We start from the raw sequence: 57,671 nt of genomic DNA, 5'->3' as shown, positions 1-57,671 counted from the left end.
TCTTATCTGGTTTCCCTATTAGTAATTTCCCCATATTTATAGGATGGAAACCATCCACATCTTTTATAGAATCAATTGCATTTACTACTTTATCTGAATCAATTTGTTTCGGTAATGGCAACTGCACTAATATGCCATGAAAGGCTGGATCTTCATTATAGTGATTAACTTCATTTAATAATTCTTCTTCTGTTATATCTGCTGGATAGCGTTTAACGAGTGAATGAAATCCTAATGCTTTTGCACGTTTTTCTTTGTTTCTTACATACGTTTGACTTGCAGGATCTTCACCAACTAATAATACAACTAAACCAGGGGTAATTCCTTTTTCCTTGAGTTGATTGACATCATTTTGCATCTCAATCGTCATTTCATCGGCCAATGTTTTACCACTCATGATTGTTGCGCTCATAAAGAATCCCATCCTTTTCATCTCACTTGAAGTAACTAGACTTTACCCTATCTATCTTATCATAAGAATTAGATCAGATACACCATCAAATCTGTCTCGTGAAACTTTTTATATAGTGTAACTTAAGCAAAAAAACAGTGAAAACAAAGCTTATTCAGCTTCATCTTCACTGTTCTCATTTACTATGTTTGCTAAAACACCATTAACAAATTTTCTGGATTTTTCATCACTGTACTTTTTGGTAATTTCTAGTGCTTCATTCAACGCAACTCTGTCTGGTACATCTGAAACATACATCATCTCAAAGATTGCAATTCGAATAATCATTAAATCTGTTTTAGCAAGACGATTTAGGGACCAATTCTCTAAGTGAGCTTTGATTTTTTCATCGATTTCATCTTGTTTTTCCAATACACCTGATACAAGTAAGTCTAAATAACTTGGTACCAGAACTGTTTCAACTTCATCAGCTAACTCAGCTTCACTAGTCAACGCTTGTTGCATAGCTTCTTCTTTTGATAACTCTTCATTAGCAGAAAGTTGAAAAAGTGATTGTAAGGCTTTTTCTCTAATATCACGTCGTGTTAAACTCACTATTCGTCACCATCTTCTTCTTGATCAAGATCTAATAATTCTTGCAATTCTGTTTTTTCTGGGACAATTCCTACAATATGAACATTTACTTCAGCTAATGTTATATCTGTCATTTGTAGTAATTGTTCTCTTACTTTTTCTTGAATTTCTAAAGCAACTTTTGGTACCGATACGCCATAAATAAAGTAGCAATAAATATCTACTTTCAAGCCATCTTCATCAGATGTTAAATGAACACCTTTTTTGTGGTCTACTCGACCAAATAATTCAGAAACACCAGAAGCAAGTTTTCCTTGCATTGCATAGACTCCATCTACTTTGTTTGCAGCAATACCAGAAATCACTTCAATTACCTCAGGAGCTACTTCAATTTCTCCAAGTGTACCTTTAGTATCATTTATTGCAACTGTCGATTCTTCAGCCATTTGGCAAACCTCCTATATTTACTAATTTCATTTTAAAATTGAATGATTATGCACGAGAAACGTAAGAACCATCTTGAGTATTGACAATCAACACATCATCCACATTAATAAAGAAAGGGACATTTACGGATGTTCCAGTTTCTAAAATTGCTGGTTTTGTTCCACCTGAAGAAGTGTCCCCACGAATACCAGGTTCAGTTTCAGCTACACGTAATTGTACTGTATTTGGCAATTCAACACCTAATACTTCTGTATCATACATTAAAATGTGAACTTCCATATTTTCTTTCAAATATTTTAATTCCTCAACAATAGAATCACCAGGTATTTCGATTTGTTCATATGACTCATTATCCATAAATACATATGCGCCAGCACTTTCATATAAATATTGCATTTTTTTATTATCGATTTGAGCTTTTTTAACTTTTTCTCCTGCACGGAAAGTTTTTTCTTGTACTGCACCAGATCGTAAATTTTTAAGTTTAGAACGTACAAAAGCAGCACCTTTACCTGGTTTTACATGTTGAAAATCGACAACACGCCAAATTGAACCGTCTACTTCGATTGTTAAACCTGTTTTAAAATCATTTACTGAAATCATTTAATTTCCTCCTATGAGTCCGTTCCTATTTTCTATATAAGTGTATCATTTTTTCAGTGTTCTGCCTAATAAATTGTCGATTTAAATCACGTTATAATATGATAAGTTCTTTTGGAGAGTGAGTGATGACTTCATTTCCATTTTCAGTAATCACTAAATCGTCTTCAATTCTTACTCCGCCAATGCCTGGCAGATAAATCCCGGGTTCATTGGTAATGACATTACCAAGTACAAAACGTTTTTCTGCTAACTTAGAAACGTTTGGTCCTTCATGAATTTCTAATCCAATACCATGTCCTGTTGAATGGCCAAAGGCTTCACCATAACCATATTTAGCAATATGGTCGCGAGCAATAGCATCTAATTGAACCCCAGTCATGCCTGGTTTAGCTGCATCAATAACTTTCAATTGTGCTTCTAATGTAATAGCATAAATTTCTTTTAACTTTTCGCTTGGTTCACCTACTGCAATTGTTCTCGTCATATCCGAAACATACCCTTCATAGTAACAACCAAAATCCATTGTTACAAAATCACCTGTTTCAATTTTCTTATGACTTGCTACCCCGTGAGGCATGGCTGAACGAATACCACTAGCAACAATCGTTTCAAATGAAACTCCAGTTGCATCTAAACCGCGCATATGAAAATCTAATAGATTAGCTACTTCGATTTCTGTCATTCCAGGTTTGATCTCTCCTAGAATATACTTGAAAGCTGCATCAGAAATAGAACATGCTTTTTTAATAGTTTCAATTTCCATTTTACTTTTAACTTCTCTAAGTTCTTCAATCAATCCAGTTATAGGGATCAATTCACCTGAAATAATTTGTTCTAGTAATTCAAATGTACTAAACGTAACAAAATCCTGTTCAAAACCTAACTTTTCAATTCTATTTTCGTCTACTAATCTTGCTACCTCATTAAAAATTGGCCCCACATTAGTAACGATTTCAAATCCTACCGCTTGAGTTGCTACTTGTTCAGTATATCTAAAATCCGTCACAAAATAAGCTTTATCCAGTGTAATCAAGCTTAAACCTGTTGTACCTGTAAAGTTTGAAATATAACGCAAATTATAAGGACTAGTTACTAATAATGCATCAATCCCTCTTTTTTTCATGCCTTCACGTAATTTAATTAATTTAGTCACTATTCCTCACTCCTTCTCTTATATGTATCTAATTTATTGGTTGAATTAGCCGCTTCTATTCAAATAGTATATCAAATACGACCACAAAAAGAAATAACCTCATCCAAGCTTGCCATGAGGTTACTTCACTTTCTTCTATGCTACTTTTCAATGGGTAAGTCGTGACTTATTTCTTTTTCTTCTTTGACCTTTAGTTCTTCAACTATCTGCGGAGTTAGTTGGACTTCTAGCTGTTTTGAAAAAACATTTTTAAGCGTCCCATTTAAGATGAATACATCAGCTTCTTTTCGTTGAATAGTCACTGTTCCATTAGGAAATGTAACAATGCCTTTTTGAATTTCTTTATCTACATCATATTGACGATTGAGTTCTATCTTAGATAAAATCAGCATACTTTCTACTTCATAATAGTGCTTCGTCATTCTTAACTGATTCATTTGATTCTCAAAAACTCTATTCGTGCCTAAAATCATAATGCTCATAAGTAAAAGAAATACCATTACAGAGGGCAACACAGCACCTTTTTCATTCATCTTGAATACCCACTAGGTTACGATTGATACTTAGTTGCGCATGATAGGTTTCTTGATTTGAAAAAGTTACTGTCATCTCTAAAAATAATTTTTTTTGAACAAAATTAATCGATTTTACTTTCATCAACATAGGATGATGACCTCCCGATCCCGTTCGACGCCTAACTAAATTATCATGTTTTTCATAATAGATCATCTCTTTAAATTGCCCTTTCTCATCTAACATTTTAAATTGCAGTTCATTAGGTTTTGTATTGACCAAAACGAGACCTTCCAAACTGTACTCGAATTGATTCAAGAACATATGCCATTCAAGCTGTCGATCTTCGAAAGTTTGCTTACGAATCGTTTTGTATTGCGTTGTGACAACATTTAAGAGAGCAATACAGAGTACCAAAATAAATAAAGCTGCTAAAGCTTCTATTAATGTAAATCCTTTTTGATCATGGGCTAAACGTTTGAAAAGAACGGACTTCAATAAAAACTTCTTCTTTTTCATAGTTTATCCGTACCCCTTTTTGACTAGTATTTCTTAGTTGTTTAATAGTAAAAGTCTTTCCTCCTGTTTTCCAAATAGGATCTATTGCTTGCTGTTGTTCGATTTTTTGTATTTGCTCATATTGGATGCGATGCATTTCAACAGCTGTTTTTTCTGCGTCTACTTTTTTTAGCATACCTACAATGAATGGAATATAAATAGCGATGCACAAACTCACTACAGAAAAAGCTACTAAACTTTCAATCAATAGATACCCCTTTTGATTTAATTTCTTATTGCCATTTATATCTGCCACTTCCTAACTGAAAAGTCATCGTGTGTCTTTCTTGGTTGATATAAAAAACCAATGTATCAAAAATCCTTAAATTTCCGGTGTATCCATTAAAATGATAATTTTTATGCGTAGGAGTTGTGATTGTTTCTGGTAAATAAATCAGTTGATTTAATTCATTCTGCTCATCTCCAATAACTTTAAATTGAACAGTTTTATATTGAGAAGACACGGTCATCATAGTCACTTGTCCAGATAAAACAGCATAATTTTGAATAGCCGTCATATGACTTTGAAATTCTTCAATAAACAACTGATTTTCTAACTGTTTTTTGGTTTGTTTGGTATAAATAGTTGGAATCAGTACTAAAACTGCTGCAACAAATAGGACAAGAAGCATCTCAAAAAGCAGCATGCCTTTTTCGTTTAAAGATTTCATTCATTTTTACTCGAACTTACGATACCATTCGTAATAGTAATAGATTTTGCGGTGGCTTGCTTAACTTGTTTAGCAGTTAAATAGCCTTGTTGCTGTAAGGAATCTAAGGAAACAGCAACTTCTTGACCATCTAATTCATAGAGCTCTACCTGTGTTTGGATAACGGTCACTAAGGCTTCTGTTCCTTGAATATCAATGGAATCTTTTTGTTTCACTACATTTGGAACAATAAGCAGCATCAATACTGAAATAATAAATAAAACCATTACCATTTCAATAAGTGTAAATCCTTTTTGATTCAGCCTTTTTTTCTTCTTCATAGAATCCCCTCCATCATAGAAAATGTTGGCAATAATAAAGCTAAATAAACACACATAATAAAAAAAGCAATAACTAAAAAAATGATTGGTTGGATGTAACCAAGTAACTTTTGGATCTGCATTGTTAATCTTAATTGACAATCCTGGGCATACACAGCTAATTCGATTCCTAATCGCCTGGTCGCTTCGCCATGCATGATAATAAATCCTAGTTCACGATTAAAAAAAGTAAAACTACTCATCGATTCTTTAAAATCTCGACCCGTCCTCAGCTCTTTTTCCATCTTGCAAGCTACTTCTTGCATCAGTTGAGTTGTTTCCTTCGTCTGCATTAATTCAATAATCTTATTCATTTGATGACCGCTTTTTAATAATTGGCTCCATTCATAACTAAATAAATTTGTGTAGTAGAGTCTTAATAGTGTTGAGAGAATCGGAATTTTCATAAATAAAACGGTGCGTTGAAGTGCAGTTTGTTTCCCCAACTGGTGACGAATCACTAAAATCATTAGACAAACAATCACTGTAAGAATGCCTAAAAAGGTCGGGAAATAATAAATAAATCCTATTGAAAATGTATTAATAATAGAACCCTGATTCGCATTCATTTGTTCATAATTGGGTAATATCATAAATCGAATAGCCATTAAAATACCAATCATAAACAGCAATAAAAAAATAGGATACTGCAACAATTTAGTTAATTGGCTTCGCTGCTTTTCTTTTTCTTCTAAGTAGTTCCCACTGGCTGCCAATGCTTCTGTCAGATTCCCATGGATAAAAGATAAATAAATTTGAGAAGAGATTCGTTCAGAGAAACCGTGTTGTTTTAAACTATTGTCAAACCGTTCGCCATTTTCTAGTTCTTCAAGAATCGATTGAATCCATTGGACTTCTTTTGGTAAAATCATTTTTAAAAATAACAAAGCCTCTTTTAAAGAGAATCCTTCTGTCATCAGTGCAGAAAGTTTAATTAAAAAGGATGCCTGGACAGCCAATGATTTCTTTTTAAGGAATCTGGAATTGGATATAATTTTTTTCACTGACATAGCCATATGCATACGCCTTTCTTAGTAATAAGTTAAAAGATCTCGTTTGTTTTTCTTGGATTTCTTCTTCTGAGTGCGTCTGAGCGAGAAATTGTTTGAGCTCTTTTCTCGATAAAACATCGTATAAAATCGCTCTTTTTTCATATAGGTTGATGTGCGCGCATGCTGGGTCACAGTCTCCATTGCAAAATGGGCAATATTTTGGAATCAACTTTTGAAATACCACACCCAACAAAGTTTGTTTTAGTTGTTCTTGTGTTACACCTAGTTCTAACAGCCGAGAAACGACCCCTACAGTATTTTTAGCATGAACGCTTGCAATTATCAGATGTCCTGTTAGAGCTCCTCTAATAACCATTTTCGCTGTTTCTTCATCTCTTATTTCACCAATAATAATAGTATCTGGATGGTGCCGTAAACTAGACTTTAAAAGGGTCTCATAAGTAATTCCGGCTTTTTCATTCACCTGTGTTTGTAAAAATAACGGTTCTTCAATCTCTACCGGATCCTCCACGGTAATGACTTGTTGTTTACTTATCAAATAGCTTTCACGAACAAGTTGATACATCGTTGTTGTTTTTCCTGACCCAACTGGTCCTGAAAAAATCAGCAATCCACTATTAAACTGAGCCAATTTCTCAATCAATTGTACTTCCTTTTTAAAATAGGTTGTTTTCAATAACGATAAATGAGCAGATTGATTTAAAATTCTGATTACCATCGATTCTTGAGCACGAAAATTTGTAATTGTAGAAAACCGTAAAGATGTAGCCTTTCCATCCATTAGCAGTTGTGAAGCTCCACTTTGAGGTTTTCTTCGCTCTCCTACATCCATATTTGATAAATATTTAAAATAGGAGATAACCCGTTTCCCATTTTCCTCGGGTACACTATTCCAAAAACTCATTTTTCCACCAATTCGAAAGTACAAACTGTAGTGATGTTCCTCAGGTAAAATATGAATGTCGCTTGTTCCTATTTCTTGAGCTTTTACAATGATATATTGAGCAAACTCTTCAATTTCCATTCTTGATCCTCCTTTCACACTATTCTTTTAATGTTCTTAGTTTAAGTGTATGTAATTAATAATGGATTTCGTTATTTTTCAGCTATTTTAAAAATGTTTTGTATCATTAGTAAGAGATTGGAAAAATAAATAAAAAAAATTAACAATGTAAGTCCACAAAAGGAATTTACACTGCTAATTTTTTTATTTTAACCAGAAATATTTTTAGTTTGTTATTTACAATTCAGCGTTGTGAAAAACTTCAGAAACGTCATCATCTTCTTCAAGTTTATCAATCATTTGATTAAATAAGGCTTTTTTATCTTCTGGCAACTGAACTGTTGTTTGTGGAATCATCGTTACTTCAGCTTGCGCTAATGTGTAGCCTTCTTTTTCTAAAGCATCACGCACATCTGGCAAATCAGAAGGATCAGTGTAAATTTCAAATACTTCATCCGACGTTTCCATTTCATCTCCGCCAGCCTCTAAAACGCTCATTAACATCGTATCTTCGTCTACATCTAATCCTTCACGTTCAATTGCGATATACCCTTTGCGATCAAACATGTAGCTAACAGATCCTTTTTCACCTAGTGACCCACCATTTTTATTAAATGCCACACGGATGTTTGTTCCAGTACGGTTTAAATTGTCAGTTAACGTATGTACCAAGACAGCTGTCCCTTTTGGTCCATACCCTTCATAAATGACTTCATCATAGTTCTCATTTTCACCTGTTGTGCTGCCTTTTTTTATAGCACGTTCAACATTATCATTTGGCATATTATTAGACTTAGCCTTGTCCATCACCATACGTAATGAAGGGTTCAAGTTTGGATCAGGCCCACCACTTTTTACAGCCATGTATATTTCTCTTGATATTTTTTGAAATATTTTTCCGCGTTTTGCATCTTGAGCATTTTTACGCCCTTGGATATTACTCCATTTTGAATGTCCTGACACTCCAAACTCCCCATTTCATAGTATAAGTGTAATAAGCTAGAATAAATAGCCCTACTTATTTTATCAAAAATCCTGTTGTAGAGCAACTATTCGTATGTATTCGCTACCGCTTAGATTTTTTAAATGATTGTTTAGTCTGTTTCTTTTTAGAAATAAACAAAAAAAATACCAATGCTAAAAGAATACTTGTAAGAGCACCTGTTGCATCTAAGATGACATCTTCCATCAATGGTGTTCGGTCTGGCGTAATACTTTGATGAAATTCATCAAATGCGGCATACCCCGCTGCTAATAACCACGCTACAAATGCTGCTAATCCAATACTAGTCATTTTATTTTTTAATCCTAAAAACCAGCACAATCCTAATAAAAAATAAATTCCATAATGGGCTAATTTTCGAATGAAAAATTCCACAAATGAACTATATCCTTGGGCGGCAATGCTCACTTCACTACCTGCATAATTAAATTGGATATGGCTTAATACGCCTTTCAGTGGTTCTTTAGCTAAGAAGGTATCCAACACACCTGTTAACGATTGTTCTCCATATGGCTGAGAAGAACTATAGAATAATCCAGCCATAATTATCAGTGCAAGTATAATAAAAATATTGTCTTTTACAGTAGATCGCATTCTTATTTTCCTTCTTCCTAATTTTTTTAATTTATTTCATCCATCATCACGTTATCTGTTTCTATTTTACATGAACTAAAATTGATTTTGGTAGTTATTTTCAAGTCGCTTTATAAAATTAGCTACTTTGACTTATTGTTGGTTTTAAAACTACCGCAAACTAGAGTATAATAAATGTATTCAGAACTCGAAAGGATGTTACGATATGAAATACAGTATGACATGGGATCTTGAATCTATTTTCCCAGGCGGCAGCAGTTCCCCTCAATTAAAAGAAAAGTTAGATACCATTCGAGGTCAGTTAGATGAATTAACTCGTCTAGTTACTCAATGGGATACAGAAGAAGACAGCCCATTCTTTAAAAGTTTGTCTGATATCTTATTGGTTCAAGAAGAACTATCAAAAGGACTTTCGCAAGTTTTCACCTTTATAGAAGCGGTTCAATCTGCAGATGTATCTGATAAACAAGCAGGAGCTATTTTGGGACAAGTCTTTGAACTAAATAGTGCCTTCAGTACTCTTCAAACCATTTTAACCAAAAAAATGGTTGCTATGCCGGATGATAAATGGAATGAATTAATTGAACTACCTGCTTTTAAAGAGATAGACTTTAGTCTAAATGAAACGCGTACACAAGGCAAAGAACTGTTAAGCGAAGCAGAAGAATCCTTGATTAATGCTCTTTCTATCGATGGATTTCAAGGCTGGAGCGACCATTATGATTCATTAGTAGCAACAATTGAAATTCCTTTTGAAGACAGCGAAGGACAAGTTCGCCTTTTATCTGCCGGACAAGCTTACAATAAAATGAATACCGATCCTGATACAGCTGTTCGTGAGCAATTATTCAAAAAGTGGGAAGAAACATGGGGAAGTATGGCTCCTTTATTTAGCGACACGTTAAACCATTTAGCTGGTTTTCGCTTAGCTGATTATAAAGCTCATGGTGTGAAAGATTTCTTGAAACGTCCATTAGAATACAATCGAATGAAGCAAGAAACCTTAGATACGATGTGGAAAGCAGTTAGTGAGCAGAAACAACCTTTTATTGATTATTTAAATCGAAAAGCTCAATTACTCGGAAAAGATAAGTTGTCTTGGCAAGATACAGAAGCACCCGTAATCATTGGCGACGCAACAGCTAAAGTCTATCCATATGATGATGGGGCTGATTTTATCGTTGAAAATTTCCGGAAATTCAGTGGAAAAATGGCTGACTTTGCTCAATATGCTTTTGATCATAACTGGATTGAGGCCGAAGATCGTAGCGGAAAAAGACCTGGTGGTTACTGTTCAGAGTTGCCAGAAAGCAAAGAATCTCGTATTTTTATGACTTATGCTGAATCACCTAGCGAAGTATCGACTTTAGCCCACGAATTGGGTCACGCTTTTCATAGTCATGTTATGACTGATTTGCCGACTCTTAATCAGCAATATGCCATGAACGTTGCTGAAACTGCTAGTACCTTCGCAGAACTTATTGTATCTGATGCTACCGTTAAAGAAGCTGCTTCAAAAGAAGAGAAAATCACTTTATTGGATACTAAAATACAAAATGCCTTAGCTATGTTTTTAAATATCCATGCTCGTTTCTTATTTGAAACCAGTTTTTATAGTGAACGTCAAAATGGAATCGTTACAGATGAACGACTTAGTGAATTGATGGAAGAAGCGCAAAAAGAAGCTTATCAAGATTCATTAAGTGAATATCATCCTCACTTTTGGGCTAGTAAACTTCACTTCTTCATTGCTGACGTTCCTTTTTATAATTTCCCGTATACGTTTGGTTATTTATTTAGTTTAGGAATCTATGCTCGTTCATTAGAAGAAGGAGCTGGTTTTGAAGATAAATACATCGCATTATTAAGAGATACAGCTTCTATGTCTACTGAGGACCTAGCTAAGAAGCATTTAGCTGTAGACCTAACAAAACCTGATTTCTGGGAAGCTGGTATCGCCATCATGAAAACCGATGTCTCTACTTTTATGGAATTAACAGAAGAGTACATTAAATAATAGTAAAGAACTACGACAATCGTTTAAACGATTATCGTAGTTCTTTTTTTATTCTTCTTTTGTATCCTTTGGAACAAAAATAGTAATATGGCTGGGTAAAACTTGAACATTAAGAGGAAGCTTATCCCCTTCATCTCCGTCAATATTGCTCATCACTTGATTATCTTCTTCAGAAACAGAGACTTTTCCTGATTTAAATTTTTTATACAGTGTTTCATTTGCATCACTCGCATTTCCTGAGACTATTTTGGGAACTAATTTAAGCTTGTCCATCAACGTTTTGCCTTTTAATACGATTAAATGCAAGTAGCCATCGTCAATTTTTGCATGAGGTAACATGTTTTCAAATCCTCCTACAGAATTCGTCAATGCGATAAGCACTAAACTAGATTCTTGTTCATAGACCTCATCGTCTAATTCTAATTTAAATGTATAACTTTGACCATCGCTTAATGCCTTTGCTCCTTCAATAAAATAGGCTAATGAACCTAATCTTGTTTTTTGGTCCGCACCTACGTTTTTAACAGCTTCAGGAATTTTCCCAATGGCAATGACATCTACAAAATAAGTATCATTTACTTTTCCAATATCTAATTTTTTTGTGATTGCATCTGGCAGCATCCGAATGGCTGTTGCTGGGTCAAGTGGAATACCTAATGCACGTCCTAAATCATTAACTGTACCTAAAGGGATAATACCCAATTTTGGACGGTACTCTTCTTCAGCTAGGCCACTTATACTTTCATTGACAGTTCCATCACCGCCCATCACAAAAATTGCTTCCACTCTTTCTTTAGCAGCAGATTTAGCAAATGCTTCAGCATCGCCACCCTTTGTTGTTTCCTTAAGTACAACTTCATCATATAGTCGTTCTAATGTTTCTAAAGCAAGCTTAGAATACTCACTCCCTTTTTCTCCACCAGAAGAAGGATTTACGATCAATACAGCTTTTTTCATTTTCCATCAACCTTTCCCACTTCTAATAAACCTTGTTTTTTTATATAGTTAGTTTAACTTAAGCTCACTTTTATTGCTACAAAAAGACATTCCCTAGTGGAAAACTAGTTTAGTTCTACAACTAAACAAAGCTTACTTATTAGTTAAAACAATAAAAAAATTCGTTACCCAGTGGGTAACGAATTTTTGTGTCTTTTAGTAACGTCCATATCCTACAAGTTTAGGTCCCCAATAAGAAGAACTAACTGAAGTGTAAGCAACGCCTGTACTACTTTGTGATCCAATAAATTGACCATTTCCAACATAGATTCCTACATGAGTAATTGATCCGCCACTGCTAAAGAAAACTAAATCTCCAGGTTGTGGATTTGACACCTTAGTAGAAGATGCATATTGTGCAGCTGCTGTACGTGGCAAAGAGATTCCAATTTTTGCAAATACATATGAAGTAAAACCAGAACAGTCAAATCCACTGGTTGTTGTTCCACCCCATAAATATGGTGTACCCATCACACTAGTTGCATGTGGTTGCAATTTTGACCAAGATGTACCGCCACTTGTAGACGGTGCTGGCGTTGTAGGTTTAGGAGCCTCAGGTGTTTTCGCTGGTGCCTTAGTCTCTGTTTTTACTGGTGCTTTTGTTTTTTCTGGTGCTTTTATTTCTGTTTTTGCTGGTGTTTTTACTGGCGCTTTTGCTGTAGTTGGTGCATTCTCAGTTTTCTTAGTAGTCTCTGTTGGAGTAGAAGCTACGACTTCACTTTCTTCTACTACTTGAGGTTCTTCAACAGACTCACTTGATTCTGCAACTACCACTTCTTCAGTTTCAGAAGTTTCTTCTACAATTGGTTCTTCAGTTTCTGCTGCTTCATAACTTGCCAATACAGCTAACTCTGCTGCTTCTTGGGCAGCAGTATATTCAGCTACTTGACTTTCAGCTTCAGCTTTTTGAGCAGTGTATTTATCTTTATCTGATTGTGCACTCGCTGTTTCAATTGCTAGTTGAGAAACCACAACTTCTTTTTCTAATAATTGTTGTTCCATTTCAGCTTTTGCATTTTCAAGTTGCGCTGCAAGGGCATTTTGTTGAACAATTGATTGTTCCGTTTTTTCTTTCTTTTCTACTACTGATTCTTTATCATCTGCTTGTGCTTGAACAAGATCTTTATTTGCTTTTACTAAATCAGTGACTACATCTACTCGTCCAATTACGTCAGACATTGAATCAGCTTCAATAACAAATTCTATGTAGTTTTTTGTATCTCCATTGACTTGTACTGTACGGGCTTGATCTTCAAGTTGTTTACTACGTTGTTCAATTTTTTCTTCAAGAGATTTAATTTCATTTTCTAAAGTTTGTTTTTCTTTTTGAGATGATTCAATTTCTGCTAATAATGAATCAGTTTTACCTTTGTTTGAATCGATTGAATTAGTAATAGCTGCTAATTCTGCTTCTGTTTCGCTTGATTGAGTTTGTAGAGCATCAACTTCTTGTTGAGCCGCTTCAATTGCTTCTTGTGTTTGGGTTACTTGTTGTTCAGATTCAGTAAGTTTATTTGTAGTAGTTTCAGCGCTAACGGCAGTTGGTAATATAAGAGAACTAAAGGTCATGGTTCCTAGGATTGCAATAGTTACTAGTTTTTTATTCACGTTTTTTACCCCTCCAGATTACGATTTGATTAAAAGTCTATTTTAACCGATTTCTTAACGGACTTTAGTATAGCATAATCTATGTGATAGAATCGTATCGTTTATATTACAACTGTGTGTCAAATAAACCGCCTTTCATTTAAATGAACAATTATCGCTATGATCATTTACTAAACCAGCCGCTTCCATAAATGCGTAACACGTTATTGGTCCAACAAATGAAAATCCTCTTTTTTTCATATCTTTAGATAAATTAGTGGATAGTTCTGTCTTAGCTGGCAGTTGTTCGACGTTCTTAAAATGATTTACGATTGGCTCTCCTTCTACAAATGACCAAATGTATTGATCAAATGAGCTGTATTCCTGTTTTACTTTTAGAAAGGCTATTGCATTTTTAATAATAGAAGCTACTTTCAACTTATTTCTTATGATACCAGGGTTTGAAAGCAATTCTTCTATTTTCTTTTGATTATAGTGACTAATTTTTTCGGGATTGAATCCATCTAATGCTTTCCGGTAATTTTCTCTTTTAGCTAAAATGGTAGACCAACTTAAGCCTGCTTGCATTGTTTCTAGAATCAGCAGTTCAAATAAAGCTTGATCATCGTGCAGTGGTTTTCCCCACTCTTCGTCATGGTATTTCTTCATTAATTCCGTTGTTGTTGCCCAATTGCATCTTTCCATTAAAACACATCCTTTTTTTTGAGGTATTGATTTCTATTATTTTATTAGTGTATAATGTATTGTTAGTATAGATTAACTTTCAGGTAGTCCGTCTACCTAGTGTTATGAATCAAATTAGGAGGATTTACTATGTCTAAAGATTACCGTGTTTTACTTTACTATAAATATGTTCATATCAAAAATCCAGAAGAATATACTGCAAAACATTTGGAGTTTTGTAAAGAAGTTGGTTTAAAAGGAAGAATTTTAATTGCTGAAGAAGGTATAAACGGTACTATTGCAGGTACTTATGACCAAACACAACAATACATTGATGAAATGCATGCTGATTCTCGTTTTTCAGACCTAGTTTTTAAAGTAGATGAAGAAGAACGTGCGCCTTTCAAAAAAATGTTTGTACGTCTACGCCCTGAACTTGTATCTCTAAACTTAGAAGATGACATCGACCCTAATGAAGTAACAGGTGAATACCTAAACCCTGAAGAATTCCGTGAAGCTATTCTTGATGAAAATACCATCGTCATCGATGCCCGCAATGATTATGAATACGATTTAGGTCACTTTAGAGGAGCCGTTCGTCCAGAAATCAGAACATTTAGAGAACTTCCTCAATGGATCCGTGATAATAAGGAACAATTCATGGATAAAAGAGTTGTAACATACTGTACTGGTGGAATTCGTTGTGAAAAATTCTCCGGTTGGCTAGTTAAAGAAGGATTTAAAGATGTTGGACAATTACATGGAGGAATCGCTACTTATGGAAAAGATTCAGAAGTTCAAGGTGATTTGTGGGATGGTCAAATGTATGTATTTGATGAACGCATCAGTGTCCCAGTTAATCAAAAAGAACATGTAATTGTTGGTCGTGACTGGTTTGATGGCACTCCTTGTGAACGTTACGTGAACTGTGCAAATCCAGCTTGTAATCGTCAAATTTTATCTTCAGAAGAAAATGAACATAAATATATGCGTGGTTGCTGTCATGAATGCCGTGTAGCGCCTGCCAACTTGTATGTAAAACGTAACAGCTTAAGCCAAGAAGAAGTTGCTGAGCGCTTAGCTGTAATTGGAGAAAAACTTCCAGCATCAGTATAATAAATTGAAAAAGAACGGAAACTAATTAGTTTCCGTTCTTTTTTGTTACCCTAATATCAATGCATCTTCTGTAACTGTGTCACCACTATTCTTTTGAAACAGAGCTAATAAATCTGGTACAGTTAAACGATTCTTTTCTTCCCCAGAAACATCTACTACTATCTTCCCATTATGAAGCATGATCAATCTTGTTCCATGAGCAATCGCATCTTCCATATTATGAGTAATCATCATCGCAGTCAATTTTTTTTCGTGGACAATTTTATCCGTCAACTTCAACACCATTTTACTAGTCTTAGGGTCAAGTGCCGCTGTATGTTCATCCAATAAAAGCAATTTAGGAGGAACAATCGTCGCCATCAGTAATGTCAAAGCTTGTCTTTGTCCACCAGATAATAATCCGACTTCCATTTTCAATCTGTCTTCTAATCCTAGTTCCAGTAATTTTAGTTGCTCTTTGAAAATTTCACGTTGCTTATCTTTCACACCAAGTGTTAACCCTCTTTTTTTTCCTCTTTTAAAAGCTACCGCTAAATTTTCTTCAATCGTCAGTCGTGTTGCCGTTCCCATCTTTGTGTCTTGGAAAACTCGCCCAATATCTTTTGCTCTTTCGTTTGTTCTTTTATTAGTAGCATCTTTTCCGTCCAATAAGACAGAACCTTCATCTACTACATAGGTTCCAGCCACACTATTTAATAATGTTGACTTTCCAGCACCATTTCCTCCGATAATCGTAATAAATTCTTCCTTCTTGATTGTCAAATCTATTCCTTTTAATACGTGGTTCTCATTAACAGTACCCACTTCAAAACTTTTATGAATACCTCTTAATTCCAAAATTGCAGTCATACTAATTCTGCTCCTTTCTTACCAACTCTTTTAGTCCTTTTTGGTTTCTTTTTCAATAAAGGAGTTGAAAGGGCAATTGTTAGGACAATGGCTGAGAATAACTTGATATCTTGTGGTTCTACTCCTAATTGCAATACGAAGTCAATAATTAGGCGATAAACAACTGCTCCAATCACAATGGTGATCAATCGTTTGGCAAAAGACAACTGATGGAATATGACTTCACCAATAATGATTGAAGCTAATCCAATGACGATCGTTCCAATTCCCATACTGATGTCTGCATAGCCGTTGTTTTGGGCAATCAATGCACCAGATAAAGCAATCAATCCATTACACAACATGTACCCTACGATTTTCATCGTATCTGTATGAATTCCATTTGCTTCACTCATAGCTTCGTTATCTCCAGTAGAACGTAGCGCTAGCCCTATTTCAGTACTGAAAAATAAATATAGGACTAAAATAACTAAAACAACTGCTACTCCCCCAACGACTAAAACTGCCATACGATTTTCTAATCCAAACGATTGTAACGTACGCATCAATGTATCTTGACCCAACAAAGTGACATTTGCTTTTCCTAATATCCTTAAATTAATAGAATACAAAGCAGTCATCGTTAAAATCCCGGTTAGTAGTGCCGGGATTTTAAGTTTCGTATGCAATAAACCGGATACGATTCCTGCAAGCATTCCCCCAACCAAAGCCAGAAAACTAGCTAACAATGGTGAGATTCCTGAAACAATGGATACCGAACAAATGGCAGCACCTAATGGAAAACTTCCCTCAGCAGTTAAATCTGCAATATCTAAAATTCTAAATGTAAGATAAACCCCAATCGCCATAATCGACCATAAAAGTCCTTGCGAAATACTTGATAATATAATATCCATGCTCATGCTCCTTTATGTTTTACCCTTTAGTCGGGTAGTACGATACTTTCAGGGTCAATACCTAAAGATTTTGCAACTTCTTCGTTAATAACCAATTCTAAATTAGTAGACGTTTCTACTGCCATCTCTGCTGGATCTGCATCATCTTCAATAATTTCAAGAGCCATTTTTGCTGTTTGACGTCCAAGTTCTTCATAATTGATTCCATAAGTTGCTAATCCTCCAGCTTCTACCATTTCCGCAGAACCTGGAACAACAGGCAATTTGTACTCTGCAGCAATTTCGCCAACTGTTGGCATTGTGCTGGCCAGTGTATTATCCGTTGGAATATATACAGCATCAACTTCTTTTGCCAACGTTGTCATGACTTGTTGTACATCATTTGTAGTTGTGACTGTCAATACTTTCACTTCTACTCCTTCTGCCTCAATCGCCTCTTGTGCTAAATCAGCCTGGATTTTTGAATTTGCCTCGCTGGAATTGTAGATGATTCCGATAGTTTCAGCATCTTGTGCTAAAGACAATAGCAACGAAATTTGTTCTTCAATTGGAACCATATCGCTTGTTCCAGTTACATTCCCACCTGGTGCTTCATTATCAGCAACTAATCCAGCATCTACCGGATCTGTAACTGCAGTGAATAAAATGGGCTCTTCTTGGGTACTCGTTGCAAGCGACTGAGCAGCTGGTGTTGCGATAGATAAGATAACTTCATTGTCTCCAATTAAGCTTTCACTCATACTTTGTAAATTCGCTTGGTCTCCTTGAGCATTTTGATAATTTAACGTCAAATTTTCTCCCTCGACATAGCCTGCTTCTTCTAACTCACTAACAAATCCTTTTCTTGCTTGCGTTAAAGAATCATGTTCCATATACTGCAAAATCCCAACATTTATCATTTCTGAATCTGCACTTTCACTTGTGTTTCCACATGCTCCTAATACTAAACCTGCAGTAACTGTTGCTAAACCTAAAATAACTTTTTTCTTCATTCCAATTGTTCTCATCTTTATATCCCCCTTATTTTTTAAAATTCTAATACTACAAAAAACACCCACTTAGAGATAGCCTTATCTAAGTGGGTGCTTATTTTATGTAAAAATAAACAGTAATTTATTTAATCCACCACTTAGATAAACTCTACGTGGCAAATATTCAGCAAATCAAATTGCTTTAGCCATCATAGATACAAACATTTCTGTTTCCTGTTTGCACCCATAACGAATTATGTCTACAAACAGCTTCTAAAATAGCTAAAGTAAAATGTATTCAATTGTGTTTGGTTGATTAAATGATTGTTCATAGTAATCCCTCACAATAGTTAGATTTGTTTTTATAAGTATAAAAAATACAATGAGAAAAGTCAACAACTAAATTAGAATTCGTTCATCAAAAAATCACTACTCTCTTACATAACTCTTATATTCACCCTTTTTTCACTTTTAAAACATACTTTCTTTAGAATTGATTAAATTTCTACAATATTTTTTCAAAAATTGCTCTTTCTCCTTTCTTTTTGTTATAATAAGCCAAGTAATTAGAGAACGAAAATATAATCTTACGAGGTGAACTAAATTTGAATAGTCCACAAAATACTAATGAATCGTCATTTTTAGAGAAAATTAAAGTAGTTATTCTAAGCTTGATACAATTCATAAAGAAACAATGGATTTCTTTCAAAAAGACATATTTTAATCGACAAACTCACTCAGCTTCCTTATCAAAATCAACTGCAAAAGAAACAAAGTCAACGACTTCTCAAAAAAGAGAACAAGCTAAAAAAGACGACAAAAAACCTACCTTAGCTAAATTTCTATTTGGGTTCAATGTTGGCTACAGTGTAATTAAAAATTTAATTATTACATTGGTCGTTGTCCTATTGATTGGCGGTGCACTTATTGGTGGAGCAGGAGCAGGATATTTTGCTTACCTTGTTTCCGGTGAACAAATCCCCACATATGAAGAAATGAAAGCTGACATAGAAAATGTATCAGCAACCTCTTCAATGTATTACGCTACTGGAGAAAAAATTAGTGATTTAAAAACAGATTTAAAACGATCTGAAATTCCATTAAGCGAAATGTCACCGTTAGTTCAAGAAGCCATTATTGCTACCGAAGACGAATATTTTTATAAACACTCTGGTGTGGTTCCAAAAGCAGTCGTTCGAGCATTGGCACAAGAAGTAACAGGCGCCAGTACAACTTCTGGGGGATCAACACTCACACAACAGCTGGTAAAACAGCAGATTTTGACAAACGAAGTCTCTTTTAAACGAAAAGCAAATGAAATTTTATTAGCTTTCCGTATTGAAAATTTCTTTTCAAAGGAAGAGATTTTAGAGAACTATTTAAATGTCTCCCCTTTTGGTAGAAATAATAAAGGGCAAAACATCGCTGGTTTGAATGAAGCTTCAGTGGGAATATTTGGAGTAAATCCTATCGATTTGACTTTGCCACAAGCGGCCTTTCTTGCTGGTCTGCCTCAAAATCCAATTGTTTATAGTCCTTATTCTCAAGTAGGTGCTCTTAAAGAAGATTTATCTGCAGGTATGAGTCGTAAAGATGAAGTGTTATTCAGAATGTACCGTGAAAATTACATTACGAAAGAAGAATATGATACTGCTTTAGCTTATGATTTAACACAAGACTTCCTACCTCAGGAAGCAGATGTTAATGACAGTACTGATTATGTTTACAACTTTGTAGAACAGCAAGCACGACAAATTTTAATGAAACAATTATACACAGCTGATGGCTATTCAGCTGAAGATATTTCTAATGACCAAGAATTAAAAGACTCTTATTACAATCAAGCAGACCTTGATTTGCGCTCAAAAGGTTACAAAATTTCTTCAACCATTGACAAGGGCGTTTACGAAGCTATGAATGAAGTCGTTGCGCAATATGCGACTCCTGAGATCTCATATGATGAAAATGATAACCCAATCATAAACAATACTAGTGATTTGGGAAATGTAAAAGTTGTTGATTACGTTGATAAAGAAACTAATGAAACTAAAACACTCGTTGAGCCTGTACAAAATGGAGCAGTTTTAAGAGATAATGCTACCGGACGAATTATTTCCTTTATCGGTGGCGTCGATTATGAGTTTACTCAAGTCAATCATGCTTATCAATCTCCTCGTTCTCCAGGTTCAACTATTAAGCCTTTATTAGCTTTTGCTCCAGCATTGGAAGAAGGCATTATTACACCGGCTTCGATGCTTTTTGAAAGCTCTGCTAAAGTACCAAGTTGGGAAAATGGAGCTTTAGGTGTTCATGAAATTACCAACGTTGGAAATGTTACTCCAAATAAATGGACTGACGTACGTTCAGGTCTTTCACAATCAAGCAACATTGTAACAACTAAAATCTATCAACAAATGAAAGACACCTATAACATGGAAGAAAAACTTGAATCTTATATGCACAAGATGGGATTTGGATCTGATGTCATCACGACGGATGAATATCAAGGAGTTTATTATGCTCTTCCTATTGGTGGAATATCTAGAGGAACAACCGTCTTAGATCAAACAGATGGCTTCTCTACTTTAGCAAATAAAGGGAACTACACAGAAGGGTATGTCATTGATAAAATTGAGGATGCTGCTGGAGAAGTTGTTTATCAACATGAAGTAAAACCTGTTGAAGTATTTAGTCCTGAAACAGCCTATCTAACAACCGATATTTTACGTGACGTATTAGAAACCGGTACGGCTAAAGACGTAGAAGGTCAATTGAATTTCCAAGCTGATATTGCAGGTAAAACTGGAACGTCAGATGGCCAAAAAGACATTTGGTTTATTGGCTACACTCCTCAAGTTACTCTGAGTTCTTGGATTGGATACGACAATGCTGTAGATACGCCTATTAATGATTTATCTAACTCAGGTTCAGAAAGTCCAAGTTTAAGAAACCGAAGACACTGGGCTCGATTGATGAATGCAATCTACAATGCCAATCCTACTGTTTTGGGTACGGATCAAGCTTTCCAAAAACCAGATGGTGTTGTTGAGGCCAAAGTTTTAACTTCAACAGGAATGTTGCCAGGAAAAGTAAAATTATCGAATGGAAAGGAAGTTACCGTTTCCGGTGCTACAAAAACAGAACTCTTTAATAAAAAGTTCCTTCCGAAAACAACCACTTACAATTTTGCACTTGCTGCTTCTGAAAAAGAATTAGGAGATTATTGGAATAAGGCTTCCAAATCTGCAAGCGAAGAAGCTGCTAAGAAAGCTAAAGCGGAAGCAGATAAAAAGAACGCAGAAGCTAAAAAAGTTAAAACTGAAGAAGATAAGAAAAAGGCTGATGCTGCAAAATCTGAAGAAGTGAAAGCTAAAGCTAAAATAGAAAATGATAAAAAATTACAAGAAGCTGCTAAGAAAAAAGCAGAAGAAAAAAAGAATGAATAAAAAAAGGCATCGGTACTAAACCGATGCCTTTTTTTTATTCCTCTTTAGTTGTCCCTCTATTTGCAATATGATGTGGTAAAATAATTGTTTTTTCATCTACATCTTCTTTGTTCATCAACTTAGTTAATAAACGCATAGCTACAGCACCAATATCATATAATGGTTGAGTAATCGTGCTCAATTTCGGTCTTACCATTTCAGATAATTTAGAATTGTTTGCAGTAACTACTTCGAATTCTTCTGGTATCTTAACAGAGTGATCTAGAGCTCCATTCATAATCCCTACAGCAATTTCGTCATCACCAGCAAATACTGCGGTAGCTCCTGCTTCAGCTAACTTACTGTATACTTCTTCTCCAGCCGTAAATGTGTAGGCTGTTTCAAAAATCAGACTTTCATCATAAGCAATACCAGCATTTTCTAACGCTGTTTTATACCCTTTTAAGCGATAAACCCCATTTATTGGTTCTTGTGTTATTGATCCCGATACAAAAGCAATACGCTCGTGTCCGCTAGCAATCAATTGGTCAATTGTTTGTTCTGTTGCAGCTTCATAATCAATATTTACGCTACCCATTTGCTCATCAGGATCTACTGTTCCTGCCAAAACTACAGGTGTTTTCGAACGTGAAAATTCTGCTCTTAATTCATCAGAAATTTTATGTCCCATATAAATAATTCCATCCACTTGTTTAGCTAAAAGTGTGTTTAATACTTGAACTTCTTTTATATCATTTTGATCAGAATTTGCTAAGATAATATTGTATTTATACATCGTTGCTATGTCGTCAATTCCTCTAGCTAAAGAAGAAAAGTATAAATTCGTAACATCGGGAATAATTACCCCTACAGTCGTTGTCTTTTTACTTGCCAATCCACGTGCAACAGCATTTGGACGGTAGTCTAGACGATCAATAACTTCTAATACTTTTTTTCGAGTAGTTGGCTTTACATTTGGGTTGCCGTTTACAACACGTGAAACAGTTGCCATAGAGACATTTGCTTCTCTTGCAACATCATAAATAGTGATGGTTTGTTTTTCCATAATCAATCTCCTTCGAATAGTTAGATTCGCTTACTTTTTACATACTACCAATTTAGCAAACATACAGAACTAATGCAAGCGTTTCAATTCCATTTTCATGAAAATTTCATTTTTTCTTTCATTAATTAAATTTAACTGATTTTCTATTTTTTAAGAAAATTAAGATCAATAGTGCTACAATTATAACCATTCAGATAGTTGAAAGTGAGGATAAAAATATGAACAAACAACTTAATGCGTTACAACTATGGTTAGCCGAACAAAACATAGATGGTGCTTTTATTAATGATCCTAATACAATAACTTATTTAAGCGGATACGAAAGTGAACCACATGAGCGCATCTTAGCTTTGGCAGTTTTTGCTAAGGGTGAACCTTTCCTTTTCACACCCGAACTTGAAAAAGAGGATGCTATAAATAGTGACTGGACACATGATGTTTATGGTTATTTAGACAATGAGGATCCATGGACACTTATCGCTGAACACTTGCGTTCTCACAGCAGCAACCTTAGCAAAATAGCTATTGAAAAAGACTTTTTAACAGTCGGACGCTTTGAAAAGCTACAATCATTTTTTCAAACTGCTTCTTTTTTAGATATTACACCAAAAATACAAACAATGAAGTTAATCAAAACTCCTGATGAAATTGAAAAAATGATGGAAGCCGGTAAATGGGCTGACCGAGCTTTAGAAATTGGTTTCAATGCAATAAAAGAAGGTATATCTGAAGAAGAAATTGTTGCAGAAATTGAATACCGTTTAAAAAAAGAAGGCATTAAAGAAATGAGTTTTGAGACAATGGTCTTGACTGGAGATAACGCAGCTAGTCCGCATGGTGTTCCTGGTAAAAGACAAGTCCAATTAAATGAGTTTGTTTTATTTGATTTAGGCGTTGTATACAACGGATACACGAGCGATGTTACGCGAACTATCGCTTTTGGAGAACCCTCAAAACAAGCAAAAGAAATTTACGCTATTGTTTTACAGGCTTGTAACGCTGCTTTAAATGCAATAAAACCTGGCATAACGGCTGGAGAATTGGATAAAGTTGCCCGGAATATCATTACAGATGCCGGTTATGGACCATATTTCACTCATCGCTTAGGCCATGGGTTAGGAAGTTCTGTTCATGAGTTTCCTTCTATCATGCAAGATAGTGATTTTGTGATTCAAGAAGGTATGTGTTTCTCAATAGAACCCGGTATTTATGTACCTGGTATAGCTGGAGTCCGCATTGAAGATTGTGTAGTGGTTACAAAAAAAGGTTGCGAAGTGTTTACTCATACTCCAAAAAATTACACTTCTATTTAGCACCTTCCCTAACCTATCAACACTAAAAAAGTAAACAAAAAAGCAGTGAAGCTTATCGCTTCACTGCTTTTACTGAATAGAATTAGATGCCCACATTTGTATTTGTTGTTTTGTGCTCATCTTTTTTTCCATTTTCTTTAGTCTGTTCTGTACTAATGTTTGATGTTGAATAGTCAGGACCTTCTTCAGCTTTTTCTTGATCATAAGCATAGTCCATCGTGTTTCTTTCAACTTCTTCTTTCAAAGAATCGCTATCATATTTTAGATTAGTTGAAACATCTGTTGCTTCTTCTTTACCATCTTTTGCAGATGATTTAACTTCTTCTGTTGTATCTTTTGCTTTTGATTTTACTTCTTCTGCTGTTTCAGTAGCAGTAGCTTTAGCCTCTTGTGCTACATCTGTTGCAGAATCTTTAAGATCACTTAGGCCATCACCTACATCTTTTGAAGCACGAGTTAATTGGTCTTTCATTTGAGAAGCTGACTCTTTCAAGCTGATTTTAATGTCTTCAGAAGCATCTTTCGCAACAGTTTTCATTTCTTTGCCTTTTTCTTTTGCGATATCAACATATTCTTTTGCTGATCCTTTAGCATTAGTCTTTTGTTGATTTAAATCTTCACGTAACTCTTTACCTGATTTTGGGGCATACAATAGAGCTGTAATTCCTGCAGTTGCAGCTCCTACAATTGCCCCTAAAAGAAATCCACCTTTTTTAGTCATATATACTTCTCTCCTTTTCTCTATTCACTATAATTTTTCACTTTATTTAGTGCTTATTCATTTACCTTTTTATCTTTACGTTTTTTATTCATATTTACTGCCGTTTTACCGACTTTAGTTACCATGCCCGTTTGAGCTGTTTTCTTTGTAGCTCCTGCAACATGGGTAGTTAAGTTACGAGTAGAATCATTTAAACTTGAAACAGTCGTTCCTAAATCACCAATAGCTCTGAACAATGGATCTGTTTTACTTAACTTTCCATTGACATCATCTAACGTAGTATTGGATTTGTTTAGTAATCCCTCAACTTCAATCAGAAGACTATCCGCATCTTTTGTAAGAACTCCTATGGTTTTATTCGCTTCATTAACCGTTTTTTGGACTTCTCCAATTACCTTAGAAATTTTTAACAATACGATAATTAGAAACACGACTAATGCTGCAAAAGCTACAGCAGCTATCAGAGCTGCAATTTCTCCACCTGTCATATGAACTCCTCACTTCCTTTTATTTTCTTATTTTTTAGATAAAATAGACTCATTTTACAAACTAATTCAATTGAAAGGAGCTAGTTTATCAACAAATTTTTCATCTTTAAACAAAATATCTTACACAAGTATAGAATACCACTATTTATTTTTTACATCAAATAATATGAAACCGAATACTTTTATTTTTTTGTCTTCTGATTAATTTTTAGTTTTAAAAGTCATTAAAAAAATTTAGAATTTTCTTAATAGATATGTAACTATAATTTTATCTTTTTATTTGTTACTATAGGTAAGAAGCATTTAACAGAAATTTGTTTACTTAAAGGAGTATTTAGTTTATGGACAGCAGTATTATGGATAGTAGTAATCAGCTAGACAGCTCAATTGCAGTTGACGTAGTTGATTCTATTACAGAACAAACCAATATTTTCTCGGATTTTTGGAGCTCAATCGATTGGGCCAAAATCATTTCTATGGTGACAGCGAGTGTCATTCAAATTGTCTTTTTCACAATTTTCTTTTACCTTGTAAAAATAATTGGAAATTTTTTCATTGAACGAACTTTTGAAAACTACCGTAAGAAAAAAGATATTTCAACAAATCGTTTAAACACACTCTATAATTTGACAAAAAATTTATTTCAATCTTTTGTAGGCTTTTTTTTATTCTACGCCATTCTTTCAGCTATTGGTATTCCTGTTGGTACGCTATTAGCAGGAGCTGGGGTCATTGGGTTAGCGTTGTCTCTTGGAGCACAAGGTTTCGTCAGCGATATTGTAAACGGCTTTTTCCTTCTATTGGAGAAGCAAATTGATGTTGGCGATGTTGTAGACTTAGAAACCGTTTCTGGTACAGTGGTTGATGTAAACTTAAAAACAACTAAGGTCAAAAGCTTTGATGGTACTATGAATTTCGTACCTAATCGTTACATCACGATTGTAAGCAATAAATCGCGCGAAGATATGCGTGCTCAAATTGATGTGCGGCTTACACCGGATACCGATATAGATAAAGTTAATACGATAATAGCAGAGGTAAATGATATTCTTGTGCCACAGTATCCGGATATTACTGAACCTCCAAATAATTTAGGTTTAATTAACTTAGGAAATGGTCACTACGGGATACGAATTGTGATATTCGCTTTACATGGACATGAGTTTGAAATCCAAAATGCTTTTTCTCAAGCGTATGTTACCGCCTTGACGAAAAATGGAATCGAAATCCCTGTTAACCCGCTTAATGTTATACAATAGCTATTTCAAAATAACTAAAGGAGGCTCACTATGGTAACAGCACCGCCGAAGATATTGATTTTAACTGGCAGTTATGGAAACGGTCATCTAGAAGTGACCCGCTCACTAATAACGGAATTAAACAAACGTGGTATCACAAATATCGTCACATCTGATTTGTTTTATGAAGCCCATCCGATTTTGACTAACGTTACTAGAAAGTTGTATATTAAAAGTTTTTCTAAAGGACAAAATATTTATGGTTTCCTTTATTATAAATCTGATTACAGACTAACTGATTTTAGAATCGATAGGATGATCGATCGATATGGATACATGCGAATTAGCCAATTAATGAAAGAAAATGATTTTGATGTAGTCATTAACACTTTTCCGATGCAAGCTTTGCCTATTTATAAACAACGTATAAAACCTGGGATTCCTTTTATTAATGTCTTAACTGACTTTTGTCTGCATACCCGCTGGATTTCAGACGGAATAGATTATTTTTTTGTTGCATGCGACAGTCTAAAAAAAGAATTAATGGATACAGGGATCAATGGAAATAAAATCACTATTTCAGGAATTCCTATTAAAGAAGAATTTTATCAAAATACCCCTGATTCTTCTCAGAGAGATTTTTCTTCTAATGAAACAAAAAAATTATTAATTTCTGCTGGTGCCTATGGTGTGCTAAAAGATTTAGCACACATCCTTGATGAATTAAAAATCAAAGAAAATTTGCATATTACAGTTGTTTGCGGTGCTAATCAATTGCTTTTTAAAGAACTTATGTATGAATACCAAAATGATACGAATATAACCATTCTTGGTTATGTTTCGAATATGGCTAATTTAATGACTCAATCTGATATTATGGTAACGAAAGCAGGAGGAATTTCTCTTTCAGAAGCGTTAGCAATCCAAATCCCTTTAATTTTAACACCTGCTGTTCCTGGACAAGAGAAAGATAATGCCAATTTTTTTGAAAAAGAAGGAATGGCTATTGTAACAAAATCTGAAGAGGAAATCGCTCCAGCAGTTTTATCATTATTAAAACAACCTCTTTTAGCAAGAAGCTTATCCAAACAAATGGAAAAACATTTCCATCCAAATTCATCTGCACTTATAGTTGATAAAGTCTTAACATTGATAGAAAAGCCTTATATCCAAAAGGAGCCAAGACATGACTCAAAAGAGATTAAAAATTGATAGAAAATTCTTTTTTTTACTTATTTCATTAATGCTCGTTGAATATGTTCGTGCTGCTTTTATTATTAGTTATTTGCCCGTTCAGGCTGCAGTAGGTACTCAGTTTAATCTTGCTTTAGTGGGATTGGCTATCAGTCTACATTATATTAGCGATGCTTTTTCAAATTTCCAAGCAGGATTTTTGATGAATCGTTTTGGTATTAAAAAAATTATCTCGGTTTCTTTTATTTTAATATTTCTTTCTTTAATTGTTGTTCCATTATTTCAATTCAACGGTTTCGTTATTATTCTTGCTTCAATTTTATTAGGTTTTGGGGCATGCCCCATTTGGATCGTACTTTTGGCTAAGGCTAGTTCAGGTTCACGAGGAACAAATATGGGATTGATTTATTTTTATTGGTTGTTAGGCATGGCCAGCGGTGTCATCGTGATGAATTACTTAATGAATATTAATTTGTCTGTCTCCTATTGGATTTTACCAGTCTTCGTAGTACTTGCTTTTTTTAGTTTTCGTTTGTCAGGCGACCATCAAGCACTAGAAAATACTAAGCAACCCTTTAAAGAGATGTTCAAAAAAACTCTTTCAATTTTGAAAAAAAGTCGCATCATATTACCTGGTACTTTAATGCAAAGCATTTCCCTTGGTATGTTAATTCCTATTTTGCCAACCTTTGTATTACAGCATTTAAAACTTACTTACAACCAGTATACTCTTCTACTGATCATTGCTGGTTTAACAGCAGGTCTCCTTATGATGCCTATTGGCAGATTGATTGACTATTTTAGTCCTCGGCTTCTATTTATTGCTGGCTTTATGTGGTTTGGATTTACACTGATTTCAACAGCCTTTAATACTTCTATTGTGGTCATTTTCATTCTAGTAGTGTCCATGGCGATTGCATATACGTTTTTTTTACCGGCTTGGAATTCTTTTGTGGCTACAAAAATTACTAAAGAAGATCAAAATGTTAGTTGGGGGATCATCTCCTCTTTCCAAGGTGTAGGAACCATGTTAGGACCCATTATTGGGAGTTTGCTTGCGTCTTTTAATTCAAGTGTTACGGTTATATTTAGTGCTTCACTGTTCATTTTAATGGGTATCCTTTATCTGATTGTTAAATAAAAAACTTCTCTTTTAACCACTACTGGTTTTAAAGAGAAGTTTTTTTGTTTATAATTGTCGATTGGCTTTCTTTTCTAAAAAGTCTCCTACGTGTTCGATTGCAAACGGAATGGCTTCTTCTTTTGGCATCATTTTTGGATGATGCAAACCGTAAGGGCTATCTACACCTAGCCAAAACATTGTTCCTGGAATTTTATCTAAATAATAACCAAAGTCTTCACCAGTCATCGCTGTTTCAATTTTCGTGTAATTTACATCTTGATTTTTTGTCATATAATCAATAAATGTGAGTGTTTCTGTTTCACTATTAATAACGGGATAATATCCGGCTTGGTCTAGATCTAAATAAATTTTACAATTATACGACAGCTCAATCCCCTTAACGATTTCTTTTACTCTTTTTTGAGTTAAGTCGCTCATTTCGGGAGTTAATGTCCGTATGGTTCCAGTAAGACTTGCATACCCGCTAATGATATTTCCAGCTGTTCCAGCATGCATCGTTCCTAAAGTAATCACTGCACCCTCCATCGGATTAACGCTACGACTGACGATTGTTTGGATTTGATTAATAAATTGACTAGCCGCTACTATCATGTCATTGGATTCGTGTGGATATGCAGCATGCCCATCTACGCCACGAAATTCGACATCGATCGCGCACGTTCCAGCAAATAACGTTCCTACTTTTGTTCCTAAAGTTCCTACTGGTAAATCAGGTTTTACATGCAGTGCGTAAATTTCATCTGGCATATAATCATTTAAGAACCCACTATCGTAAATGATTTTTGCTCCACTCACATTCTCTTCAGCTGGTTGAAAAATAAAAACTAGATCATCTATAGTTTGGTGTGTGCTAAAATGAGTCAATAATCCTAAGGCAATTGACATGTGCACATCATGTCCACATGCATGCATTCTTCCCTGATGGATCGATTGAAAAGGTAACTCAGTTTCTTCTACTATTGGCAAACCATCTATATCTGTTCTCCAGCCAATCGTTTTTTGACCAATGCTTCCTTTGACTCGAACAACAATGGCTGTTTCCCATGTTTTTATGTCTAGGTTCTCTTGTGGCAATTCTTTGATTTTGGACATTAAATAGCGATGAGTTTCATATTCTTCTAAACCAATTTCAGGAATTAAATGTAATTCTCTGCGCATTTGGATGAACGGATTTTCTTTTGGCATTTTCACTACCCTCTTCTAAAAAAAAGAGATGAAGCAGAAAGTAATTTCGCCTTCTGATCCAAACTCTTTTGATTTTATCGTTTTTTATTTCTATAATTCGCGTAAAGCATCAATTAGACCTGTTTTACTTTTTGTTTTTTCATCAATATCTTTGATTTTTTTAGCCGGCGTTCCTGCTACAACAGTATAAGGTGCAACATCTTGGATCACAATAGCGCCTGCTGCAACAACTGAACCTTTTCCAATTCGAATACCCTCTAATACAACAGCATTCGCTCCAATCAAAACATTATCTTCTACAATAACAGGTTGAGCACTTGCTGGTTCAACGACACCTGCTAAAACAGTACCTGCACCAATATGACAGTTTTTCCCAACGGTTGCTCGTCCGCCTAATACAGCGCCCATATCGATCATTGTACCTTCACCGATAACCGCACCAATATTAATAACTGCTCCCATCATAATGACTGCTGAGTCCCCAATTTCGACTTGGTCTCGTATAAATGCTCCTGGTTCAATTCGAGCTTTAATTTTCTTCAAATCTACTAATGGAATCGCAGAATTGCGACGGTCATTTTCAATCACTTGATCTTCAATCCACTCTTTATTTGCTTCTAAAAAAGGTTCAACTACGCTCCACTCACCAAAAATAGTGCCTACTTCATTAGTGGTAAAATTTTTAATTGTTTCAGGAAAATTCAAATGATCTAATTTGCCTTTCAAGTAAACTTTTACAGGGGTTTTCTTTTCACTTTTTGCAATAAACTCAATAATTTCATTAGCATTCATCTGATCATTCCTTACTGTTCATTAAATTTTAATGCAAGCGTTCCGTTTTACGAGTAACATCATATTTATTTTCAAATTCATGAGCAATTCGGTTAGTACCTTTTAAAATCTCACTTCTGGTAATAATACCGGTAAAACTACCATCCTCGCTTGCTACACAGATAAAGGCATTGTTAACTAAAAGATGAAGTACCTCTTCCAGATCATAAGGATCATGAATCAATGCAAAATCAGTCGTCATAACATCTGAAACCAATATGTCTCCCAATTTATCAAAGTCAATATCTTCCAATCCTGTAATTGCTTCAATAATCAGTGGCATCGAAATCAATCCTCTGATTTTATAATCATAATCTAAAACAGGAATAACTGAATACCCTATTTTTGTAAGAACCAATAAAGCGTGGTTTAAACGATTATTTAACTGAACATGAGCAACTCGATCCGCTGGAATCAAAAAATGTTCCTTATTTTCTAGTAACATTTTGCCAATTTCTTTTCCTATCATTATCTTCATTTCCTTCCTTGAGATAACTAAATCCAACTACTATTTTACGTGAAAATGTTCTGAAAGAGTAGTAAAACAATAGAATTAAGTAAAAAATAATAATCAACCTAAAAGAAATGCTTTGAGTCTCTTGCTATTCCTTCATTTTAGAAAAATGACTAGATAACTGTTCAATGGCTTCATGAGCGCGGTTGTAATACGTTACATCGACTTGAGAGTCATCATTTTCAATAATTGCATAGGTAGGAAATGGATAGCTGCCTCTGGGCTCTGAAATACTACCAGGATTTAATACCACTATATTATTTATTTGTTCCACTCCAGCTTGGTGAGTATGGCCAAAAAATGCGTAGTTTGCATGTTCTTCTTTTGCTGCAAAGACTAACTCTTGCATAGTGTAGTTAACATCCAAGCGATGCCCATGAGCCATAAATATCCGTTGATTTTGTACTTCAATCGTTTGTGTCATCGCAAACTCATCCTCAAAATCCATATTTCCTCTGACAGTCAACATAGAATCCCAAACGGAATCGGTTGCTTCCAACTCGGAATCCCCACAATGAAAGAGCTGATCAACTTTATCCTTATACCGTTCAATTAGTTCTACTAAAATTTCCCGATCTCCATGACTATCGCTTACAACTAGTACTTTCATGCTTTTCCCTCCGTTTTAACAGCAATATGTTAACTATTTATCCAATCATCCCAAACTTGTTCTAAATTCTCTAGTGCTACTGCACGATGACTTACTTCATTTTTTTCATCTTGAGTCAACTCTGCCATTGTTTTCCCTTTACTTTCAACGAAGAATAATGGATCATAACCAAAACCATTCTCACCTTTAGGTATGGTTAAAATCAGTCCTTCTACTTCGCCTTCAACAACTAAGCTTGTTTTCCCAGGTAAAGCCAGTGCAAGAGTACAGTGAAATTGTGCTGTGCGGTCTCCTTTAGCTACACCTGTTAATTCATGCAATAGTTTGGCGTTGTTCGCAGCATCGCTTTTAAATTCTCCTGCATAACGAGCAGAGAAAACGCCTGGTGCACCATCTAGTGCATCCACTTTTAATCCTGAATCATCTGCTAATACTAACATATTTAGTGTGCGAGCTATCGTTTCTGCTTTTAGTAACGCATTTTCTTCAAATGTTGTTCCCGTTTCTTCAACTTCAGGAATTTCAGGGAAATCACGTAACGTTTTTACTTTAAACCCTTTTTTTGCGAATAACGCTTCGAATTCTCTAGCTTTTCCAGCATTTGCAGTAGCTATTAAAATTTCATCCTTTGGAATTAGTGGGTACGGTTTTATCCCGTTATTTTTTAAAGAAAGAGCTTGTTGAAAAGCATCATCTTGTACTTGAATTAATTCGTTGATTCCTTTTTTACCAAATTCTAACATTACTGAAAGTTGTTCTGAAGAGAAAGTAGATTCTTCACCAGTTCCTTGGATCTCAACAAATTGTCCAAGAGAAGTCATAACTAAATTCATATCCACTTCTGCAGAACTATCTTCCAAGTAATTTAAATCTAATACTGCTTCTCCATCTTTTAAGATTCCTACACTGATTGCTGCTACATTTTCTTTAATTGGGCTTTCTGTTAATTCGCCACTATCCAATAAGGTTTGGATTGCCAATTTCAAAGCCACGAACGCGCCTGTAATACTTGCTGTACGTGTTCCACCATCTGCTTGAATCACATCACAGTCTACCGTAATTGAACGTTCTCCTAAGGCTTCTAAATCAATACTTGAGCGTAGTGAGCGTGCAATCAATCGTTGAATTTCCATTGTACGTCCGCTTAATTTCCCTTTAGCTGCCTCACGAATATTTCGTGTATTTGTAGCTCTCGGCAACATGCTATATTCAGCATGAACCCATCCGCTTCCCATTCCTTTTAAGAAACGCGGAACTCTTGTTTCAATTGTTGCATTGCATATTACTTTCGTGTCTCCAAAAGAGACCAAAACTGATCCTTCAGGGTGTTTCAAATAATTGGTTTCTATTGTCACCAATCTATTTTCATCATTTTTTCTACCATCTGCGCGCATAATTGAACCTCACTTTTTTAGTTGAGCTTTTAGCTCTTGTTTAAAATTTCTCTGTTCCTAACTTAATATGTTCAACATCTAATGTTTCATTTCCCAACCATTGAGAGGCAATATCATTAAACATATGTGTAGATCCTGTTGTGTAAAATTTCCGTTCAGAAACTTCTTTATTTTTGCTTAACTCTGCAAGATTAAAGTAATCCAGAATAGTACTTACTTCACTAATGGTTTCTGCACCTGAATCGATCAATGTTACTGAATCACCCATAAAGTTCTGGATGATTGGACGCAATAACGGATAGTGAGTACAACCTAAAACTAACGTGTCAATATTTTTATTTTTTATGGGCTTCAAAGTTTCTGTAACAATTTTTTTAGCAATAGCACTATCATATTCATTACTTTCAACCAAAGGAACGAATTTGGGACAAGCCAGACTTTCTACTGATGCTAAAGTGTCTTTTGATCGGATCATTTTCCTATATTTATCGCTTTTTATCGTACCTTCAGTTCCAATAATTCCAATACGATTATTTTTTGTTGCTTTGATTGCTGCACGGCTTCCAGGTAAAATAACACCAATGATGGGTATGGCTAACTTCTTTTTTAGATCTTCTAATGCTACTGCAGTTGCTGTATTACACGCAATTACAAGCATCTTAATATCCTTATTTAATAAAAAGTGGGTCATCTCCCAAGTAAATTGTAAGATTTGTTCTTCCGGTCTTGGGCCGTATGGACAGCGTGCGGTATCTCCTACATAATAAATCGATTCATTTGGTAATTGTCGCATAGCTTCTTTCACTACAGTCAAACCACCGACTCCAGAATCTATAAAACCTATCGCTTGTTTTTTCATCTTTAACAACCTCTGTTTAATTTCATTTGTATACTCTGTCTATTTTCCCTTTTTTTAGAGTGAAATTCAAGGGATTAGGTAAATTAACTTAGTTAATCGTTTAATTAACTTCTTTTTCACCTTTTTTAAGTAACTGAATAGCATTTTTTTTAAAAAGATAGGTTTCTGTTTCAAATCACGTTATAATAAATTGTGAATGACAAAAGAGGTGAATGAGCTAGTGAGTAGAAAAAAGAACGAACAAAAAGTGGATCTAGAGAAATTTAACGAAACAACTTCCTTATTTGGATATGAACTGATTAGAGATGTTCTAATACCCAATCTATTAGGAACAGAAACACATGAAATTTTATATTGGGCTGGCAAAGAATTAGCCAGACAATACCCACTTGCAAACAGGCAAGACATCATTCGCTTTTTTGATAAAGCGGGTTTTGGCTTAATAGAATTGAGTAAGGAACAACGCAATAAACAGGTTTATACTTTATCTGGCAAAGTTGTACAAGCTCGTTTAGAACATGCACAGCCTAGTTTTAATTTAGAAGCTGGATTTTTAGCTGAACAGATACAAACACTAGATAGTTTATATACTGAAGCGCTAACTGAAGTAAACATGAAAACAAAGGTTGTTACATTCATTGTACAATCGGACACAAAAGACCGCTTATCAATTGAAGAACCCCTTACTCATTTTATTATGAGTGACGACGAAAATGAAGAAAAAAGCTTAATAAACATTGACGTTCTTGAGCAAGATGAATCAGCTTTGCCTTCAAGATCGTCAAGGCATGAACTGTAAAAAAATATATAAAGAAGAGGCTAGGGGAAACCCCAGCCTCTTCTTTATATATTTTTTACTCTGGTTTCTTTCGTTCATTTTTTAGAATACTAAAAGATGTCTTCATTGTTTTCATCATTCCGGCATCGGAATAGACTAAAACATTTGAACGATACATAACTAATGATAATAATGTACATATAATAGTAAATAGGACCATAACAATAATTGAAATGACTATCCCAGTAGTTGACACTGTTTCACTCGCTACTCTAAAGGGCATAATAAACGGAGTGAATAATGGTATTTGAGAACCAATTTTAACAATGAGTTGATTTGGACTGGCAAATGCAAACAAGCCACCATAAAACCCAATTAGTGCCAAGAAAACCAAAGGTGTAACGGCTTTGCTGACATCTTCAATTTTCGTTACTAACGAACCAAAGAACGCTGCTAAACCAGCATATAAAATAATCCCTAATACAAAGTAAATAAGCGTTGTCCCTAATAAATTACTCAATAAGGATCCCATATCAATTCCTTCAAAAAATTCTTGAATAAAAGTAATATTTTTTATAAAAGGGTATGCTACCAAGGCTAATACAACATAGATAATGATTTGTGTCAGACAAACCAGTAATATTCCAACTAATTTCCCAAAGAAATGGGTCGTAGAAGAAACACTTGATAAAATAATTTCCATAATTCTTGTTCCTTTTTCAGATGCGATTTCAGTCCCAATAATACTGGCATAATTCATAATAAAAATGAAAATAGCAATACCAACAACATAAGAACTCCACATTTTAATAGTTTCTGCTGTACTGTCTTGGCTAGTGATTCCACCATCTTCAAAACGAATCGTTTCTGTAGTTAGGTTTGCAGGACTCATCAATTCCATTGCTTCTTGTTGCGTTAATCCATATTCAGTTGCTTTTCGATTTAACTGGATACTGGTCAGTAAGCCTGTTAAAACAGCCGTATCTAAAGTATCGCTCCCTGAAGTATCCACGTAGTTTGCCGAAACAAGTTGGTTATCAGAGTTAATTTCAAGGTAACCGTCTAGCTCTTCTTGCTCCATAGCCTTCTCCGCTGCCTCTTTCGTCGTGATTTCAGAATTAATAGTAAATTGATTTTCCTGAGTTGCTAAAAGTGTTTGAATCTCTTGATCAGATGTTAAAACAGCAATTTCAGGAATATCATTTTCCGATTGACTAATAAAATAAATAATTCCACCAATAATTAACAGCATCACGATAGGTGATAGCACCATTGTTAAAAAGCCAAATGATTTAATATTTTTTTTGTAAACATCATTCACAATTACCCAAAATTTATTCATGGAACTCACCTGCTTTCATTTTAAATATTTCCTCTATCGTAGGCGGCTGCTGGCTAAAAGTAGTAATATATCCGTCTTGTGTTACTTTTTCAAAAATAGCTTTTCCATCTTCCGGATGTTCTAAATCTAGAACTTTCACTCCATCATTAGTTTCTACTGCTTTTACAACTCCAGGCATCAATTTCAATTCCTCAATAGAGATGGCTGTTTCTAAAAATAATTTTTTCCGGCCAAATTGTTCTCTGATTTCATGCACTGTTCCATCTAATACCATTTGACCATTTCTTAACATGATCAACTTGTCACAGATGTCCTCAACATTATTCATATTATGACTTGAAAAGATGACTGAAGCCCCCTGTTTTTTCAGTTCTTTGATTCCAATTTCTAACAATCCAGCATTGACTGGATCCAGCCCACTAAATGGTTCATCTAAAATAACCAATTTTGGTTGATGAATCAACGTAGCAATTAATTGCACTTTTTGTTGATTTCCTTTAGATAAGGATTTAATTTTATCTGTCTTTTTCCCTTTAACTTGGAATTTCTCCATCCATTTATCAATTTGAGGTTTGATCTCCTTTTTTGATTTTCCTCGTAACTGTGCAAAATAAATAATTTGATCTTCTATTGAAACCTTAGGGTATAATCCACGCTCTTCTGGTAAATAACCAATGATATCATAATCCGTTTTTTTCAACGGTTTACCATTCCATAATACTTCTCCAGAATCAGCTGTTAAGAAATTTAATATCAAGCGAAAAGTTGTTGTTTTCCCTGCACCATTCTGACCGATCATCCCTAGAATTTGACCATCGGGAATCGTAAAACTAACGTTATCTACTGCAGTTAACGTTCCGAATGTCTTTTTTAGTTGCTTTACTTCTAACATATTTTTTCCTCCACTCTTGTAATCTTAACTATGTACTTAGAAATTAAGTCTAACAGAATTTTCATTGTTAGACCATCATTACCTTCAAAATCACTGCTTATTCATGGTCCATTTTCAAGACAGACTAAAAAAAGCAAATTGAGAATGTTGCCTCAATTTGCTTTGAGTTTATTAATTATCGGTCTACTCGAATATCTCTTTGTTGATCTGTTCCAGGCGTAGACGGCATACTTGGATTATCAGTTGGATGATTCCCACCGAATGTCCCATCTGTCTCTTTTAAAGGAATCCCGTCTATTGAAGGAGCTTTGTTGTTTCCTTCTGAAATTTTGCCTTTTACTGATGCGGAAACTTCACCAATTGTTGATAAAGTAGGATCCTTTTTATCCTTAACTGGATTACTTCTCAGGTTTTGATTGGTTTTGTTGGTCTCTGATTCTTCAGTGATAATAACATAACCACCATTTCTTATTGCTGTATTGTACCTTTGAGTAATAGCAGGGTCTAACTTATATTTTTTAAGCGGATTGGTATCATCTGCTTCATTAAAAGTATCTCTAACTCGATCCCATACTGATTTATTCTGCTTATTAAGAATAGGGTCCACTTCAGCAATAGTTAAACTTTCAATCGTACCTTTATTTTCTTTATGAGTGACCACAGTAACATCCTCAGGTTGATAACCTTCTGTAATTAAATGTTCAACTTGAGCAGCTGCTTCCTCAACTGATTGGTAAGCACCTTTGAAATTTTTCACCATACTTATTCGTCCTCCTATCATAGTTAAATTAACACACTATAATAGTACCAAATAAAGAAGGCGCACCCAAACAATTCGTTTAGTAATTTAGCAAACCCTTTCTTAAACCACTATTGGTTGAATGAACTGCTTTTTAAAACAAAAAAAAACTACCTTTAAGCAAAGGTAGTTGAAAATGTAGAAGATAGGATTCGAACCTATACCTTATTTAAACACAAGAAAAAACAATCGTTTGACCTCTAAAAAGTGAAACACCACGTACATCTACATCTATTAGTATAGCATACTTAGTTCTAAAAAGCACGAAATACTTTATATTTCTTCTTTTTACTATAAAAAACCAATAGAAGTAGAAGGCTTAGAACTATTTTTTCTTATTTTTTAATTTCATATAATCTAAAATTGTGATCACAATTAAAGCAATTCCAGTAATTAATGAAATTTGATTGCTTTCTATAAAGCCATAAAAAAGTAAAATAATTCCAGAAAGTAAAATAACTAGAGCAATAATTTTTTGTATATTCATATTTTTTCCTCTTTCTTATGTGAACTATTCAAGCTATTGCTTGATACAATAAAATAGTATACTTCATTTCATTTCCAGCATCAAGCATTCACACCAGTTTATTCATTTTTAAAACACAAAATAGTAGGACTGAAGTAAGTAAGGCTGTTTGTAAGCTACTGCTAAATTCCACAATATTTTTTTAAGTGCTTTTATAGAGCCATTCGTTTGTTCAACTTTTTCAAGTTGCTTTAAAAAAGCCGCTTTTTCTTTTTCTGTTGCTCCTTTTTTAAAATACCCATAAACATGGCTAGCAGCATTTACCGCTGTTCCTATCGTAACTTCCATGGCTATTGCTTGATCCAGTAAACGATAAAAATCAAGTACTGGAAAACTACTTTTGTCTTTTAACATCTGCCTGATTTCATCATACAGCTTCGGTGATCTTTCTAAAACACTGTATTTATACAAGCTCCATTCTTTTTCAAGCAAGTTAATATTTGGTTGTTCTGTCGTCGCAGTAATACATTTTACAGCAGAAAGATTTTTATCTTTTACTTCGAGCATAATATCCAAATCTTCTCTTGATACTTGGTGGTAAAAATCTAAAAATGGCTCTATCGCAATCGTCTGCGTATGCGCTCCTATTCGGTTCATTGGGCTTTGCTGAGAATAATGGATTTTTTGACGGCCGTCTTCAGGTTTCCATGTTTTTCGAGTTAATTCAATCCAATAGGCATCATCTTTTGTAACGTCACTTGTATTGATAGCATTATGAAGATTATCATAAATAACAGGAGCACCTGTAGCTTGACTGATCATCAAGACTTCAGAAACTGTATAGGATCGATCATCGTTTTCAATGACTAAGCGTTTCTTTATTGCCTCTGACAATAATGTTTGGTAACTTTTAACAAATCGTTCCATAGCCTTTTCTTTTTCTTGATAAACTCCACCAATATGCAAGATGATTTTATGCGCAGGTCCTACTCCAAGACTGTCTAAAAATCTTGTATGGTAGTTTAGATCTTCAACCGCTCGTGAAACAACGTCTTCATCCGGTGAATTTAATACTGTATACTGGCCGGGATGCATAGAAACTCGCATACCACTAGATTTGATTTTACTCCCAATTTGTTCAACTTGAGGCTTAAATAGTTCCCACCAAGTTAGTGTATTTACCGGACTAGACCCAAAAGGAATGATGTCTGAACTAATACGAAATAATTTGATATTATTTTTTATATTGTAATCAATCAAATTTTCTAGTGAATTTAAATTAAAGTGGATTAATTCTTTTAGTTTTTCTTCTGTGGCATTTGCTTTGCGACAAGTTCTAAAACCTGTATTTGGAACGCCTACAGTTAAACAAGCATACCCAATACTCATTTCATTCCTCCTTGTATATTTTTATTCAGCTGTCTTATTATACAACTCTTTTGCAAATAAACATAAAGAAAGACTTCTTAATTTTAAGTAAAGTAAAAAAGAAGCTTAAAGAAAGTAACGTACTTTCTTTAAGCTTCTTTTTTATGCATAGAGTAAGATGGAAAAGTAGATGAACGCAGTACCTGCCAATACGAACAAGTGCCACAAGACATGCATGTACTTAACATTTCTCATACTGTAAAAAATAGTTCCTATGGTAAATGAAAGTCCACCAGCTAATAGTAAAGCGAAACCATCAAAGCCTAGTCCAATATACATAGGTTTGATTGCAAACATGCTCAGCCATCCCATGCCAATATATAGCAGTGTAGACATTTTCTTGAATTTCTCAATCCAAAGACATTTGTAAATAATTCCAAATATAGCAATTGCCCATACGACTCCAAACAATGCCCATCCCGTTTTCCCACCAATTGTGATAAGTGAAATAGGAGTATAAGAACCAGCAATTAGTAAGAAAATACTACAATGATCAAAGATCTTAAACAGTTTTCTTGCTCGAGTAAAAATCAAACTATGATAAAGTGTTGAACATAAGTAAAGGAGAAATTGTGAAATTCCGTAAATACAATAAGAAACTAATTCTAAAGTAGTGCCTGTGTTTACTGCCTTCATAATCAATAAAACCATTCCAGCAATACTCAAGAGAGCCCCAACGCCATGAGTTACAGCATTAAGCACTTCATTGGTAACTAAATATTTTTTTGTATACGTTACTTCTTCGTTCATTTTATTTCCTCCTTGAAAAAAAATGGCAATTAGTAGGGTCTCAAAAGAAGTTTGTCATTTATTTTTTCTCTTTGATAGTAAGTTAATCTATATTTAATAACAGGATAACACAGTTTCGATTACTATTCAACCTAGTTACTTAAACTAGATGAAATAATAAAAATAAATCACTTTCACTTTTCAATCTAACTTTTCTCCAATAGTATAATTTAAAAAGTTGAAATTTTCCAAGAAATCAGCTCGGAAATAGATTACCTATTTTTCTATCTTTAATTCTATTGGGAAAGGCTGTCCTTCAGCAAAAATGCCGTTGCAAATTGATTAAACTCTTCATACTTTTCAACCATTAGAAAATGACTTGCTTTTGGCACAATCACTAATTCACTATTGGTGATCAATTCATGGATTCTCCCAGTATGACTTTCTTCAATAACATCATCCTCACCTGCTACTATTAATGTAGGAGCTTCTATAGCCGTTAAATCAGCAGAACTTAAATCTAATTGATGCCACATGAGATCAATGATTTGTCTCTTTCTTGCAGCTTTTAAATGAAAGCTGCCTAAAATTGTCAACAACACATAATCTTTTTTTACTTCAGCTAAAGAGTCTTTTTTCAACCCATTTACTTTATAGTTAGCACCGACCACAATAAGTTTAGCTACTTTTTCTGGATAGTGGCTACCAAAATACAATGCTAAATTTCCACCATCACTAAAACCCATGATATTTACTGTCGATAGATTAAAGTATTGCAATACAGCTAAAATATCTTGAGCAATCTTTTGAAACGTCAATACACCTTTTCCATGATCTGAACGTCCATGACCTCTTGTATCTAGTGCAATAACTTGAAAATCTTTACTGAAATGAGACAATTGGTGTTTAAATATTTGATGATCCTCTCCATTGCCGTGCAATAGAAGTAAAGGGTCACCCACCCCAGTTACCCTACAATAAAGATTACCATCTTCTGTTTTAATAGATAGGCCTTTCATTTGATCATCATCCTTACTACTCTTTTTCTTATTAAACTCAATAATTAACTAGTTTACATCAGTTTACCAAAAATAGTTTTTTTAAACAGCAAAAAAAGCGTTAATTTCTTAACAACGCTTTAAAATCCAACTATTCAATTTTACTTCTTTTAAATATTTATATTAAGGCTGATAGTATTTAATATTATCGTTTTGTTATTGTCTAATTTTACAAATAATAACTTTGTAGTTTTCATGTCATTTAGATAACTTAAAGATAGTTTATTCTTTCTCAGCACACTATCAAGAGGACAATCAAGAATCCCATCAGCATTTTCAATCAAGTCTTCTTCATCTACCGGTAAAGTATCGCAACTATTCTTTCCTTCAAGAATATAAGCATAGCTATTTCTTACTTTTACAATATTAGTTTCCATATCGTCCCTCCTATACTTAATACTGAAAAACCAATTATTACCCAATAAATTAGTAAGAGGAAGTTAAAACTAACTCTTACTAATCAGACAAACTAATTAAGAATTAAGGAAATGCCAAAGTTACTAGGCTACAATTGTACTAGCCCCCACCGCCCATGAACCAGATTACCGGCAAAAGTGCTAGCAATTTTTTAAACATCTTTTTCATGCAATCCCTCCTATCTTTGACTTAATTATAGCAAATGATTTATACTATCTTATATAATGTTCATATAATCACATTTTTTTATTAGGAGATGATTTAACTTATGACACATATCCGTCAAACTTTTGGCAAAGACTTTAAAAAAATAAGAGAAAATAAAGGTTACACTCAACAATATGTGGCAAAAGAAGCTATGGCACGTTCAACTTATACAAAATTTGAATTGGATAGCATTGTTCCAACCATTACTAAATATTTTCAAATTTTAAACAATTTAGATATGACTCATAAAGAATTCAATTACATCCATAATCACTATCAATTAAAAGGAAAAGATGCTATTTTATATCAATTTAAAAAGATGGCTGTAAATAGCGATTTAAATACCTTGATGAATGTTAGAGAAACGACGAAAAGCTATCTAATTGAGCATGAAGATAACGTTGTACAAGATATTTTTCATATCTGTAATGCACTTATCACCCTCTCAAAAACTAATGATTTAACACAAGCAGCAACCTATGCTGAAAAAGTCTGGCATCGTATTGCTCAGCTTGATAAATGGTATTTAATTGAACTGCGTTTATTGAACAATATTCTTTTTTTCTTTGATTTTGATACTTCTCATTTTATTTCAAAACGCGCTTTAATCGAATTAGAGCATTACAAACACTTTCATGAGGCTATAGAATTAAAACTAGCTTATTCTATGAATCTAATTTACTTACTAATGGAAAATCATAATTACCAACAGGCTCTTGAAAAAGCAGACTCTTTGATCACATTAAGCAAGGAAAAAGGAAGGTACCGGATACTTGGTGTTTTATATGTACGAAAAGGTATTATTTTGACTAAATTAAAAAAGCCCTCTTCTGAAACTAAAATATGGATTCAAAAAGGTTTTACCTTATTAGAAGCTATTGAAGATTTTTCGTTAATTGAAGAGCTAAAGAAGGAAGTTCTTTATTATAGGAATGCTCATTCAAAAAAATTAGTCATTAAAAGTACCTAACTTTTAGCATAAAACAAAAAAGGATTGAGACATTTTTGTCTCAATCCTTTTTTCATGTTGCTTATTTGTATTTAGCGATAACATCTTCGATTTGTTCTTTATTGTGGTAACCAATTAATTTTTCAACAACTTCTCCATCTTTTTTTACTAATAGAGTAGGAATGCTCATAATTCCAAATGAACTTGGAACTTCTGGATTAGCATCAACATCCATTTTGACGATTTTTACTTGATCCCCAATTTCTTCATCAAGTTCTTCTAATACTGGCGACTGCATGCGACAAGGACCGCACCATGTTGCCCAAAAATCTGTAATCGTTAAACCATCTTTAGTTTCTGTTTCAAAATTTGCGTCAGTTACTGCTTGTACCATTGCTATTCCTCCCAAATACATTTTTATAACTTATTAATAGTAAGTTATATTATTTGTTCATTATATCAAAAATTACTTTTAATATCTACCCAAAAGCTTAAGATTTGAATTCTACGATTGTAGCACCATTTCCTCCTTGATTAGGTGGAGCATAATGGAATTCTTTTATCGAAGGATGTCTTTTCAACGCCTCAGTTACACCTTGTCGGATAGCTCCAGTTCCCTTTCCATGTACAATAGTAACTTGAGGGTAGTTGGCTAAAAGAGCGGCGTCAAGGTAACGATCCAATTCAGCTAAAGCATTTTCATACCTCTCACCTCTTAAATCTAGTTGAGGCGAAACATGACTGTTTGATTCTGAACGTACCGATGCAATCATTTTACGATTCGGTTCTTTTTCTGGTTCAGTTAATGTTAAATCACTTTCTTTGAGTTTCATTTTCAACATTCCCATTTGAACGACCCAGTGGTTTTTATCTGCTCGTTCCATTAATACACCTTTTTGGCCAAATGATTGAACCATCACATCATCACCAGGTTTCATTACTTGTTTCGCTTTGGCTTTTTTCAACACCTTATTTTTTGCTAAAGCTTCTTCTTGCCTTAATCCAGATAGCTGTGTTTTTGCATCAATCAGTTCATGCTCTTTCACATTTTCATAATGCCCTTGAATTTGTTTTTTACGTAAATCTTTAATGATCTGATCAGCAGTCTCTTCTGTTTCTTCAACAAGACTATTGGCTTTTTCGCGTGCTTTTTTCATCAATTCTTCACGTTCAGCATAAAATTGCTGTACAGCTGTTTGCAGATCCGTGTGCAATTGCTCTGCTTCATCAACATAATGACGCACTTCAAGGTACTCTGTTTCTGCCATTTTGCGTCTATTTTCTAAATCAGAAATCATTTCATTTAAGTTTTGACTTTCTCCATCAATCAGTTGACGAGCAGAATCAATAACCTCTTCACTCAAACCTAATCGCTTAGAGATCTCAAAAGCATTACTTCGACCTGGAACACCTATCAATAATCGATAAGTTGGGCTTAATGTGTCAACATCAAATTCCATACTCGCATTAATTGTTTGTGGACGGTTATAGCCATATGCTTTTAATTCAGGATAATGTGACGTCACCATAACATAACTGCCTACAGCACCTACTTTATCCAGAATAGCTATAGCAAGTGCAGCACCTTCTTGAGGGTCTGTTCCTGCTCCCAATTCATCAAAGATAATCAAACTTTTGTTATCCATACGGTCTAGTATAGAAACAATATTTGTCATGTGAGAAGAAAAGGTACTTAAACTCTGTTCAATGGATTGTTCATCTCCAATATCAGCAAATATTTCAGTAAACAATCCAATTTGGCTCTCTGGAGCAACGGGTATTTGTAATCCAGCTTGTCCCATTAATTGAAGTAACCCTAATGTTTTTAGGATAATTGTTTTACCACCAGTATTTGGTCCTGTAATAATAACTGCTTGATTTTCTCCGCCAATTAAAATATCGTTTGCGACTACAGTCTCTGGATCCAATAAAGGGTGTCGTGCACTTAATAGCTTCACTTCATTTTCCTCATGGATTAGAGGTCTATTCGCAGCCACATTTTTTGCATAACTTGCTTTTGCACCAATAAAATCAAGCTTACCTAATAAAAACATGTTATTTAAAATGTCTTTGCTATACGGAGCGATTTCATTCGAAATTTCAGCTAAGATACGATCCACTTCACGTCGTTCCTCAATTTGAAGTTGGCGCAGGCGATTATTCAATTCAACTACGCTTTGCGGTTCAACAAATAATGTTTGGCCTGTTGAACTTTGATCATGGACTACACCACCAAAATGACTACGGTATTCTTGTTTAACTGGAATAACATAACGATCATTACGAATAGTAATAATTGCATCGCTCAAATATTGTGCACTTTTTCCGCGAACAATACCATCTAACTTTTCACGAACATTATTTTCTCCTCGTTTGATGCCAGTACGAACCCCTTTTAAAGCAGGACTTGCATCATCTAAAATATGGCCATCTTCATCTACCGTTTCACGAATCAACTGATTCAAAGTCGGCGTTGTAACAAAGTTATCAGCCAAATCATATAAGCGATTCATTTCAATACCCGATTCTTTTAAATTCTCAAAGAACCGGTTTAATTCAGTAGTCGTACGCAAAATTTTTCCGATTTGAGCAATTTCTAATCCATTTAAACTAGCACCGATATCCAACCGTTTTAAATGTGGACGAACATTTTGTAACTTTGGAATAGGCATACGGCCTCTTAATTTTATAATTTTTGTACCATCTTCGGTTTCATCTTGCCATAATTCAACTTCTTCTTTATCAATTGAGGGAGCTAATGTTAAAGCTTGTTCTTTCCCTAGATCGGAAGCAGCAAGATTGGCAACCGCTTGAATAATTTTACTAAATTCTAATGTTTGAAGAATTTTTTTATTCATCCATTTCACCTCTCACTTCATTATATTCAATAGTTTTCTTTAGTTGCAAAATAAGCACTTACATCGTTCACATTAAGAAATCGTCCCCCTAGTTTAAGAGAAACGATTCTTTTTTACTATTTAACTATATTTATTACTACAATGATGATTCTATCCACCAATTATACAGTTGTGCTGAGATGACCGGTGTATCTTCTACTATTGTACGTGCTAACCAACTGCTGCTAAATGCTTCTTGAATAGCATCTACCGGAACCATTGTTAATAAAAACAAAACGATAAAGATAGCGATGTAAGAAACAATAACATTTAATAGTGCTCCACCTAAAGTATTTAGTTGCTTGATAACAGGAATAAGAGTTACAGCATTCAATAGGCCACCTACAAATCGAGTGATCAACCAACCTACAAATAAGATGATTATAAATGCGACACCGTTATAAAAAGCACCGTCTAGGTTGAATCCTAGGGCTTGGTCATAAAAAACAAATTGACTACTTTCGGTAGCTGATGGATAAGGAACGATTAATTCTAAATGCGATCCTAACATTTGATAATAATTTCTTGCCAATAAGTATGAAACAAAGTAACCTATTGTAAAAACGAATTGAAGGACTAACCCTCTTCTAGCACCACTATAAGCTCCCATGGCCAAAATTAAAACTATAATGACTGTCATTAACATGCTTATCACCTTTATTCAGGAATTTGCTCTTCGTTTATTTTAGATTCCTGATCTTTCTGTAATTTCTTTTCTAATTCTGCTACTTTTTTTTGCATAGCATCTAGTTGTATTTGCATTTCAATTTGATCCGATACAGCATTAACCGCTACTAAAACTGCTCTACGTTCGGGGTCTAAACCTTTTGATAATGATTCAATTTGTTGCATTTGCTCATTTACCATTTTAGACACTGACCGCATGTGTTCTTCGGGTCTAGCTCCGATAATCGTATAGGGTCTTCCTGCTATTGTAGTTTTATATCGAATTTTCCCTTTTGACATGGCAGTCCCTCCTAAAAATTACATTTCCCTTATTTTACCATGAATCATCTAATAGTTGCACATTTTTTCATTTCATTTTAATATCTTGCCCATATCAAATGAAATTATATGGTAAACTACAAGTTAGATTATTAATTAATGAAGAAATGAGTGACAGAATGTCTAATGAAGTACTCTTGGTTTCCAAAGAAACCTTAACAGATATGAAACAATATTACACTACTTGCTTGAAATCCTCTACTCCTCCTGGTGCTTTTTTTGCTGCTAAAAAAGGTGCTGTAAACATAACGGGATACAACTCTGGTAAAGTATTGTTTCAAGGTGCAGATTCTGAAAAAGAAGCTGCTATTTGGAAATCCAAAGCATCAATTGTCCCACCAAAAAAAAAAGAATCGTCCGCTTCATCTTTGAATACACCTTTACCAAAAGATTTTAGTAGTTGGTCAGTTATTGGTAGTGATGAAGTCGGAACCGGAAGTTATTTCGGACCATTAACGGTTGTTGCAGCTTATGCCGACCATTCTCAACTTGCTTTGTTAAAGGAATTGGGTGTACGCGATTCGAAGGATATGAAAGATCCTGAAATTATTCGTGTAGCAAAAGACTTGATTACTTTCTTACCACACAGCTTATTAAATGTTATGCCTGAAAAATACAATACAATTCAACCAACGATGACACAAGGTAAAATGAAAGCTATTTTACATAATCAAGCTTTAGGTCATGTGCTTGAAAAAATCAGCCCTCAAAAACCAGATGGTATTTTAATCGATCAATTTGAACTTCCTGCAACTTATTTTAAGCACATCAATGATCAACCAAAACAAATAAAAGAGTCTGTTTACTTTCAGACTAAAGGTGAAGGCCACCACTTATCTGTAGCGGCGGCTTCTATTATTGCTCGTTATGCATTTTTAAAAGGTCTTGATGAATTGAGCGCAAAAGCAGGTTTCAAAATTCCATCTGGTGCTGGTAGTAATATTGATTTGGTTGCTGCAAAACTTTTAAAACAAGGTGGAATTCCGTTGCTTAGAAACTATGCTAAGTTACATTTTGCTAATACAGAAAAAGCAAAAAAAATCAGTGGTTTGCGCTGATTACACATCAAAAAAAACCTCCACTCGCTGGTCTTCAGCTAGTGGAGGTTTTTTTAGAACCATTATTCTTTTTCAGGTATTCCGTATTTCTTTTTGCAATAAAGATAAACAGGTATCCCAATAAGTGTTAGAAAAATCCCAATAAAGGCATTTCCTGGCTGAACGATTAAAGTATTAATGATGATGTATAATCCTCCAATTATAGCAATCAATGGAATAATCGGATATAAAGGAACCTTGTATGGTCGTTCAATGTCTGGCTGAGTTTTTCTTAAAATGATAACCGCAATAAACGTTAAAGTTATAAAAAACCAAATGACAAAAATAATTAAATCTGTTAGTTGATTGAACTGCCCTGTCAAAATCATTAAGATGGCAATTCCTAAGATAACTATACCTCCATTAATTGGTAAATTGGTTTTTGGATTGATTTTGGCAAACCAGTTACTAAATGGCAACATTTTTTGAGTTGCTAAAGCATAAGGAACTCGTAGTCCAGAAATGATATACCCATTTATTCCTCCGAATACAGAGATCAATATTCCTATCGTCACTAATTTGCTACCAATTCCATCAAAAAGATGCGAAGCAACTAAAGCTGCAGGTGTATCCGTTCCGGCTAGCTGAGTACTGTCTAAGACAAACAAATAGGCGATATTTGTTAATAAATATACAGCCATAACAATTGATAATCCACCAATAATCACTTTTGGTAACATTTTACCAGGACTCTTCATTTCTCCAGCAAGGGTCCCTACATTGATCCACCCATCATAGGCGAATAAAGTTGCGATGAGAGCAGAACCAAAACTAGTCAAAACTGGATGACTTTCTACTGAAAGTGGTATCAGTCTTACTACACCTCCACCAGGATAAAGCAATCCTGCTACGATAATAACTAAAAGAGGAATCAACTTCAAAATAGTGGCAGCTGTTTGAATCCGCCCACTATATTTTGTTCCTAAAAAATTTACGCCCATTAAAAAAATAGCTGTTATAATAGCTGTCGGTACAATCACATTATCAGATAATGTAAATAAATTAACAAATTGAGTAGCAAAAATAATAGCTAATGCGGCTATGTTTGCTGGGTAATAGATGATCATCTGAGCCCATCCGACTAAAAAACCTAACCATCTTCCATATACTTTTTCTAAATAAATCATCATTCCGCCTGTTTGAGGATAAATTGTTCCAATTTCAGCAACCGTCAGTCCACCAGCCATTGTGATGATTCCAGCTACAAACCATGCCAATAATCCTAATCCTGGAGCACCAGCTGCGCCATAAACAGCTGTTGGTTTAAAAAATATACCTGCCCCTATGACTGTTCCTACTAAAACGGTCAACGCTGTAATTCCACTTACTTCTTTTTTCAACTCGTTCTTTCTCATACAGTTCCCCCTGAATTGCCTTTTTTCTAGATAACACAAAAGATAAAATAATCCTTTGTGTTTAGTGCTTGTTAGCATAACAAAAAAGCCTTGCTATTAGCAAGACTCTTTTTGTTATTTTTCCAAAAATTTGTTCAACACTGAGACACTCAGTTAATTGGCTTGATTTTATAAGTCTAATTAGATTTAGCGTACAACGACTTGATATTCTTCTATTAACGCACTTGTTACTTTATCATAAGCTTTTGACACTTCTTCTTCCACCATTGTTGCAGTAGGATTTAAGTAGGACAGTGTATAAGCCATTGATTTCTTGCCGTCTTCAATATTCTCGCCTTGATAAATATCAAACAACCGTACGTTAACTAAATATTTGCCGCCTTTTTTGTAAATTAAATCTACTAATTGTTGATTTGTAATAGCTTCATCTACTAATAAAGCAATATCTCTAGTCATTCCTGGGAATTTCGGAATAGCTTCATAAACAGTTGATTCTTTTTCAGCTTCTACAATAGCCTGTAGATTCAATTCAAAACCGTACGTTTCATCTAATTCATACGCTTTTGCTGCCAAAGGATGAATTTGACCAGCAAATCCGATTTCCTTTTCTCCTAAGAAAACAGCTGCTGTCCGTCCTGGGTGCATTCCATCACGCTGTTTGTCTGCAACAAAAGTAATATCCTCAGTTAAGCCATATGAAGCTATTAACCCTTCTAATATACCTTTAAGAACAAAGAAATCAACTTTTTTAGGTTGACCTTTCCAATCTTTTTCTAGTAAAGATCCAGTCAACACACCTGCTAAATGTTCTTCTTCTATTGGCAATACTTGGCTTTCTTCTTTATAGAACACGCGGCCAATTTCATAAAGAGCAACGTTTTTATTTTTACGGGCTTTATTGTAGCTAACATCGTCTAATAAACCACTTAATAAATTCATTCGTAACGTACTGCGATCTTCACTCATAGGCATTTCTAATTGTGTTGCTTTACTCTCACGCATCATATATTGTGTTGCCTTTTCTGGAGTTGTTAACACGTAACTAATGGCTTGTGATAGTCCTGCTCCTTCTAAGAAACGGCGCGTATGACGTACAAGACGCTGTTTATTATCTAAAGCTGCAGGCTGAGCTGGGCTTATTGGTAAAGTCGAAGGTAAATTATCGTAACCAAAAATACGAGCTACTTCTTCCACTAAATCTGCTTCAATTTCAATATCCCAACGACGTGGTGGAATAGCTACTTCAAATAAACCCTCTTTTTCTAGAACGCTAAATCCTAAGCGATCAAAAATAGCTTTCACTTCTTCAATGGTAATAGAAGTTCCTAATGAACGGTTAATTCTATTTAATGTAATAGGAACAACTTTATCCTTAATTTCCAAAACAGATTGAGAAGCCGTTCCAGCTACTACTGTTCCACCAGCTAATTCAGCTATTAACGCTGCTGCATGATCACCAGCAGTTGTAATCGTAGAAAGATTAATACCTTTTTCAAAACGCGAACTTGATTCACTTCTTAAGTTGTATCTTTTAGCCGTTTTACGCACTGAAATTGGGTTAAAGACAGCTGCTTCAATAGCAACAGTTACCGTGGTATCTTCAATTTCTGAATCTAGTCCACCCATTGTTCCTGCCAACGCTACCGGGATAGAGCCATTTGTGATTACAATATCTTCAGAAGTTAATGAACGTTCTTCTCCATCTAGAGTTGTTAAAGCTTCTCCATCATTAGCCTGGCGAACGACGATTTCTTTTGATTGCAATTGATTGTAATCAAAAGCATGTAAAGGTTGTCCATATTCTAATAGAATATAATTTGTAATGTCTACTACATTATTTAATGGACGAATGCCTGCATTCATTAATTTAGTTTGCAGCCACATTGGACTTTCAGCAACTTTAACATCTTTGACGATACGAATATTATAGCTTGGCGCATCTTCGTTATTTTGTACAGCCACTTTAAGATAGTTTTCAACTGAATCTGATTCATCTTCTGTTAATTCAAAAGATGGAAATTTAGGTTTTTGATCGTAAATTGCTCCAACTTCATGAGCAACCCCACGCATGCTTAGTGCATCTGCACGGTTAGGTGTGATCGATAATTCTAAAATCGCATCATCCATTGCAAGATAAGGAAATACAGGTTCTCCTGCTACTGCATCTTCTGGCAAGATATAAATGCCATCTGCATATTTTTTAGGGATAACTTTTTCAGAGAAACCCAACTCAGCTAATGAGCAGACCATTCCATTTGATACTTGACCACGCATCTTACCTTTTTTGATTTTTGCATTTCCTGTAATCCGAGATCCAGGTAATGCTACAATAATTTTTTGACCAGCTGCAATATTAGGTGCGCCGCAAACGATTTGAGACAGTTCTTCTTCTCCAATATCTACTTGGCAAACGTGTAAGTGATCAGAATCTGGATGGTCCACTACTTTTACCGCATGACCAACAACAATTTTTTTCAATCCGGTTTCAGGTATGTTGACATCTTCAATTTCAATACCTGTACGAGACATTTTATCTGCTAGTTCTTCAGGTGTTACTTTTGATAAATCTAAATATTCTTTTAACCATTGATAAGATGCATTCATATTCTTACTCCTTTACCTTGAATTGATTTAAGAAACGAACATCATTTTGATAAAAATGACGAATATCATCAATTCCGTATTTTAACATTGCTACACGATCTGGACCTAATCCAAATGCATAACCACTATAAACTGTTGCATCAATTCCAGACATTTCAAGCACGTTTGGATGAACCATACCCGCACCTAAAATTTCGATCCAGCCAGTATGTTTACATACATTACAACCTTTTCCACTACATTTGAAACAACTAACATCCACTTCTACAGAAGGTTCAGTGAACGGGAAGTAGCTAGGACGTAACCGTATTTCACGCTCTGCACCAAAGAGTTTTTTAGCAAATACTTCTAATGTTCCTTTTAAATCTCCCATTGTAATATCTTTAGCAATCACTAAACCTTCCATTTGATGGAATTGATGAGAGTGAGTTGCATCATCGCTATCTCGGCGATAAACTTTCCCAGGACTGATCATTTTTAATGGACCTTTTGAAAAATCGTGTTTATCCATAGTACGAGCTTGAACAGGTGAAGTGTGCGTACGCAATAAAATCTCATTTGTAATATAAAACGTGTCTTGCATATCTCGGGCTGGATGATCTTTAGGCAAATTCATTCGTTCGAAGTTGTAACTATCTTCTTCGACTTCTGGTCCTTCTATAATTTGATAGCCCATTCCAATAAATAAGTCTTCGATCTCTTCCATTATTTGAGTCAATACATGTGATTGTCCTACAGCTACTGAGCTGCCAGGCAACGTTACGTCAATGGATTCACTTTCTAAATCACGGTTAATTTTTTCCATTTCTAATCGTGCTTTTTTTGTTTCTAGGTGTGAAGTAATTTCATTTCTCACTTCATTTACAAGTGCACCTAAGATAGGACGTTCTTCAGGAGAAACAGTCTTCATTCCTTTAGATATCTCAGTAATAGGGCCTTTTTTCCCTAAATAGGCTACACGTACTTGATCAAGTTCTTTTAAATCTGAAGCTGCTTCAATTTTTTCTACAGCTTCCTTACTTAACAATTGTAAATTGTCTTTTAAGTCCATTCTAATTCCCCTTTATATAAATTTATCGTCGCAACACTCACTAAAACCTATTTTAAAGCACACAAAAAGCCTCATCCCTAAAAAGGGACGAGGCTACATTCGCGGTACCACCCTTGTTTGAATTAAGCATACGCAAAATCCACACTTCATTTACATAACGGCGTATACCGGAACTTTATTCATTACTTTTAACTAGCTTAGTGTAATTCCCAAAGTCAACTCAGGAAGTGAACGTTCATTTGGTTTTCTAATTCAAGTGTTTTCAGCCAATGACACTTGCTCTCTGATTTAGACTATCCAAATTACTCTTTTCCATCACAGTTTTTAATTATTCTTTTTTACATACTTGTTTAGTTTAACGTAATCTTGACTTAAAGGTCAAGTACTTTCCAATAAGATTGTGTTTATTCCTCACAAATCCATTCATCAGCCCAGGTTTGAACGTCAGCCATCACTACTTTTAAAGCCTGACCTTTTTCAGTTAAGCTATACGCCACTCTCATCGTCGCATCTGGATCAACCGTACGAGCTACAAGACCTTCTTGTTCAAGTTCTTTTAGACGTTCAACCAACACACGATCGCTTACGTTTGGAATAGTAGCTGCTATATCTTTAAAGCGTTGAGGACCTTCTAATAACACTTCAATGATAAGTCCCATCCATTTTTTACCTAAAATGGCAAATGTATGTTCAAATTTAGGGCAAATCTTTTTTTGCCTAGATTCACAATAGACACTTTTTTCTTCATCTTTAATGGTTATCATATCTTCTTCACCTCTTTCATAACATTATAGCATTATTGGTTATAAATAGTAAGTAATCAATCACCATTTGTCAACCTTTTTTTTAATCAATCGTCATAATTAGACAAATCTTTGTCAAAATTAGATAATAATGCTTCTTCGAAAGCAATAGATCTTTTACAACACTTTTAATCATTTCAATTTTAGCTGTTGCAAAACAACATTTCAATACAATAAGCAAATTCTCATTAAATTAATCGCATTTTCTCTTAAAAATTGAATTTTTCTTCCAGAGTGGTAAACTTAATCCTATCATAAACTATAACTTTTTGGAGGGAATACCATGACAGAGATTGAAAAAGACGTACAAATAAATCATTCCTTAGATAATATAGAAGAAGAATCAGCATCCGCCAACAAAGTTCCTTATAAGGCGAGTGACGCGGAAAAACTATTAGATATCATAAATGTTTTTGATCTCGAGTTAGAAGCAGAAAAAGTCATTCCAAAAGGTGGTTATGGGTACATTTCCAGTGGTGCTGGAGACTTGTGGACAATTAAACAAAATATAGAATCTTTTAATCATAAACTAATTGTCCCTCGCGTATTAAAAAATATTGAACACCCTGATCAACGTACATCTGTTTTTGGGAGCGAATTAGCTACACCTATCATTATGGCTCCAGTCGCTGCTCATGGTCTTGCTAACGTAGCAGCTGAACCAGCTACTGCAAAAGCTGTGGCTGAATCTGGTTCTATCATGACTATCAGCTCATACGCCAATAAACCATTTAAAGAAATTTCAGAAGCTGGAGCTGGTGCTCCACAATGGTTCCAATTCTATATGAGTAAAGATGATGGCATTAACCGAGATATTTTGGATGAAGCCAAAGCCAATGGAGTAAAAGCTATTGTGTTAACAGCAGATGCAACCGTTGGAGGAAATCGTGAAGCTGACAAACGAAATGGTTTTGTATTTCCTTTAGGTATGCCAATCGTTCAAGCTTATCAATCAGGTGTTGGACAATCAATGGACTCCGTTTATGGTTCTTCTAAACAAGTACTTAGTCCTAAAGATGTCGAATTTATTGCATCGTACTCTGGTTTGCCTGTATTTGTTAAGGGCGTTCAATCAGCAGAAGATGCTTTAATCTCTCTTGCATCTGGTGCCGGTGGTATCTGGGTAACTAACCATGGCGGACGTCAATTAGATGGCGGTCCTGCTGCTTTTGATTCATTGCAAAATGTTGCTGAAGCTGTTGATAGAAAAGTTCCTGTTGTTTTTGATAGTGGAGTACGTAGAGGTCAGCATGTTTTTAAAGCTCTAGCTAGTGGTGCTGATTTAGTTGCAATTGGTCGTCCAGCTATTTATGGCTTAGCTTTAGGCGGTTCACAAGGTGTTAAATCTGTTTTTGATCATTTTAAACATGAACTTGAGATTGTTATGCAGCTTGCTGGGACCAAGACAGTTGAAGATATTAAGAATACTGTTTTGTTAGATAACCCTCACGCATAAAATTTAAACACAAACTTAAAAAGAACATCCTTGGATAAGAATACTTCATCATCCAAAGGTGTTCTTTTTGTTGAATAGAAATGTCTGTGTTTAAAATTTCAAGTTTCTGAAGGAAATGCTATTGATTGTAGCCATGTAAAACAGAGTCTATAATTTTTAGTGTTGATAGATGAATCAATCTATTCACCAACAATTTCTAGAGGAATAAGGTTGCTTGTAGCCTGAATAGGATTCAATGAGAATTAGAAACCGTTAGCACTTCAGCGATTACGGTTTCTTTGAATCTTGAAAGCCGGTAAGACTGCAGGCTTACCGCGGTCCCATGCTCCACAAGCAAACCCGTCATTCCAGAAGAAATTTCATTTTGAAGCATCCACACGACTTGTTAAACAACCATTTGTTAATCAAACTTAACAACAAATACAAAAAAAGACACCATCCGAGGATGATGTCTTTTTGATTTGCGTGGCAACGTCCTACTCTCACAAAGGGAAACCCTTCACTACCATCGGCGCTAAGAAGCTTAACTTCTGTGTTCGGCATGGGAACAGGTGTGACCTTCTTGCCATCATCACCACACAATTTCAATCGAAAGTCCGTTGGACTCTCAAAACTGGATAAAGTTTAAAGTGTATTTCGTTTGCTTACCTTCGTACACCGGGTATTGCTTTGGTTAAGTCCTCGACCGATTAGTATTGGTCCGCTCCGTATATCGCTATACTTCCACTTCCAACCTATCTACCTGATCATCTCTCAGGGGTCTTACTCACTTACGTGATGGGAAATCTCATCTTGAGGGGGGCTTCACGCTTAGATGCTTTCAGCGTTTATCCCGTCCACACATAGCTACCCAGCAATGCCCTTGGCAGAACAACTGGTACACCAGAGGTGTGTCCATCCCGGTCCTCTCGTACTAAGGACAGCTCCTCTCAAATTTCCTACGCCCGCGACGGATAGGGACCGAACTGTCTCACGACGTTCTGAACCCAGCTCGCGTACCGCTTTAATGGGCGAACAGCCCAACCCTTGGGACCGACTACAGCCCCAGGATGCGATGAGCCGACATCGAGGTGCCAAACCTCCCCGTCGATGTGGACTCTTGGGGGAGATAAGCCTGTTATCCCCAGGGTAGCTTTTATCCGTTGAGCGATGGCCCTTCCATGCGGAACCACCGGATCACTAAGCCCGACTTTCGTCCCTGCTCGACTTGTAGGTCTCGCAGTCAAGCTCCCTTATGCCTTTACACTCTGCGAATGATTTCCAACCATTCTGAGGGAACCTTTGGGCGCCTCCGTTACTCTTTAGGAGGCGACCGCCCCAGTCAAACTGCCCGTCAGACACTGTCTCCCAGCCCGATAAGGGCTGTGGGTTAGAGTGGTCATACAGCAAGGGTAGTATCCCACCAACGCCTCCACCAAGACTGGCGTCCTGGCTTCAATGGCTCCTACCTATCCTGTACAAGCTGTACAAACACTCAATATCAAACTGCAGTAAAGCTCCATGGGGTCTTTCCGTCCTGTCGCGGGTAACCTGCATCTTCACAGGTACTATAATTTCACCGAGTCTCTCGTTGAGACAGTGCCCAGATCGTTACGCCTTTCGTGCGGGTCGGAACTTACCCGACAAGGAATTTCGCTACCTTAGGACCGTTATAGTTACGGCCGCCGTTTACTGGGGCTTCAATTCTGAGCTTCGCCCGAGAGCTAACCCATCCTCTTAACCTTCCAGCACCGGGCAGGCGTCAGCCCCTATACGTCATCTTACGATTTTGCAGAGACCTGTGTTTTTGATAAACAGTCGCCTGGGCCTATTCACTGCGGCTGACCAATTGGTCAGCACCCCTTCTCCCGAAGTTACGGGGTCATTTTGCCGAGTTCCTTAACGAGAGTTCTCTCGCACACCTTAGGATTCTCTCCTCGACTACCTGTGTCGGTTTGCGGTACGGGCAGTTTGTTTCTAACTAGAAGCTTTTCTTGACAGTGTGACATCGGGAACTTCGGTACTTAATTTCCCTCCCCATCACAACTTGTTCTTAAAGAAGCAAGCATTTGACTCACTTCAAAACTTGTTGCTTGGACGCGCATATCCAACAGCGCGTATTCCTTAGCCTACTGTGTCCCTCCATTGTTCAAACAAAACAAACTGGTACAGGAATCTCAACCTGTTGTCCATCGTCTACGCCATTCGGCCTCGACTTAGGTCCCGACTAACCCTGGGAGGACGAGCCTTCCCCAGGAAACCTTAGTCATTCGGTGGACGGGATTCTCACCCGTCTTTCGCTACTCATACCGGCATTCTCACTTCTAAGCGCTCCACTAGTCCTCACGATCTAGCTTCA

The 57,671-nt window shown here is 35.2% G+C and carries 56 protein-coding genes, 2 rRNA genes and 1 other annotated feature (2 of these 59 cut by a window edge); of the genes, 11 read left to right on the top strand and 47 right to left on the bottom strand.

All coding sequences use genetic code 11. The features are described 5' to 3' along the window. The 14 genes from CAR_RS03320 to CAR_RS03255 form a co-directional block, all read right to left on the bottom strand. Positions 1–412, bottom strand: the beginning of a protein-coding gene (locus tag CAR_RS03320; RefSeq protein WP_041556130.1) for a bifunctional methylenetetrahydrofolate dehydrogenase/methenyltetrahydrofolate cyclohydrolase. It extends 455 nt beyond the left edge of the window; 412 of the gene's 867 nt are visible here — the first part of the coding sequence; it begins with the start codon at positions 410–412; its stop codon lies off the left edge, out of view. A gap of 150 nt (positions 413–562) precedes the next feature. Further along, on the bottom strand, positions 563–1,006 hold the full coding sequence (nusB, locus tag CAR_RS03315) for a transcription antitermination factor NusB (RefSeq protein ID WP_013710294.1): 444 nt from the start codon (positions 1,004–1,006) through the stop codon (positions 563–565). After that, positions 1,006–1,431, bottom strand: coding sequence for an Asp23/Gls24 family envelope stress response protein (locus tag CAR_RS03310; RefSeq protein WP_013710293.1), 426 nt, complete (start codon positions 1,429–1,431; stop codon positions 1,006–1,008). The genes nusB and CAR_RS03310 overlap by 1 nt, the downstream gene beginning before the upstream one ends. Positions 1,432–1,477: 46 nt before the next feature. Beyond that, positions 1,478–2,035 carry an elongation factor P gene (gene efp / locus CAR_RS03305; protein WP_013710292.1) on the bottom strand — a complete coding sequence of 186 codons (558 nt, stop codon included), beginning with the start codon at positions 2,033–2,035 and terminating at the stop codon, positions 1,478–1,480. A 91-nt stretch (positions 2,036–2,126) separates the two neighbouring features. Beyond that, the gene (locus CAR_RS03300; protein ID WP_193352088.1) at positions 2,127–3,191 is read right to left on the bottom strand and encodes a M24 family metallopeptidase; all 1,065 of its coding nucleotides are present in this window, start codon (positions 3,189–3,191) and stop codon (positions 2,127–2,129) included. Between the two features lie 137 nt (positions 3,192–3,328). Beyond that, positions 3,329–3,721 carry a hypothetical protein gene (locus tag CAR_RS03295; protein ID WP_013710290.1) on the bottom strand — a complete coding sequence of 131 codons (393 nt, stop codon included), beginning with the start codon at positions 3,719–3,721 and terminating at the stop codon, positions 3,329–3,331. Next, positions 3,714–4,220 (bottom strand): competence type IV pilus minor pilin ComGF, encoded by a 507-nt coding sequence (comGF, locus tag CAR_RS03290; protein ID WP_052303130.1) that lies wholly within the window; start codon positions 4,218–4,220, stop codon positions 3,714–3,716. Before comGF ends, CAR_RS03295 begins: the two co-directional genes overlap by 8 nt. Then, a complete protein-coding gene (locus CAR_RS03285; protein WP_238526707.1) occupies positions 4,165–4,467 on the bottom strand; it encodes a type II secretion system protein in 303 nt (100 codons plus the stop codon). The genes comGF and CAR_RS03285 overlap by 56 nt, the downstream gene beginning before the upstream one ends. 25 nt (positions 4,468–4,492) lie before the next feature. Then, entirely contained in the window at positions 4,493–4,930 is a 438-nt protein-coding gene (comGD, locus tag CAR_RS03280) for a competence type IV pilus minor pilin ComGD (protein ID WP_013710287.1), read from the bottom strand. Next, on the bottom strand, positions 4,927–5,250 hold the full coding sequence (comGC, locus tag CAR_RS03275; RefSeq protein ID WP_013710286.1) for a competence type IV pilus major pilin ComGC: 324 nt from the start codon (positions 5,248–5,250) through the stop codon (positions 4,927–4,929). Before comGC ends, comGD begins: the two co-directional genes overlap by 4 nt. After that, on the bottom strand, positions 5,247–6,305 hold the full coding sequence (gene comGB, locus CAR_RS03270) for a competence type IV pilus assembly protein ComGB (RefSeq protein ID WP_041556129.1): 1,059 nt from the start codon (positions 6,303–6,305) through the stop codon (positions 5,247–5,249). The genes comGC and comGB overlap by 4 nt, the downstream gene beginning before the upstream one ends. Continuing rightward, positions 6,259–7,326, bottom strand: a complete 1,068-nt coding sequence (gene comGA, locus CAR_RS03265) for a competence type IV pilus ATPase ComGA (RefSeq protein WP_041556128.1) — start codon at positions 7,324–7,326, stop codon at positions 6,259–6,261. Before comGA ends, comGB begins: the two co-directional genes overlap by 47 nt. Positions 7,327–7,542: 216 nt before the next feature. Further along, entirely contained in the window at positions 7,543–8,268 is a 726-nt protein-coding gene (locus CAR_RS03260; RefSeq protein ID WP_013710283.1) for a YebC/PmpR family DNA-binding transcriptional regulator, read from the bottom strand. A 103-nt stretch (positions 8,269–8,371) separates the two neighbouring features. Continuing rightward, positions 8,372–8,902, bottom strand: coding sequence for a VanZ family protein (locus CAR_RS03255; RefSeq protein ID WP_041556127.1), 531 nt, complete (start codon positions 8,900–8,902; stop codon positions 8,372–8,374). Between the two features lie 205 nt (positions 8,903–9,107). Between CAR_RS03255 and CAR_RS03250 the strand changes: the two genes are divergently transcribed. After that, the gene (locus tag CAR_RS03250; protein ID WP_013710281.1) at positions 9,108–10,919 is read left to right on the top strand and encodes a M3 family oligoendopeptidase; all 1,812 of its coding nucleotides are present in this window, start codon (positions 9,108–9,110) and stop codon (positions 10,917–10,919) included. 48 nt (positions 10,920–10,967) lie between these two features. On the opposite strand, the gene CAR_RS03245 is transcribed toward CAR_RS03250, so the two are convergent. From CAR_RS03245 to CAR_RS03235, 3 genes are all read right to left on the bottom strand, one after another. Then, positions 10,968–11,876, bottom strand: a complete 909-nt coding sequence (locus CAR_RS03245) for a diacylglycerol/lipid kinase family protein (RefSeq protein WP_013710280.1) — start codon at positions 11,874–11,876, stop codon at positions 10,968–10,970. 195 nt (positions 11,877–12,071) lie between these two features. Continuing rightward, on the bottom strand, positions 12,072–13,523 hold the full coding sequence (locus CAR_RS03240; protein ID WP_013710279.1) for a C40 family peptidase: 1,452 nt from the start codon (positions 13,521–13,523) through the stop codon (positions 12,072–12,074). 135 nt (positions 13,524–13,658) lie between these two features. After that, entirely contained in the window at positions 13,659–14,207 is a 549-nt protein-coding gene (locus CAR_RS03235; RefSeq protein ID WP_013710278.1) for a DNA-3-methyladenine glycosylase I, read from the bottom strand. Positions 14,208–14,336: 129 nt separating this feature from the next. On the opposite strand from CAR_RS03235, the gene trhO reads away from it, so the two are divergent. Then, on the top strand, positions 14,337–15,302 hold the full coding sequence (gene trhO, locus CAR_RS03230) for an oxygen-dependent tRNA uridine(34) hydroxylase TrhO (RefSeq protein ID WP_013710277.1): 966 nt from the start codon (positions 14,337–14,339) through the stop codon (positions 15,300–15,302). Positions 15,303–15,347: 45 nt separating this feature from the next. Here trhO and CAR_RS03225 read toward each other — a convergent pair whose 3' ends face one another. The 3 genes from CAR_RS03225 to CAR_RS03215 are packed head-to-tail and all read right to left on the bottom strand — an operon-like array spanning position 15,348 to position 18,054. After that, on the bottom strand, positions 15,348–16,151 hold the full coding sequence (locus CAR_RS03225) for an ABC transporter ATP-binding protein (protein ID WP_013710276.1): 804 nt from the start codon (positions 16,149–16,151) through the stop codon (positions 15,348–15,350). After that, on the bottom strand, positions 16,148–17,047 hold the full coding sequence (locus CAR_RS03220) for an ABC transporter permease (RefSeq protein WP_041556126.1): 900 nt from the start codon (positions 17,045–17,047) through the stop codon (positions 16,148–16,150). Before CAR_RS03220 ends, CAR_RS03225 begins: the two co-directional genes overlap by 4 nt. Before the next feature lie 26 nt (positions 17,048–17,073). Beyond that, positions 17,074–18,054, bottom strand: coding sequence for an ABC transporter substrate-binding protein (locus tag CAR_RS03215; RefSeq protein ID WP_013710274.1), 981 nt, complete (start codon positions 18,052–18,054; stop codon positions 17,074–17,076). A gap of 569 nt (positions 18,055–18,623) precedes the next feature. Here CAR_RS03215 and CAR_RS03210 point away from each other — a divergent pair. After that, positions 18,624–21,464, top strand: coding sequence for a transglycosylase domain-containing protein (locus tag CAR_RS03210; protein WP_013710273.1), 2,841 nt, complete (start codon positions 18,624–18,626; stop codon positions 21,462–21,464). A gap of 34 nt (positions 21,465–21,498) precedes the next feature. Here the strand turns inward: CAR_RS03210 and ccpA are convergent, their stop codons facing one another. Continuing rightward, entirely contained in the window at positions 21,499–22,509 is a 1,011-nt protein-coding gene (gene ccpA, locus CAR_RS03205; RefSeq protein ID WP_013710272.1) for a catabolite control protein A, read from the bottom strand. A 218-nt stretch (positions 22,510–22,727) separates the two neighbouring features. Between ccpA and CAR_RS03200 the strand changes: the two genes are divergently transcribed. After that, a complete protein-coding gene (locus CAR_RS03200) occupies positions 22,728–23,822 on the top strand; it encodes a M24 family metallopeptidase (protein ID WP_013710271.1) in 1,095 nt (364 codons plus the stop codon). Positions 23,823–23,904: 82 nt separating this feature from the next. Here the strand turns inward: CAR_RS03200 and CAR_RS03195 are convergent, their stop codons facing one another. Together CAR_RS03195 and CAR_RS03190 are read right to left on the bottom strand one after the other, a co-directional pair. Beyond that, positions 23,905–24,543 carry a YtxH domain-containing protein gene (locus CAR_RS03195; RefSeq protein ID WP_013710270.1) on the bottom strand — a complete coding sequence of 213 codons (639 nt, stop codon included), beginning with the start codon at positions 24,541–24,543 and terminating at the stop codon, positions 23,905–23,907. 53 nt (positions 24,544–24,596) lie between these two features. Continuing rightward, on the bottom strand, positions 24,597–25,031 hold the full coding sequence (locus CAR_RS03190) for a DUF948 domain-containing protein (protein ID WP_013710269.1): 435 nt from the start codon (positions 25,029–25,031) through the stop codon (positions 24,597–24,599). 341 nt (positions 25,032–25,372) lie between these two features. Here CAR_RS03190 and CAR_RS03185 point away from each other — a divergent pair, with 341 nt between their 5' ends. Genes CAR_RS03185 through CAR_RS03175 form a run of 3 tightly spaced genes read left to right on the top strand, consistent with a single transcriptional unit; the run spans position 25,373 to position 28,604 of the window. Continuing rightward, entirely contained in the window at positions 25,373–26,290 is a 918-nt protein-coding gene (locus CAR_RS03185) for a mechanosensitive ion channel family protein (protein ID WP_013710268.1), read from the top strand. Between the two features lie 30 nt (positions 26,291–26,320). Further along, positions 26,321–27,481: an MGDG synthase family glycosyltransferase gene (locus tag CAR_RS03180; protein WP_013710267.1), complete on the top strand. Its 1,161-nt coding sequence runs from the start codon at positions 26,321–26,323 to the stop codon at positions 27,479–27,481. After that, positions 27,456–28,604, top strand: a complete 1,149-nt coding sequence (locus CAR_RS03175; protein WP_041556125.1) for an MFS transporter — start codon at positions 27,456–27,458, stop codon at positions 28,602–28,604. Before CAR_RS03180 ends, CAR_RS03175 begins: the two co-directional genes overlap by 26 nt. A 48-nt stretch (positions 28,605–28,652) precedes the next feature. Here CAR_RS03175 and CAR_RS03170 read toward each other — a convergent pair whose 3' ends face one another. The 6 genes from CAR_RS03170 to racE form a co-directional block, all read right to left on the bottom strand. Then, positions 28,653–29,792 (bottom strand): N-acetyldiaminopimelate deacetylase, encoded by a 1,140-nt coding sequence (locus CAR_RS03170; protein ID WP_041556124.1) that lies wholly within the window; start codon positions 29,790–29,792, stop codon positions 28,653–28,655. Positions 29,793–29,882: 90 nt separating this feature from the next. Further along, positions 29,883–30,584: a 2,3,4,5-tetrahydropyridine-2,6-dicarboxylate N-acetyltransferase gene (gene dapD, locus CAR_RS03165; protein WP_013710264.1), complete on the bottom strand. Its 702-nt coding sequence runs from the start codon at positions 30,582–30,584 to the stop codon at positions 29,883–29,885. 28 nt (positions 30,585–30,612) lie between these two features. Further along, on the bottom strand, positions 30,613–31,092 hold the full coding sequence (cbpB, locus tag CAR_RS03160; protein WP_013710263.1) for a cyclic-di-AMP-binding protein CbpB: 480 nt from the start codon (positions 31,090–31,092) through the stop codon (positions 30,613–30,615). A gap of 133 nt (positions 31,093–31,225) precedes the next feature. Beyond that, positions 31,226–31,747 (bottom strand): metallophosphoesterase, encoded by a 522-nt coding sequence (locus tag CAR_RS03155; protein ID WP_013710262.1) that lies wholly within the window; start codon positions 31,745–31,747, stop codon positions 31,226–31,228. 29 nt (positions 31,748–31,776) lie between these two features. Continuing rightward, on the bottom strand, positions 31,777–33,141 hold the full coding sequence (rph, locus tag CAR_RS03150; RefSeq protein WP_013710261.1) for a ribonuclease PH: 1,365 nt from the start codon (positions 33,139–33,141) through the stop codon (positions 31,777–31,779). Positions 33,142–33,181: 40 nt separating this feature from the next. Beyond that, complete coding sequence (gene racE / locus CAR_RS03145; protein ID WP_013710260.1) at positions 33,182–34,000, bottom strand: glutamate racemase; 819 nt, start codon at positions 33,998–34,000, stop codon at positions 33,182–33,184. A gap of 220 nt (positions 34,001–34,220) precedes the next feature. On the opposite strand from racE, the gene CAR_RS03140 reads away from it, so the two are divergent. Further along, positions 34,221–34,799, top strand: a complete 579-nt coding sequence (locus CAR_RS03140) for a YslB family protein (RefSeq protein WP_238526706.1) — start codon at positions 34,221–34,223, stop codon at positions 34,797–34,799. A 55-nt stretch (positions 34,800–34,854) separates the two neighbouring features. Here the strand turns inward: CAR_RS03140 and CAR_RS03135 are convergent, their stop codons facing one another. From CAR_RS03135 to CAR_RS03100, 8 genes are all read right to left on the bottom strand, one after another. Further along, positions 34,855–36,120: an ABC transporter permease gene (locus CAR_RS03135; protein WP_041556123.1), complete on the bottom strand. Its 1,266-nt coding sequence runs from the start codon at positions 36,118–36,120 to the stop codon at positions 34,855–34,857. After that, positions 36,113–37,012, bottom strand: a complete 900-nt coding sequence (locus CAR_RS03130; RefSeq protein WP_013710257.1) for an ABC transporter ATP-binding protein — start codon at positions 37,010–37,012, stop codon at positions 36,113–36,115. The genes CAR_RS03135 and CAR_RS03130 overlap by 8 nt, the downstream gene beginning before the upstream one ends. A 175-nt stretch (positions 37,013–37,187) precedes the next feature. Continuing rightward, on the bottom strand, positions 37,188–37,772 hold the full coding sequence (locus tag CAR_RS03125; protein ID WP_013710256.1) for a general stress protein: 585 nt from the start codon (positions 37,770–37,772) through the stop codon (positions 37,188–37,190). Between the two features lie 364 nt (positions 37,773–38,136). Beyond that, positions 38,137–38,298 carry a hypothetical protein gene (locus CAR_RS03120; RefSeq protein ID WP_013710255.1) on the bottom strand — a complete coding sequence of 54 codons (162 nt, stop codon included), beginning with the start codon at positions 38,296–38,298 and terminating at the stop codon, positions 38,137–38,139. Between the two features lie 108 nt (positions 38,299–38,406). Next, the gene (gene uvsE, locus CAR_RS03115) at positions 38,407–39,666 is read right to left on the bottom strand and encodes a UV DNA damage repair endonuclease UvsE (RefSeq protein WP_013710254.1); all 1,260 of its coding nucleotides are present in this window, start codon (positions 39,664–39,666) and stop codon (positions 38,407–38,409) included. Positions 39,667–39,807: 141 nt separating this feature from the next. Next, a complete protein-coding gene (gene trhA, locus CAR_RS03110; RefSeq protein WP_013710253.1) occupies positions 39,808–40,455 on the bottom strand; it encodes a PAQR family membrane homeostasis protein TrhA in 648 nt (215 codons plus the stop codon). A 275-nt stretch (positions 40,456–40,730) separates the two neighbouring features. Then, positions 40,731–41,453: an alpha/beta fold hydrolase gene (locus CAR_RS03105; protein ID WP_041556122.1), complete on the bottom strand. Its 723-nt coding sequence runs from the start codon at positions 41,451–41,453 to the stop codon at positions 40,731–40,733. A gap of 149 nt (positions 41,454–41,602) precedes the next feature. After that, positions 41,603–41,869, bottom strand: a complete 267-nt coding sequence (locus CAR_RS03100) for a hypothetical protein (RefSeq protein WP_041556121.1) — start codon at positions 41,867–41,869, stop codon at positions 41,603–41,605. Positions 41,870–42,177: 308 nt separating this feature from the next. On the opposite strand from CAR_RS03100, the gene CAR_RS03095 reads away from it, so the two are divergent. Next, on the top strand, positions 42,178–43,086 hold the full coding sequence (locus tag CAR_RS03095) for a helix-turn-helix domain-containing protein (protein ID WP_013710251.1): 909 nt from the start codon (positions 42,178–42,180) through the stop codon (positions 43,084–43,086). A 61-nt stretch (positions 43,087–43,147) separates the two neighbouring features. On the opposite strand, the gene trxA is transcribed toward CAR_RS03095, so the two are convergent. From trxA to CAR_RS03075, 4 genes are all read right to left on the bottom strand, one after another. Beyond that, positions 43,148–43,459: a thioredoxin gene (trxA, locus tag CAR_RS03090; protein ID WP_041556120.1), complete on the bottom strand. Its 312-nt coding sequence runs from the start codon at positions 43,457–43,459 to the stop codon at positions 43,148–43,150. A gap of 97 nt (positions 43,460–43,556) precedes the next feature. Further along, the gene (locus CAR_RS03085; protein ID WP_041556119.1) at positions 43,557–45,923 is read right to left on the bottom strand and encodes an endonuclease MutS2; all 2,367 of its coding nucleotides are present in this window, start codon (positions 45,921–45,923) and stop codon (positions 43,557–43,559) included. Positions 45,924–46,059: 136 nt separating this feature from the next. Next, positions 46,060–46,602 carry a CvpA family protein gene (locus tag CAR_RS03080; protein WP_238526705.1) on the bottom strand — a complete coding sequence of 181 codons (543 nt, stop codon included), beginning with the start codon at positions 46,600–46,602 and terminating at the stop codon, positions 46,060–46,062. A 17-nt stretch (positions 46,603–46,619) separates the two neighbouring features. Further along, complete coding sequence (locus tag CAR_RS03075) at positions 46,620–46,928, bottom strand: cell division protein ZapA (RefSeq protein ID WP_013710247.1); 309 nt, start codon at positions 46,926–46,928, stop codon at positions 46,620–46,622. 158 nt (positions 46,929–47,086) lie between these two features. Between CAR_RS03075 and rnhC the strand changes: the two genes are divergently transcribed. After that, the gene (gene rnhC / locus CAR_RS03070; protein WP_041556118.1) at positions 47,087–48,025 is read left to right on the top strand and encodes a ribonuclease HIII; all 939 of its coding nucleotides are present in this window, start codon (positions 47,087–47,089) and stop codon (positions 48,023–48,025) included. A 62-nt stretch (positions 48,026–48,087) separates the two neighbouring features. Here rnhC and CAR_RS03065 read toward each other — a convergent pair whose 3' ends face one another. From CAR_RS03065 to CAR_RS03050, 4 genes are all read right to left on the bottom strand, one after another. Further along, positions 48,088–49,419, bottom strand: a complete 1,332-nt coding sequence (locus tag CAR_RS03065) for an APC family permease (RefSeq protein ID WP_013710245.1) — start codon at positions 49,417–49,419, stop codon at positions 48,088–48,090. Between the two features lie 186 nt (positions 49,420–49,605). Then, positions 49,606–52,023 (bottom strand): phenylalanine--tRNA ligase subunit beta, encoded by a 2,418-nt coding sequence (pheT, locus tag CAR_RS03060; RefSeq protein ID WP_013710244.1) that lies wholly within the window; start codon positions 52,021–52,023, stop codon positions 49,606–49,608. 4 nt (positions 52,024–52,027) lie between these two features. After that, positions 52,028–53,074 carry a phenylalanine--tRNA ligase subunit alpha gene (pheS, locus tag CAR_RS03055; RefSeq protein ID WP_013710243.1) on the bottom strand — a complete coding sequence of 349 codons (1,047 nt, stop codon included), beginning with the start codon at positions 53,072–53,074 and terminating at the stop codon, positions 52,028–52,030. Positions 53,075–53,154: 80 nt separating this feature from the next. Continuing rightward, positions 53,155–53,402: a binding site (T-box leader), on the bottom strand. Between the two features lie 76 nt (positions 53,403–53,478). Further along, on the bottom strand, positions 53,479–53,838 hold the full coding sequence (locus CAR_RS03050) for a winged helix-turn-helix transcriptional regulator (RefSeq protein ID WP_013710242.1): 360 nt from the start codon (positions 53,836–53,838) through the stop codon (positions 53,479–53,481). Positions 53,839–54,160: 322 nt separating this feature from the next. Here CAR_RS03050 and CAR_RS03045 point away from each other — a divergent pair, with 322 nt between their 5' ends. After that, positions 54,161–55,333, top strand: coding sequence for an alpha-hydroxy-acid oxidizing protein (locus CAR_RS03045; protein ID WP_013710241.1), 1,173 nt, complete (start codon positions 54,161–54,163; stop codon positions 55,331–55,333). A 463-nt stretch (positions 55,334–55,796) separates the two neighbouring features. On the opposite strand, the gene rrf is transcribed toward CAR_RS03045, so the two are convergent. Together rrf and CAR_RS03035 are read right to left on the bottom strand one after the other, a co-directional pair. Continuing rightward, positions 55,797–55,912: ribosomal RNA gene (gene rrf, locus CAR_RS03040) — 5S ribosomal RNA — on the bottom strand. A 90-nt stretch (positions 55,913–56,002) separates the two neighbouring features. Next, positions 56,003–57,671: ribosomal RNA gene (locus CAR_RS03035) — 23S ribosomal RNA — on the bottom strand (it continues 1,252 nt past the right edge of the window).

The sequence above is a fragment of the Carnobacterium sp. 17-4 genome (assembly GCF_000195575.1).
In the GTDB taxonomy this organism is placed as follows: domain Bacteria; phylum Bacillota; class Bacilli; order Lactobacillales; family Carnobacteriaceae; genus Carnobacterium_B.
The sequence above is the reverse complement of the archived record's forward strand: the minus strand, read 5'-3'. Positions and strand labels throughout refer to the sequence as shown.

Bases quoted from the DNA above. Each gene is read 5' to 3' on its own strand.
- CAR_RS03130 (WP_013710257.1), bottom strand. From the start codon at position 37,012: ATGTTAGAAGTAAAGCAACTAAAAAAGACATTCGGAACGTTAACTGCA.
- efp (WP_013710292.1), bottom strand. From the start codon at position 2,035: ATGATTTCAGTAAATGATTTTAAAACAGGTTTAACAATCGAAGTAGAC.
- CAR_RS03175 (WP_041556125.1), top strand. From the start codon at position 27,456: ATGACTCAAAAGAGATTAAAAATTGATAGAAAATTCTTTTTTTTACTT.
- CAR_RS03215 (WP_013710274.1), bottom strand. From the start codon at position 18,054: ATGAGAACAATTGGAATGAAGAAAAAAGTTATTTTAGGTTTAGCAACA.
- comGC (WP_013710286.1), bottom strand. From the start codon at position 5,250: ATGAAGAAGAAAAAAAGGCTGAATCAAAAAGGATTTACACTTATTGAA.
- CAR_RS03180 (WP_013710267.1), top strand. From the start codon at position 26,321: ATGGTAACAGCACCGCCGAAGATATTGATTTTAACTGGCAGTTATGGA.
- ccpA (WP_013710272.1), bottom strand. From the start codon at position 22,509: ATGGAAAAACAAACCATCACTATTTATGATGTTGCAAGAGAAGCAAAT.
- CAR_RS03050 (WP_013710242.1), bottom strand. From the start codon at position 53,838: ATGATAACCATTAAAGATGAAGAAAAAAGTGTCTATTGTGAATCTAGG.
- CAR_RS03105 (WP_041556122.1), bottom strand. From the start codon at position 41,453: ATGAAAGGCCTATCTATTAAAACAGAAGATGGTAATCTTTATTGTAGG.
- trhO (WP_013710277.1), top strand. From the start codon at position 14,337: ATGTCTAAAGATTACCGTGTTTTACTTTACTATAAATATGTTCATATC.
- CAR_RS03045 (WP_013710241.1), top strand. From the start codon at position 54,161: ATGACAGAGATTGAAAAAGACGTACAAATAAATCATTCCTTAGATAAT.
- CAR_RS03135 (WP_041556123.1), bottom strand. From the start codon at position 36,120: ATGAATAAATTTTGGGTAATTGTGAATGATGTTTACAAAAAAAATATT.
- CAR_RS03065 (WP_013710245.1), bottom strand. From the start codon at position 49,419: ATGAGAAAGAACGAGTTGAAAAAAGAAGTAAGTGGAATTACAGCGTTG.
- CAR_RS03095 (WP_013710251.1), top strand. From the start codon at position 42,178: ATGACACATATCCGTCAAACTTTTGGCAAAGACTTTAAAAAAATAAGA.
- CAR_RS03085 (WP_041556119.1), bottom strand. From the start codon at position 45,923: ATGAATAAAAAAATTCTTCAAACATTAGAATTTAGTAAAATTATTCAA.
- comGA (WP_041556128.1), bottom strand. From the start codon at position 7,326: ATGGAAATTGAAGAGTTTGCTCAATATATCATTGTAAAAGCTCAAGAA.
- trxA (WP_041556120.1), bottom strand. From the start codon at position 43,459: ATGGTACAAGCAGTAACTGACGCAAATTTTGAAACAGAAACTAAAGAT.
- CAR_RS03075 (WP_013710247.1), bottom strand. From the start codon at position 46,928: ATGTCAAAAGGGAAAATTCGATATAAAACTACAATAGCAGGAAGACCC.
- CAR_RS03190 (WP_013710269.1), bottom strand. From the start codon at position 25,031: ATGACAGGTGGAGAAATTGCAGCTCTGATAGCTGCTGTAGCTTTTGCA.
- CAR_RS03195 (WP_013710270.1), bottom strand. From the start codon at position 24,543: ATGACTAAAAAAGGTGGATTTCTTTTAGGGGCAATTGTAGGAGCTGCA.
- comGF (WP_052303130.1), bottom strand. From the start codon at position 4,220: ATGAAAAAGAAGAAGTTTTTATTGAAGTCCGTTCTTTTCAAACGTTTA.
- pheS (WP_013710243.1), bottom strand. From the start codon at position 53,074: ATGGACTTAAAAGACAATTTACAATTGTTAAGTAAGGAAGCTGTAGAA.
- CAR_RS03170 (WP_041556124.1), bottom strand. From the start codon at position 29,792: ATGCCAAAAGAAAATCCGTTCATCCAAATGCGCAGAGAATTACATTTA.
- CAR_RS03155 (WP_013710262.1), bottom strand. From the start codon at position 31,747: ATGAAAGTACTAGTTGTAAGCGATAGTCATGGAGATCGGGAAATTTTA.
- CAR_RS03220 (WP_041556126.1), bottom strand. From the start codon at position 17,047: ATGGATATTATATTATCAAGTATTTCGCAAGGACTTTTATGGTCGATT.
- racE (WP_013710260.1), bottom strand. From the start codon at position 34,000: ATGAAAAAACAAGCGATAGGTTTTATAGATTCTGGAGTCGGTGGTTTG.
- CAR_RS03245 (WP_013710280.1), bottom strand. From the start codon at position 11,876: ATGAAAAAAGCTGTATTGATCGTAAATCCTTCTTCTGGTGGAGAAAAA.
- CAR_RS03200 (WP_013710271.1), top strand. From the start codon at position 22,728: ATGAACAAACAACTTAATGCGTTACAACTATGGTTAGCCGAACAAAAC.
- dapD (WP_013710264.1), bottom strand. From the start codon at position 30,584: ATGAATGCTAATGAAATTATTGAGTTTATTGCAAAAAGTGAAAAGAAA.
- comGD (WP_013710287.1), bottom strand. From the start codon at position 4,930: ATGAAATCTTTAAACGAAAAAGGCATGCTGCTTTTTGAGATGCTTCTT.
- CAR_RS03185 (WP_013710268.1), top strand. From the start codon at position 25,373: ATGGACAGCAGTATTATGGATAGTAGTAATCAGCTAGACAGCTCAATT.
- comGB (WP_041556129.1), bottom strand. From the start codon at position 6,305: ATGGCTATGTCAGTGAAAAAAATTATATCCAATTCCAGATTCCTTAAA.
- CAR_RS03225 (WP_013710276.1), bottom strand. From the start codon at position 16,151: ATGACTGCAATTTTGGAATTAAGAGGTATTCATAAAAGTTTTGAAGTG.
- uvsE (WP_013710254.1), bottom strand. From the start codon at position 39,666: ATGAGTATTGGGTATGCTTGTTTAACTGTAGGCGTTCCAAATACAGGT.
- CAR_RS03235 (WP_013710278.1), bottom strand. From the start codon at position 14,207: ATGGAAAGATGCAATTGGGCAACAACAACGGAATTAATGAAGAAATAC.
- CAR_RS03310 (WP_013710293.1), bottom strand. From the start codon at position 1,431: ATGGCTGAAGAATCGACAGTTGCAATAAATGATACTAAAGGTACACTT.
- CAR_RS03120 (WP_013710255.1), bottom strand. From the start codon at position 38,298: ATGAATATACAAAAAATTATTGCTCTAGTTATTTTACTTTCTGGAATT.
- CAR_RS03255 (WP_041556127.1), bottom strand. From the start codon at position 8,902: ATGCGATCTACTGTAAAAGACAATATTTTTATTATACTTGCACTGATA.
- CAR_RS03125 (WP_013710256.1), bottom strand. From the start codon at position 37,772: ATGGTGAAAAATTTCAAAGGTGCTTACCAATCAGTTGAGGAAGCAGCT.
- rph (WP_013710261.1), bottom strand. From the start codon at position 33,141: ATGCGCGCAGATGGTAGAAAAAATGATGAAAATAGATTGGTGACAATA.
- pheT (WP_013710244.1), bottom strand. From the start codon at position 52,023: ATGAATGCATCTTATCAATGGTTAAAAGAATATTTAGATTTATCAAAA.
- rnhC (WP_041556118.1), top strand. From the start codon at position 47,087: ATGTCTAATGAAGTACTCTTGGTTTCCAAAGAAACCTTAACAGATATG.
- CAR_RS03080 (WP_238526705.1), bottom strand. From the start codon at position 46,602: ATGACAGTCATTATAGTTTTAATTTTGGCCATGGGAGCTTATAGTGGT.
- CAR_RS03250 (WP_013710281.1), top strand. From the start codon at position 9,108: ATGAAATACAGTATGACATGGGATCTTGAATCTATTTTCCCAGGCGGC.
- trhA (WP_013710253.1), bottom strand. From the start codon at position 40,455: ATGAACGAAGAAGTAACGTATACAAAAAAATATTTAGTTACCAATGAA.
- CAR_RS03295 (WP_013710290.1), bottom strand. From the start codon at position 3,721: ATGAATGAAAAAGGTGCTGTGTTGCCCTCTGTAATGGTATTTCTTTTA.
- cbpB (WP_013710263.1), bottom strand. From the start codon at position 31,092: ATGATAGGAAAAGAAATTGGCAAAATGTTACTAGAAAATAAGGAACAT.
- CAR_RS03100 (WP_041556121.1), bottom strand. From the start codon at position 41,869: ATGGAAACTAATATTGTAAAAGTAAGAAATAGCTATGCTTATATTCTT.